At 37.8% G+C, this 57,671-nt stretch carries 47 protein-coding genes, 1 tRNA gene, 1 other RNA gene and 1 other annotated feature (2 of these 50 cut by a window edge); of the genes, 5 read left to right on the plus strand and 44 right to left on the minus strand.

Annotation, left to right across the window (positions count from 1 at the left end):
• From hslU to NFR27_RS03100, 19 genes are all read right to left on the minus strand, one after another.
• Positions 1 to 344, minus strand: the start of a protein-coding gene (gene hslU, locus NFR27_RS03010) for an ATP-dependent protease ATPase subunit HslU (RefSeq protein WP_251454002.1). It extends 1,060 nt beyond the left edge of the window; only the first 344 of its 1,404 coding nucleotides appear in the window; it begins with the start codon at positions 342 to 344; its stop codon lies beyond the left edge, outside the window.
• Positions 345 to 362: 18 nt separating this feature from the next.
• Positions 363 to 905 (minus strand): ATP-dependent protease subunit HslV, encoded by a 543-nt coding sequence (gene hslV, locus NFR27_RS03015; protein WP_251440160.1) that lies wholly within the window; start codon positions 903 to 905, stop codon positions 363 to 365.
• Position 906: 1 nt separating this feature from the next.
• Complete coding sequence (gene trmFO / locus NFR27_RS03020; protein ID WP_251454004.1) at positions 907 to 2,217, minus strand: methylenetetrahydrofolate--tRNA-(uracil(54)-C(5))-methyltransferase (FADH(2)-oxidizing) TrmFO; 1,311 nt, start codon at positions 2,215 to 2,217, stop codon at positions 907 to 909.
• A gap of 16 nt (positions 2,218 to 2,233) precedes the next feature.
• Positions 2,234 to 4,672 carry a type I DNA topoisomerase gene (gene topA, locus NFR27_RS03025; RefSeq protein WP_251454006.1) on the minus strand — a complete coding sequence of 813 codons (2,439 nt, stop codon included), beginning with the start codon at positions 4,670 to 4,672 and terminating at the stop codon, positions 2,234 to 2,236.
• Complete coding sequence (dprA, locus tag NFR27_RS03030) at positions 4,662 to 5,810, minus strand: DNA-processing protein DprA (RefSeq protein ID WP_251454009.1); 1,149 nt, start codon at positions 5,808 to 5,810, stop codon at positions 4,662 to 4,664. The genes topA and dprA overlap by 11 nt, the downstream gene beginning before the upstream one ends.
• A gap of 159 nt (positions 5,811 to 5,969) precedes the next feature.
• Positions 5,970 to 7,505, minus strand: a complete 1,536-nt coding sequence (locus tag NFR27_RS03035; RefSeq protein WP_251454011.1) for a YifB family Mg chelatase-like AAA ATPase — start codon at positions 7,503 to 7,505, stop codon at positions 5,970 to 5,972.
• 66 nt (positions 7,506 to 7,571) lie between these two features.
• Complete coding sequence (locus tag NFR27_RS03040) at positions 7,572 to 7,925, minus strand: YraN family protein (protein WP_251440146.1); 354 nt, start codon at positions 7,923 to 7,925, stop codon at positions 7,572 to 7,574.
• Between the two features lie 388 nt (positions 7,926 to 8,313).
• Positions 8,314 to 9,123 (minus strand): ribonuclease HII, encoded by an 810-nt coding sequence (locus NFR27_RS03045; RefSeq protein WP_251440145.1) that lies wholly within the window; start codon positions 9,121 to 9,123, stop codon positions 8,314 to 8,316.
• Entirely contained in the window at positions 9,110 to 10,030 is a 921-nt protein-coding gene (gene ylqF / locus NFR27_RS03050; RefSeq protein ID WP_251454013.1) for a ribosome biogenesis GTPase YlqF, read from the minus strand. The genes NFR27_RS03045 and ylqF overlap by 14 nt, the downstream gene beginning before the upstream one ends.
• 408 nt (positions 10,031 to 10,438) lie before the next feature.
• Positions 10,439 to 10,780 carry a 50S ribosomal protein L19 gene (rplS, locus tag NFR27_RS03055; RefSeq protein WP_115309782.1) on the minus strand — a complete coding sequence of 114 codons (342 nt, stop codon included), beginning with the start codon at positions 10,778 to 10,780 and terminating at the stop codon, positions 10,439 to 10,441.
• A 119-nt stretch (positions 10,781 to 10,899) separates the two neighbouring features.
• Positions 10,900 to 12,951 carry a glycine--tRNA ligase subunit beta gene (gene glyS, locus NFR27_RS03060; protein ID WP_251454017.1) on the minus strand — a complete coding sequence of 684 codons (2,052 nt, stop codon included), beginning with the start codon at positions 12,949 to 12,951 and terminating at the stop codon, positions 10,900 to 10,902.
• 1 nt (position 12,952) lies between these two features.
• Positions 12,953 to 13,828, minus strand: a complete 876-nt coding sequence (gene glyQ, locus NFR27_RS03065) for a glycine--tRNA ligase subunit alpha (protein ID WP_251454020.1) — start codon at positions 13,826 to 13,828, stop codon at positions 12,953 to 12,955.
• Positions 13,829 to 13,946: 118 nt separating this feature from the next.
• The gene (gene recO, locus NFR27_RS03070) at positions 13,947 to 14,663 is read right to left on the minus strand and encodes a DNA repair protein RecO (RefSeq protein WP_251454024.1); all 717 of its coding nucleotides are present in this window, start codon (positions 14,661 to 14,663) and stop codon (positions 13,947 to 13,949) included.
• On the minus strand, positions 14,660 to 15,970 hold the full coding sequence (locus NFR27_RS03075; protein ID WP_277612523.1) for a hemolysin family protein: 1,311 nt from the start codon (positions 15,968 to 15,970) through the stop codon (positions 14,660 to 14,662). Before NFR27_RS03075 ends, recO begins: the two co-directional genes overlap by 4 nt.
• Before the next feature lie 48 nt (positions 15,971 to 16,018).
• Entirely contained in the window at positions 16,019 to 16,915 is an 897-nt protein-coding gene (era, locus tag NFR27_RS03080; RefSeq protein ID WP_251440133.1) for a GTPase Era, read from the minus strand.
• Positions 16,908 to 17,384: an rRNA maturation RNase YbeY gene (gene ybeY / locus NFR27_RS03085; RefSeq protein WP_251440130.1), complete on the minus strand. Its 477-nt coding sequence runs from the start codon at positions 17,382 to 17,384 to the stop codon at positions 16,908 to 16,910. The genes era and ybeY overlap by 8 nt, the downstream gene beginning before the upstream one ends.
• A 76-nt stretch (positions 17,385 to 17,460) precedes the next feature.
• Positions 17,461 to 18,474, minus strand: coding sequence for a PhoH family protein (locus NFR27_RS03090; RefSeq protein ID WP_251454027.1), 1,014 nt, complete (start codon positions 18,472 to 18,474; stop codon positions 17,461 to 17,463).
• A 14-nt stretch (positions 18,475 to 18,488) separates the two neighbouring features.
• Positions 18,489 to 19,451 (minus strand): tRNA modification radical SAM protein MnmL/YtqA, encoded by a 963-nt coding sequence (mnmL, locus tag NFR27_RS03095; protein ID WP_251454030.1) that lies wholly within the window; start codon positions 19,449 to 19,451, stop codon positions 18,489 to 18,491.
• Positions 19,451 to 21,292, minus strand: coding sequence for a B12-binding domain-containing radical SAM protein (locus NFR27_RS03100; RefSeq protein ID WP_251454033.1), 1,842 nt, complete (start codon positions 21,290 to 21,292; stop codon positions 19,451 to 19,453). Before NFR27_RS03100 ends, mnmL begins: the two co-directional genes overlap by 1 nt.
• Before the next feature lie 693 nt (positions 21,293 to 21,985).
• On the opposite strand from NFR27_RS03100, the gene NFR27_RS03105 reads away from it, so the two are divergent.
• Together NFR27_RS03105 and nadE are read left to right on the plus strand one after the other, a co-directional pair.
• Positions 21,986 to 23,197, plus strand: a complete 1,212-nt coding sequence (locus tag NFR27_RS03105; protein ID WP_251454036.1) for an MFS transporter — start codon at positions 21,986 to 21,988, stop codon at positions 23,195 to 23,197.
• Positions 23,198 to 23,240: 43 nt separating this feature from the next.
• A complete protein-coding gene (gene nadE / locus NFR27_RS03110) occupies positions 23,241 to 25,196 on the plus strand; it encodes an NAD(+) synthase (RefSeq protein ID WP_251454039.1) in 1,956 nt (651 codons plus the stop codon).
• 127 nt (positions 25,197 to 25,323) lie between these two features.
• Here the strand turns inward: nadE and NFR27_RS03115 are convergent, their stop codons facing one another.
• The 12 genes from NFR27_RS03115 to NFR27_RS03170 form a co-directional block, all read right to left on the minus strand.
• Positions 25,324 to 26,163, minus strand: a complete 840-nt coding sequence (locus NFR27_RS03115) for an HAD family hydrolase (protein ID WP_251454042.1) — start codon at positions 26,161 to 26,163, stop codon at positions 25,324 to 25,326.
• Positions 26,164 to 26,500: 337 nt separating this feature from the next.
• A complete protein-coding gene (locus NFR27_RS03120) occupies positions 26,501 to 26,878 on the minus strand; it encodes a hypothetical protein (RefSeq protein ID WP_251440113.1) in 378 nt (125 codons plus the stop codon).
• Between the two features lie 75 nt (positions 26,879 to 26,953).
• Positions 26,954 to 28,396: an Asp-tRNA(Asn)/Glu-tRNA(Gln) amidotransferase subunit GatB gene (gene gatB / locus NFR27_RS03125; RefSeq protein WP_251454045.1), complete on the minus strand. Its 1,443-nt coding sequence runs from the start codon at positions 28,394 to 28,396 to the stop codon at positions 26,954 to 26,956.
• Positions 28,393 to 29,850, minus strand: coding sequence for an Asp-tRNA(Asn)/Glu-tRNA(Gln) amidotransferase subunit GatA (gene gatA / locus NFR27_RS03130; RefSeq protein ID WP_251454061.1), 1,458 nt, complete (start codon positions 29,848 to 29,850; stop codon positions 28,393 to 28,395). The genes gatB and gatA overlap by 4 nt, the downstream gene beginning before the upstream one ends.
• Positions 29,851 to 29,861: 11 nt before the next feature.
• On the minus strand, positions 29,862 to 30,152 hold the full coding sequence (gene gatC, locus NFR27_RS03135; protein ID WP_251440105.1) for an Asp-tRNA(Asn)/Glu-tRNA(Gln) amidotransferase subunit GatC: 291 nt from the start codon (positions 30,150 to 30,152) through the stop codon (positions 29,862 to 29,864).
• Between the two features lie 60 nt (positions 30,153 to 30,212).
• Positions 30,213 to 32,237: an NAD-dependent DNA ligase LigA gene (gene ligA, locus NFR27_RS03140; RefSeq protein WP_251454315.1), complete on the minus strand. Its 2,025-nt coding sequence runs from the start codon at positions 32,235 to 32,237 to the stop codon at positions 30,213 to 30,215.
• 28 nt (positions 32,238 to 32,265) lie between these two features.
• Entirely contained in the window at positions 32,266 to 34,461 is a 2,196-nt protein-coding gene (pcrA, locus tag NFR27_RS03145; protein WP_251454064.1) for a DNA helicase PcrA, read from the minus strand.
• A 108-nt stretch (positions 34,462 to 34,569) separates the two neighbouring features.
• Positions 34,570 to 35,847 (minus strand): manganese-dependent inorganic pyrophosphatase, encoded by a 1,278-nt coding sequence (locus NFR27_RS03150; protein ID WP_251454066.1) that lies wholly within the window; start codon positions 35,845 to 35,847, stop codon positions 34,570 to 34,572.
• A 230-nt stretch (positions 35,848 to 36,077) separates the two neighbouring features.
• Positions 36,078 to 37,457 carry a C4-dicarboxylate transporter DcuC gene (gene dcuC, locus NFR27_RS03155; RefSeq protein ID WP_251454068.1) on the minus strand — a complete coding sequence of 460 codons (1,380 nt, stop codon included), beginning with the start codon at positions 37,455 to 37,457 and terminating at the stop codon, positions 36,078 to 36,080.
• 366 nt (positions 37,458 to 37,823) lie between these two features.
• A complete protein-coding gene (locus NFR27_RS03160; protein ID WP_251454070.1) occupies positions 37,824 to 40,967 on the minus strand; it encodes an efflux RND transporter permease subunit in 3,144 nt (1,047 codons plus the stop codon).
• Positions 40,968 to 40,978: 11 nt separating this feature from the next.
• The gene (locus tag NFR27_RS03165; RefSeq protein WP_251454072.1) at positions 40,979 to 42,109 is read right to left on the minus strand and encodes an efflux RND transporter periplasmic adaptor subunit; all 1,131 of its coding nucleotides are present in this window, start codon (positions 42,107 to 42,109) and stop codon (positions 40,979 to 40,981) included.
• Positions 42,102 to 42,665: a TetR/AcrR family transcriptional regulator gene (locus NFR27_RS03170; RefSeq protein WP_251440092.1), complete on the minus strand. Its 564-nt coding sequence runs from the start codon at positions 42,663 to 42,665 to the stop codon at positions 42,102 to 42,104. Before NFR27_RS03170 ends, NFR27_RS03165 begins: the two co-directional genes overlap by 8 nt.
• A gap of 424 nt (positions 42,666 to 43,089) precedes the next feature.
• Between NFR27_RS03170 and NFR27_RS03175 the strand changes: the two genes are divergently transcribed.
• Complete coding sequence (locus tag NFR27_RS03175) at positions 43,090 to 43,494, plus strand: ferritin family protein (protein ID WP_251440090.1); 405 nt, start codon at positions 43,090 to 43,092, stop codon at positions 43,492 to 43,494.
• A gap of 358 nt (positions 43,495 to 43,852) precedes the next feature.
• Positions 43,853 to 44,920, plus strand: coding sequence for a YeiH family protein (locus NFR27_RS03180; protein ID WP_251454074.1), 1,068 nt, complete (start codon positions 43,853 to 43,855; stop codon positions 44,918 to 44,920).
• Positions 44,921 to 44,980: 60 nt separating this feature from the next.
• Here NFR27_RS03180 and NFR27_RS03185 read toward each other — a convergent pair.
• Positions 44,981 to 45,064 (minus strand) — tRNA-Leu (locus NFR27_RS03185).
• A gap of 237 nt (positions 45,065 to 45,301) precedes the next feature.
• On the opposite strand from NFR27_RS03185, the gene ssrA reads away from it, so the two are divergent.
• Positions 45,302 to 45,645: a transfer-messenger RNA gene (gene ssrA / locus NFR27_RS03190) on the plus strand.
• Between the two features lie 119 nt (positions 45,646 to 45,764).
• Here ssrA and smpB read toward each other — a convergent pair.
• The 12 genes from smpB to NFR27_RS03250 all read right to left on the minus strand — a co-directional run.
• Positions 45,765 to 46,244, minus strand: a complete 480-nt coding sequence (gene smpB / locus NFR27_RS03195; RefSeq protein ID WP_251440084.1) for an SsrA-binding protein SmpB — start codon at positions 46,242 to 46,244, stop codon at positions 45,765 to 45,767.
• Positions 46,245 to 46,265: 21 nt separating this feature from the next.
• Entirely contained in the window at positions 46,266 to 48,653 is a 2,388-nt protein-coding gene (rnr, locus tag NFR27_RS03200) for a ribonuclease R (RefSeq protein ID WP_338146964.1), read from the minus strand.
• Positions 48,654 to 48,707: 54 nt separating this feature from the next.
• Positions 48,708 to 48,944 carry a preprotein translocase subunit SecG gene (gene secG / locus NFR27_RS03205; RefSeq protein WP_251440782.1) on the minus strand — a complete coding sequence of 79 codons (237 nt, stop codon included), beginning with the start codon at positions 48,942 to 48,944 and terminating at the stop codon, positions 48,708 to 48,710.
• Positions 48,945 to 48,958: 14 nt separating this feature from the next.
• A complete protein-coding gene (gene sigH, locus NFR27_RS03210) occupies positions 48,959 to 49,630 on the minus strand; it encodes an RNA polymerase sporulation sigma factor SigH (protein WP_251440079.1) in 672 nt (223 codons plus the stop codon).
• Between the two features lie 80 nt (positions 49,631 to 49,710).
• Entirely contained in the window at positions 49,711 to 50,247 is a 537-nt protein-coding gene (locus NFR27_RS03215) for an NYN domain-containing protein (protein WP_251440077.1), read from the minus strand.
• Between the two features lie 12 nt (positions 50,248 to 50,259).
• On the minus strand, positions 50,260 to 50,988 hold the full coding sequence (gene rlmB / locus NFR27_RS03220; protein WP_251440075.1) for a 23S rRNA (guanosine(2251)-2'-O)-methyltransferase RlmB: 729 nt from the start codon (positions 50,986 to 50,988) through the stop codon (positions 50,260 to 50,262).
• A 19-nt stretch (positions 50,989 to 51,007) separates the two neighbouring features.
• Positions 51,008 to 51,472 (minus strand): Mini-ribonuclease 3, encoded by a 465-nt coding sequence (locus tag NFR27_RS03225; protein ID WP_251454076.1) that lies wholly within the window; start codon positions 51,470 to 51,472, stop codon positions 51,008 to 51,010.
• The gene (gene cysS / locus NFR27_RS03230) at positions 51,462 to 52,916 is read right to left on the minus strand and encodes a cysteine--tRNA ligase (RefSeq protein ID WP_251454078.1); all 1,455 of its coding nucleotides are present in this window, start codon (positions 52,914 to 52,916) and stop codon (positions 51,462 to 51,464) included. The genes NFR27_RS03225 and cysS overlap by 11 nt, the downstream gene beginning before the upstream one ends.
• 49 nt (positions 52,917 to 52,965) lie before the next feature.
• Positions 52,966 to 53,170 (minus strand) — a binding site (T-box leader).
• A gap of 263 nt (positions 53,171 to 53,433) precedes the next feature.
• Positions 53,434 to 54,654, minus strand: coding sequence for a peptidase T (gene pepT / locus NFR27_RS03235; RefSeq protein WP_251454080.1), 1,221 nt, complete (start codon positions 54,652 to 54,654; stop codon positions 53,434 to 53,436).
• Positions 54,655 to 54,877: 223 nt separating this feature from the next.
• On the minus strand, positions 54,878 to 56,344 hold the full coding sequence (gltX, locus tag NFR27_RS03240) for a glutamate--tRNA ligase (RefSeq protein WP_251454082.1): 1,467 nt from the start codon (positions 56,342 to 56,344) through the stop codon (positions 54,878 to 54,880).
• Between the two features lie 99 nt (positions 56,345 to 56,443).
• Positions 56,444 to 57,604 (minus strand): 2-C-methyl-D-erythritol 4-phosphate cytidylyltransferase, encoded by a 1,161-nt coding sequence (gene ispD / locus NFR27_RS03245; RefSeq protein WP_251454084.1) that lies wholly within the window; start codon positions 57,602 to 57,604, stop codon positions 56,444 to 56,446.
• Positions 57,601 to 57,671: the end of a PIN/TRAM domain-containing protein gene (locus NFR27_RS03250; protein ID WP_251454100.1), read on the minus strand. Its footprint extends 1,087 nt past the window's final position; only the last 71 of its 1,158 coding nucleotides appear in the window; its start codon lies beyond the right edge, outside the window; its stop codon occupies positions 57,601 to 57,603. The genes ispD and NFR27_RS03250 overlap by 4 nt, the downstream gene beginning before the upstream one ends.

Below are 57,671 nucleotides of genomic sequence, written 5' to 3' on the forward strand. Positions count from 1 at the left end.
TCTTTGACCATACGAACAGCATTTTCTACTAAATCACGAATCATTTGATCCACATCACGACCTACATAGCCAACTTCTGTGAATTTAGTAGCTTCCACCTTAACAAAAGGTGCTTTTACCAACTTAGCCATACGACGAGCCAATTCTGTTTTACCAACCCCAGTAGGGCCAATTAAGAGAATATTTTTTGGCGTATATTCTTCACGTACATCTTCTGGTAACTGTTTAGCACGCCAACGATTACGCAAGGCAATGGCTACCATTTTTTTGGCTTCTTTTTGGCCAATAACATATTTATCTAACTCGGCCACAATCTGGCGAGGTGTAAAATTGTTACTATCCATTCAATCCTCTCCTATATCTTATTTAAGTTCTTCAACGATAACATTGTGGTTAGTGTATACACAAATATCAGCAGCAATATGCAATGCCTTTTCAGCAATTTCACGAGCATTTAAATCCGTATTACTAGCTAATGCCCGCGCTGCCGCTAATGCATAATTACCACCAGACCCAATAGCACAAATTCCATCATCAGGCTCAATAACTTCACCATTACCCGATACCAATAAAATTGTCTTGCCATCCGATACTAACAATAGGGCTTCTAAATTGCGCAACATTTTATCACTACGCCATTCTTTAGCTAATTCAACAGCACTGCGCACTAACTGACCATTATACTGATTTAATTTAGCTTCAAATTTATCAAATAAAGTAAACGCATCAGCTACAGAACCAGCAAAGCCAGAAATCACTTTACCATTATATAAGCGGCGAACTTTTTGGGCCGTATTTTTCATAACTACACTTTGCCCCATTGTAACTTGTCCATCACCAGCAATAGCAATTGCATCATTACGTTTTACAGCGCATATGGTAGTGGCATGAAATTCTACACTCATTCTAAATGTCCTCCTTAAGGGTTGCTAAGGTCTCTAACGCCCGTTGAGCAATAAGACCATTTTTTTCTTTTTTCTTGCGGACCTTAGTAGGCCATGGCTCCATTATACCAAAATTAATATTCATTGGTTGGAAGTCAGAACCTTCATATTCGCTAATATAGTGACTTAATCCACCTAGTGCTGTTGTTCTAGGGAAACTAATTCCTTCTTTGTCAGCTAATACACGGCTTACCTGAATACCTACCATTAAACCTGAAGCGGCAGACTCTAAATAGCCTTCTACCCCTGTCATCTGACCAGCAAAGAACAAACGTGGATCTGCTTTTAATTGGAAAAATTCATTCAATAATGTAGGTGAATTAATGTATGTATTACGATGCATAACACCATAACGAACAAATTCAGCATTTTCTAAGCCTGGAATCATAGAAAATACTCGTTTTTGTTCGCCCCATTTTAAATGGGTTTGAAAGCCTACTAAATTAAACATAGTAGCTTCTTTATTTTCTTTGCGAAGTTGTACTACTGCATAAGATTCTTCACCAGTCCGTTTATCTACTAAGCCAACGGGCTTCAACGGACCATAGCGCAATGTATCAATACCACGGGAAGCCATAATTTCTACAGGCATACAACCTTCAAAATATTGTTCTTTTTCAAATTCTTTTAACTCTGTCACTTCCGCCGTTGTTAAAGCCTCCCAAAAGGCTTTATATTCTTCTTCGGTCATAGGGCAATTTAAATAATCTGCATCCCCTTTATCATATCGCGAAGCAGCAAATACTTTATCATAATTTAATGACTCTGCAGTCACAATCGGAGCGGCCGCATCATAGAAATAGAAATCGCCAGTACCAGTCTTTGCTTTTACTTGCTCAGCCAATGCTTCGGACATTAAAGGCCCAGCCGCTACGATTACGATTCCATCAGTAGGTAATTCAGTCACTTCTTCACGTACAACCGTAATCATAGGATGATTTGTTAAACGCTCAGTTACCATTTGACTAAATAAATGTCTATCAACCGCCAGTGCGCCACCAGCTGGAACTGCTGTAGCATCAGCACAAGCCATAATAATAGAATCAAGTTGACGCATTTCTTCTTTTAAAAGCCCCACTGCATTTTCAATATTACCAGCCCGTAATGAATTACTGCATACCAATTCAGCAAACTGTTCCGTATGATGAGCTGGCGAAGTTCGTTGTGGCCGCATTTCATATAAGGTAACAGGAATATTGCGTTTTGCTAATTGCCACGCTGCTTCAGAACCTGCCAAACCTGCACCAATAATCGTAACTTTCGATGTAGTCACAATAGCCTCCTTTATATTATGCTTCTGTATCAGAAGTCTTTCTTGTTTTAGATGTTTTTGATTTAGATGTTTTAGTTTTAGTTGTTTTTAATGATTTACTTTCTTTACTTGTTGTAGCTTCTTGAGTTGTTGCAGCTTGAGTTGTAGCTTGAGTTGTTACTGACTCATCAACTACAGTAGCTTCTTCAGCTTTTTTCTTGCGAGTTCGCTTTTTAGGCTGTGTTGGACAGGTTTCATTAGAACAGAATTTCTTAGTTGTTCCATTTTTATATGTTTTTTCTGTCATAATGCTACCACAGGTTTCACAAGTTTCATTAATTGGCTTATTCCAGAGCGTAAAATCACAAGCCGGATAACGATCACAACCATAGAAAATACGACCACGCTTAGACTTACGTTCTACAATGGTCCCTTCTTTACATTTTGGACAGGTCACGCCAGTACTTACAGTAATCGGTTTAGTATTTTTACAATCTGGGAAATTAGAGCATGCTAAGAAGCGTCCAAAACGGCCAAATTTATACACCATTGGACTGCCACAAAGATCGCACACTTCATCACTTTGTTCATCAGCAATTTTTACCCGTTCTACTTCATTCGCTTCATCTAGCTCTTTAGCAAATACAGAATAAAACTCATTTAAAACATCTTGATAGGTTTCATCACCACTGGCAATTTCATCAAGATCTTTTTCTAAATGGACAGTAAAATCTACATTAATGAACTTTTCAAAATGTTCAATTAAGAAATCCACTACTACAAAACCAAGTTCAGTTGGAATAAACTGTTTATCTTGTTTCTCTACATAATTACGCGTCATAATCGTATCGATAATAGGCGCATATGTACTTGGACGTCCAATACCACGTTCTTCTAGCGTTTTAATTAAGCTTGCTTCTGAATAACGAGCTGGTGGTTGTGTAAAATGTTGCTGCGGATCAACAGCAGTATTTGTCACAACTTGCCCCGCTTCCATACTAGGGATTAATTTTGGCTCCTCCCCATCCTTTTTAGTATCTTCATAAACTTCAGTAAAGCCTTTGAAAGTAACTTTACTGCCAGAAGCTCGCAAAGTATAGTCTCCGCATGCTAATTGAGCCGTTACAATCTCCGATTGCTGTGGCGCCATTTGGCTCGCCATAAAACGATTCCAAATTAAAGTATATAATTTTAATTCATCTTTACTCAAAAATGGCTCTACCATTTTTGGCGGTAATTCTAAAGTCGTAGGTCGAATTGCTTCATGCGCATCTTGGCTACTTTCTTTCGTGCCAAAAACATTAGGTTTTGCTGGGTAATACTCTTTACCAAAATTACTAATAATATACTCTTTCGCAGCACTTTGCATTTCTTGCGCGATTCGAGTCGAATCAGTACGCATATAAGTAATTAAACCTACATGGCCATACCCACCAATTTCAAGACCTTCGTATAAATGTTGCGCAATCATCATTGTACGCTTAGCCCCAAAATTAAGCTTGCGTACCCCTTCTTGCTGTAATGTAGATGTTGTAAAAGGAGCTGGTGCTTTCCGTGACCGTTTGCGGCGATCAACACTGAGAACCTCCGCCGTTTGTTTGGCTAACTCAGCCTGAATAGCTAATGCAGTGGTTTCATCCGGAATAGTAATCTTTTCCTGTCCTTTATGAGTCAATTCAGCCATAAAACGTTCTTTATTGGCTGTCTCATATTGCCCCTCAATAGACCAATACTCCTCAGGAATAAAGGCTTGAATTTCTCGTTCCCGCTCACAAATTAACCGTACTGCCACTGATTGCACACGACCAGCACTAAGACCTTTACAGATTTTCTTCCACAATAAAGGACTTAATTTATAGCCAACAATACGGTCAAGCATACGTCGTGCTTGCTGTGCATCAACCATTTTCTTATCAATCGTACGCGGCGTTGAAATTGCTTCAGCAACAGCATGCTTTGTAATTTCATTAAAAGTAATACGACATTTTGACGCTTCATCTACGTTTAAAATATACGCTAAATGCCAAGAAATAGCTTCCCCCTCTCTATCAGGGTCAGTAGCTAATAAAATAGCTTTTGACTCGTCGGCTTCAGCTTGTAATTCTTCTATTAATTTCTTACGAGTAGCCAAATTAGAATATCGTGGCACGAAACCATTTTCAATATCGATACCTAATTGACTTTTAGGTAAATCTCGTAAATGCCCCATACTTGCTTTAACTATATAGTCAGGACCTAAAAACTTTTCAATTGTCTTTGATTTTGCTGGTGATTCTACGATAACTAATGTCTTACCATCAGGATTATACGTCCGTGGTGGCATAGTTTTAGCAAGATCGCCTACAGCCTGCATAACAGGCTTAGCTTTGCCCTTAGCTGAAACAGCTACTTTACCTTCCAAGCGACGTTCTTCTTTTTTAGTGGGAGCTTTAGCCCCTTCTTTTTCTCCTATTACAATGGAACGTTTAATGGACAAACTGATTCCTCCCGTATTCCAAGATTATATATCCCTTTGAAGCAGTACGCTCAATACACTGTTTAAGTTCTAAGTTTAACAAACTTAAATGAAGTACTCCTTCAGAAAGATTTGTCTTCATAGCTAATGTCTCTAATGATGTTTCATGAGCATTTGATAATGATTCTAAAATCTTTCGCTCCTCCAAAGTAAAGCTTAACACACACATGCCGTTATGGCTACCCATTTTTTGCGATATATCTAAATCTTTCGTATTCCAATTGTATAAATCAGGCAATTGTTCCGCCTTTGTTAGTAAAGTCGCCCCTTGTGATAATAACCAATGATTCCCCACAAAGTCATCTGTCAACACATTACCTGGCACAGTATATACATCACGACCTTCATTGTTGGCTATATCTGCCGTGATCAATGAACCGCTACTAGCTTTAGCTTCCACTACTACGACGGCCTTAGCAATACCACTAATAATGCGATTACGCATAGGAAAATGTCCTGACTGCGGTGCTACCCCAGGGCCAAACTCAGATAATAAAAGACCACCCTTTTCTTCAATTTGATGAAAGAGTTTAGCATTACAACGAGGATAACAATGATCAAGACCACAGCCCATGACGGCAATAGTACTTCCTTTTCCCTTTAAAGCCCCTTCATGGGCATACGAATCGATACCTCGAGCCCCGCCACTAACAATAGTAATGCCATAGCGAACCAATTGCGAAGCAAAGACGGTTGCCACATTACGACCATAAGGTGTACAGTTACGAGCTCCTACCATAGCCACTTGTCTAGGGTTTTGTAGTACCGTAATATCACCACGGTAAAACAGCACTTGCGGTGGGTTAAAAATTTCTTTTAATTGGTCTGGATATATTTCATCTGTAATTCCTAACACTGACATATGATAGCGCTCCATTTGGTGGGCTAACTTCTCTAAATCAATTGCCAATACACCTTTTATTAAGGCATTCTTATAACGCGTTGCCACTGCAATCCTAGGATCAATTGCCTTATCTCGGTGAATGACCTCCCATACAGTCTGAGCATCTTTATAATAGGCTAACACTTCTTTTAAAGTAACACTCCCTACATTCGGCAATGAACCGAGGGCAGCCAACATCAATCGTTCATCTTCCATTTTTTACTCCCTCAAACAGCTATATATACGAATTTATTCCCTATAATAATCTATTTCTTATGCTAACAACTTTATATCTACTGAAATAACAATCACCGCAGCAGAATTAGCTTATGCAATCATGTAAACAGAATTAGTTCATGTAAGCACCTAGTTAAATTAGCTCATACGGTAACTCAAAGCCTCTGCTATATAATCAGCTTCAACTTTAACCGATTCATGTAAGTCCGCAATAGTTCTCGCCACCCGCAAAATTTTATCATAACTACGGATACTCACTTGTAATCGTTGAAACACTTGAGCTAACATTGTTTCTGCTACACTAGTTAATTCACATACATTGAGTAATTGACTATGTGACAACTCACTATTTAATAAAGCCCCTGAAAGATTCTTTTCTTTCAAACACCACTCATGAAATTGTCTGGCCTGTATGACTCGGTCTCTAATAACAGCCGACGATTCATTGTCTACATGACCACAAAACTCTTCGTATCTCGGTCGTGATACTTCAATAACCATGTCGATTCGGTCTAATAAGGGACCAGACAAACGACGTATATAATTTTCACGTTGCCAAGGCGTACAAGTACAAACATGACCATCTCCGCTGTGATACCACCCACAAGGGCAGGGATTCATAGCCATTAACAAAATAAATCGACAGGGAAATGTATAATTCCCTCTCGCTCTAGCAATGTGAATAACTCCTTCCTCTAAAGGCTGACGTAATACTTCAAGAACTGTGCGTGAAAATTCTGGTGCTTCATCTAAAAACAGGACCCCACTATGACTAAGTGTTATCTCTCCTGGTTTTGGGATTGATCCACCGCCTGCCATGCCAGCTAGCGTAATCGTATGGTGAGGACTGCGAAAAGGCCGTGCTTGTATGAGCCCTTCAACAGGTAATAAACCTGCCACACTATAAATCTGACTTACCTCTAACTGCTCTTCTTCTGATAAGGGCGGCAAAATCGAAGGCATGGCACGCGCTAACATTGTTTTACCAGCACCTGGCGAACCTGATAATAGTACATGGTGTCCACCAGCTGCCGCAATTTCTAATGCCTTTTTAGCTATTACTTGCCCCTGCACATCTTTAAAATCTAATAAACATTCTTTTTCCTGCCCCCTGTCCATATGTTTATTGGCTAAACAAAGGGACGTTTTCCCTGTTACCATATTTACTAATTCAGTCAGAGTATTGGCAACAATAACATCGCCACCAAACCCGCTTTTCACTTCACTACCAATACTAGGCGCTGTATATAGAGTAGTTATACCCTTAGCACGAGCCCCCATAGCCATAGCTAAACCGCCTGTAACACCTTTAATCTTTCCTTCTAAAGAAACTTCACCAATAAAAAGCGATGTCTCGGTCAAAGTTTCTAATTCGGCCTTCTTTATTTTTACGGTACGAGAAGCAATTAATATGCCCATAGCCATAGCTAAATCTAAACCAGATCCATCTTTGCGAATATCCGCTGGCGCTAAATTAATAACGATACGTCGCATAGGAAAATCAAAGCCTGCATTCCGTATCGCTGCTCTTACACGCTCCTTCGCCTCTCTTACAGCTGCATTTGGTAATCCTACAATTTCAAAACAGGGCAAGCCCGCCGCAATATCTACTTCTACTGTTACAATTTCACTTTGCAATCCCCATAGAACTATCCCCTTTGTTTTCGCATACATCCTACTACACTCCTTTTACTGTACATTTTTATGGCAATTGAATACGCTTATATTAATTAAAGCAAACTAAAAGCACCCTTTTAAATGACGTAAATGCCGCACTGTATCAGCTACCACATATACTTCCACCACATCAAAACGAACTTTCCTATTCGCCATATTATGCATAGCCATATATAAAAGCATACTTTGCCGTATATGACGCTGTTTACCTATGTTAACGGCTTCACAAGGTAAACCATATTGTTGCGTGCGGCGCGTTTTTACTTCCACAGCAACTAAAGTGTCTTCATCGTTTACAATAATGTCGATTTCACCACAATGTGTACGAATATTACGACCTACCAAAGTATAATTGTGATGTAATAAATATTCTACAGCAACCTGTTCCCCAAACTGCCCCAACTCTAATGTTGTCAACGTATACACCCCTATCTAAGAGTTTATTTTGTTCTATTTAAGAGTTCCCTTTTACACTTGACTCTATTGTTTAAATATACTCTATTAAGTATTTACAATATCAGTTTGTTTTTATTCTGTAAAGATAGGAAAGCGCCAATATTCCTCCTATTTTCTAACTAACCTCCTTGTTAAAACTTGACAAAAAATTTTTATTCGTTCTTTATATCTAAGAATATTTATACATAATAAATACTATTTATTTCATCTTTGCCCTATTTATCCTCTAGCAAAATAGACAATATAAAAAAACCAGCCCTACTGGACTGGTTCTATAAGCATCATTCTATTTATTATTTACTACTTGTTATTTAGTATTTGTTATGTACTACTTACTATCTACTATTCACTATTTATTATCACTAGGATAGGTAAAACCTACCATACTTTTAATCGGTTCAAAACTCTTACGGTGCAATGGTGTAACACCCTGCTGTTCTAAAGCCTCTCGATGAAGCGGGGTATAATATCCTTTATGTATGGCAAAACCATAACCAGGATACTCTGCTTCTAACGACTCCATATACCGATCTCGTGTTACTTTAGCAATAATAGATGCAGCCGCTATGGACGCACTTTTCATATCACCTTTTACTAAAGATTCTACAGGAATCGTTAAATCAGGCAATGGCATAGCATCTACTAGCACTGCTTTAGCAGGTACTTTCAATGTCCTAATCGCTTCATACATAGCTTCTCGAGTAGCACGATAAATATTAAGTTCATCAATTTTTTCAGGACTATACGAAATACAACTAACAGCTACGGCTTGAGCCATAATTTCATCATAAATTAACTCTCGTTTATGAGGCGCAATCTTTTTCGAATCATTAAGTCCAGCAATATGTGTATGGGGTGGCAAAATAACCGCCGCCACAGTGACTGGCCCTGCAATAGGACCACGGCCTACTTCATCAACACCAGCTACTTCATAAATACCTTCTTCATAAAAACTGGCTTCATAGGTATATAAAGCTTCTAAGCGCTGTACCTCTAACAGTTTTTTCTTTTGACGCATCACATAAGCACTAGCTAATTTACGAACTGATGAACGACTATCTTCTTGCGCCCATAATAATACATCAAATTCGAATCGATTTGATTCTAATAAAGCCTTAATATCTTTTACTTTTAACTGTTCAAACTCATTTTTCGTCATTCTCTACAGTATCCTCAATTACAACGGGTTCTTCCAAGACCCCATCCAAGGTTAAATTACCTAATTTTTGATTACGGTAATCCGCCAAAACAATTCGACGGGCCTTATCTAAATCAACAATGCCACCACTAACCAAACAACCACGGCGACGTCCAATAGACTCTAATAACTGATCAGTATCTTCCAATTCTTCTGGTTTAAGTTTATATCGTTCAGCTAGTAGTGTCGGATTATTTTCTTTTACCTGACGCAATAACTGCTTCATGACTGATTCTAAATCATATACATCATCTGAAATGGCACCAGTCATAGCTAAACGAGCCGCAGCCCGCTGATCCTCTAATTTAGGCCACAAAACACCAGGTGTATCTAGTAACTCTAAGTTTTTACCAATTTTTACCCATTGCTGTCCTCGTGTATGACCTGGCTTATCCGCCGTTCGAGTTGCAGCTGCGCCAGCTAATTTATTTATCAAAGTAGATTTACCTACATTAGGAATCCCTAAAATAATCGTACGAACGGAACGACTGCGAATGCCTTTTTTTAGCCATTTATCAATAATAGGCTGAGAAAGGCGATCTACAGCCTTCACAAGCTGTTTATTGCCTTTACCAGACTTAGAGTCAATAGCCAATACTGTCATACCTTGTTCAGTAAAATATTCAGTCCAAGCCTTCGTTTCTTTAGGATCTGCTAAATCTGCTTTATTTAATACAATAATATGAGGCTTTTCACCAACAACCTCACTGATTACTGGATTCGCACTACTCCGTGGAATACGAGCGTCCAATAACTCAATGACTACGTCAACCTTTTTTACATATTCCTTTATCATGCGCGTGGCTTTTGCCATATGCCCTGGAAACCAATGCACTACGGGAAATATATCTTGTTTCGTATCTGCCATTACTACGCCTCCAATCATTTATCTTTACCTTAAATATATACATGCAGTCTGCAATTATACTACTAATGATTCACTTACGCTTTAATAATAATTTATATATTTTACCTGTCTTTCAGTAAAATATGGTTAAAATTATCTCTATTTTTCAACAAAATCTAAAATTATGCAATTCGTTAATTTTAAGTAAATTTATATAAAAAATATATGAATGTCTTTTAGACTAATAATTTTATTCACTCATACAGCACTTTTTTATTTACTCATACAAAATAAATTCACTCAATGAATTCAAGCAATAATTTCAGACAATAATTCAGACAATAATTTTATTAACCATTTCATTCAATACTATATCTTCATTATAGCAAAAAATAAAGGGCTGCCATAGGCAGCCCTCTATCTTTGTAATTAGCGTTTTTCGCGAATACGCGCAGCTTTACCAGTGAGATTACGTAAGTAGTACAATTTAGCACGACGAACAACACCACGACGCATAACTTCGATTTTAGCCAAACGTGGGCTGTGAAGTGGGAATGTACGTTCTACACCCACACCAGAAGCAATACGACGAACAGTGAAAGTTTCTCGAACGCTACCACCTTGACGGTTGATAACCAAGCCTTCAAAAACCTGGATACGTTCACGGCTACCTTCGACAACCTTTACGTGTACACGAACGGTGTCACCAGCGCGGAATGCAGGAATGTCTGCACGAAGTTGTTCTTGCTCAAGTACGTTAATAATGTTCACTTTTATTTCCTCCTTATTGTAGACATTCTTACCCATACCTCATAGGCAGCGGACTATCTCAAATTAACGTTACTATTTTATCACATACTATGCTAAAATAGCAAGCTTTATTTTCACTTTTATTTTAAAGCGCTAATATTACCAATCACAGCCATCACTTCGTAAGCTAAACGAACTAATTGTAAACGATTAGCTTTAATCGCCGGATTTTCAGCCATAACCATAACTGCTTCAAAGAAATTATTAATAGCTGGCACTAAAGTTTCAGGTAAGGACACCACTTTAGCATAATCCTTAGCTTCTAACGCAGTTTGAGACATTTCATAAGCATTAATAGCTGCTTGGAATAACTCATTTTCAGCTTTATCTTCAAATAAAGTCTCATCAACCGCTGTATAATCTACCTCTTTAACTAAGTTATACATACGAGTAAAGGCTTGTACTAATTCAACATTTTCATCAATGCGATGGTTCATAATGGCTTTAGCTAACCCATCAGCCTTGGCTACAGTAACATCCGCATTAGATAGCACTAATTCAATCACATCATGAGGAATTTGGCGATCTAAATAAATATTTTTCAAACGAAGAATAAAGAAATGAGCCAACTGAGCCACAATTTCATCATGTTTTGCTTCATCAACGCCAAGCAAAGTTAAATCTTTACGCCATACTGGTTCTAAAGAAACATCTAAAGCACTTTCACTTAGAATATTCAATACCCCAATAGTTTGGCGGCGAAGAGCAAATGGATCTTGAGAGCCCGTTGGAATTAAACCACGGCTAAATGTAGCCGCAATATTATCTACTTTATCAATAATGCTCAATACTTTACCAGCTGGAGTTTGTGGTAATATATCGCCAGCAAACCGAGGTAAATATTGTTCAAAAATGGCCTCTGCTACTTCTGGAGATTCTCCATCCAATAAAGCATATTCTTTACCAATTACCCCTTGTAACTCGGTAAATTCCGTTACCATGCCAGTCGTTAAATCAGTTTTAGCTAAAATGGTAGCTCGTTCTAGTTCTACCATAGCATCTTCACCAAGACCACAAGCTTCACCAAACTCTTCGCCAAGAGCTAATAAGCGTTCTGTTTTATCGGCTAAATTACCAAGACCTTCTTGGAATACAATCTTTGTTAAGCCTTCGGAACGATCTGCTAATGCTTTTTTACGATCTTCATTAAAGAAGAATTTAGCATCATCAAGACGCGCCCGTAATACCCGCTCATTACCAGCCGCCACTACATCAAGACTTTTACTATCCCCATTACGAACCGTCAAGAACATAGGTAATAATTTACCCTCTTTTGATACTAATGGGAAATATCGCTGATGATCTTTCATTGGTGTAATAACTGCTGCATCAGGTAAATTCAAATAACTTTCATCAAAAGTGCCACAAAGAGCTGTTGGATATTCTACTAAATATAGTACTTCTTCTAGCAAATCTTCATCCCACACAATAGCAGCTTCTTTGCTAGCCGCTAACTCTTTTAGCTGTTTAGTAATCATATCACGACGTAATTCTTGGTCGACAATGACAAAATTAGCCTCCAAGTTTTGAATGTAGTCCGCAGGATGTTGCACTAAAACACCACGTTCCCCTAAGAAACGATGACCACGGCTAAAATTAGAAGAACGAACACCAGCAAATTCCACTGGAATTACTTCCGTATCTAATAAGGCTAAAATCCAACGTACAGGACGAATAAATTTATCATCTAAATTGCCCCAGTGCATGGATTTAGGAAAACTCAAGTCATGAATTAGTTGAGGCAATACTTCTGTAAAAATATCCATCGCTGCTACGCCAGCAGTTTTAGTTTCCGCATAAATATAGCCATCTTCTACTACTAAATCAGCTACATCAAGGCCTTTACCACGAGCAAAGCCAATAGCGGCTTTAGTCGGATTGCCATCACCATCAAAGGCGATACTAGCAGAAGGCCCCTTATGACGTTCACTCAATTCTTCGGACATATCAGCCACACCATCTACTAACAATGTAATGCGACGTGGTGTTCCCATAGTACGAATGCTACCATAGTTTAAATTATGTTCAGCTAATTTATTCTCTGCTAAAGTTTTAAGCTGGGCTAAAATGCCTGGCATAGCGCCGGCAGGAATTTCTTCAGCGCCAATTTCAAATAATACATCTTTTGCCATATTACTTATCTCCTTTCAACAGAGGGAATCCTAATTCTTCGCGTTTAGCTAAATAAGCTTGTGCACAAATACGAGCTAAATTACGTACACGGCCAATAAAAGCAGTACGTTCACTAATACTAATAGCGCCACGAGAGTCTAATAAATTAAAGGTATGTGAGCATTTTAATACATAGTCATAGGCTGGCAAAATGTATCCTTCACCACAAGTGCGCTTTGCTTCTTTTTCATACATTTCAAATAAAGTAAATAACATCTCTGTGTCTGCTAACTCAAAGTTATACGCAGATTGCTCAACTTCATTCAAATGCCAAATATCACCATAAGTAATGGTATCATTCCATTTTAAATCGTATACATTTTCTACGCCTTGAATATACATAGCTAAGCGTTCTAACCCATACGTAATTTCAACCGATACAGGTTTTACATCAATACTCCCTACTTGTTGGAAATACGTAAACTGAGTAACTTCCATACCATCGAGCCATACTTCCCAGCCAAGGCCCCAAGCGCCTAACGTTGGCGATTCCCAGTTATCTTCTACAAAACGAATGTCATGATCTTCTGGATGAATACCTAAGGTTTCTAGACTTTTTAAATATAATTCCTGAATATTATCAGGCGATGGTTTAATGATTACCTGAAATTGATGATGTTGAAATAAACGGTTTGGGTTATCCCCATAACGGCCATCAGCAGGACGACGGGACGGTTCTACATAACAAACGGCCCAAGGTTCTGGCCCAATTGCATGTAAAAAGGTCGCTGGGTTCATCGTACCAGCCCCTTTTTCAATATCATATGGCTGCTGTAAAATACAGCCTTGCTCTGCCCAAAATTTTTGGAGATTCCAAATTATCTCTTGAAATGTCATGTCCATTCCTCCTAAACTATTATCCGTTGCGGACTATAACTTCTGTTACAATACCAAGTCCCGTTTATATTGTCAACTAAAAAACGTTATGTATTGAGAAGTAACGTATTCTAATATTTTAAAATGCTTTTGCCTTCATGTCATATAAAAATCGTAACGAACTTAACTCCTCACCTAATTGCATCGTAGCATAGGCAAATAAACCTCGCTCTAATTCTTGCCACAAGGAACGTGGTAACTGTACCACTAAATCGGGTTGCCAATTATAATTCAAAATCTCACCTAATGCTGCTTGAGCTTTTGTAGATAAATTAAACCCTGTACTACCTTTAAACTCAGCCATAAAGCGTGTCACTCCATCCGTTTGCGCATAAGCCTTAGCCGATGGAATAAAGCCAGCTATACTCAACAACTGCCAGCCTAATAAAATGACAGCTAAAGGCACAGGCTTCGATTGAATTAACTTTGAAAAACGAACCACCAAATCATATAAAGCTAAATCGACTTCCCCTTGTGCAAAGGCAGAACTAATTAGTTCACCACCAAAAGCAGCATAACAAATACTGTCTAAATCACTTTCAATCGAGCGAATTAAATAGATGCCATCTATTTGCTGCAACTCATAGTATTCACCGTTAGGACTCAAGGTTATATATACCTTACTAAAAGGCTGTAAGTACCCAACATTTTTTAAGGTTTGCCACCGTCGCTGAGGTATGGAACAACTAACAATACCTCGTTGTTTTGTCAAGAACGTCACTATGGAATACGTTTTACGCTTACGCCGATACAATACAATAGCATCACAATTAATCGTCAGCTTAGCCGTACTCATGAAGATTCTTCCTCAGATAGCACCGCATCATCCTTTGGTGGCGCTGGTGTGGCTTTTAAACGGGCAATACGATACCCTTGCATTTCAGTAACTTTAAAAATATAGCCTTCCACTTCTACGGTATCACCTACTACAGGCGTACGCTCTAAAATCCCGAAAATATAGCCACCAATAGTATCTTCTTCTGGATCATTAAAGTCAACATGCATTGCATATTCAACTTCATCCACTAATACTTTACCATCAAAATCAAATGTACCATCGTCATTAATCATAACTGCTGGTAAATCATTTTCATGTTCGTCTTTAATGTCACCGACTAATTCTTCGATAATATCTTCCAAACAAACAAGGCCTACCATGCCACCATACTCATCAACTACAACGGCCTGATAAATACGGCGTGTACGCATATACTGCAATAAAACAGAGAGCTTCATAACTTCTGGAATTGTCAAAATATCCCGACGCACCAAACGTAAATCCTTACGAGCCTTCTCCTTTTGTTCCATTAAGTCCTTGATATGGACCAACCCAATTACATGGTCTTTATCTTCCATACATAGAGGGTACCGAGTATGACTTGTGGCAGAAATAATCTTTAAGGTTTCTTCAAAATCATCTTCCACAAAAATACAATCCACATCTTGACGTGGAATCATAACTTCACGTGCCATACGCTCTACAAAATCAAATACATTGCCAATAAGTTCCCCTTCCACTTGGTCTAACTGTCCTTCCAAGTGACTGCGGTTAACCATCATACGTATTTCTTCTTCTGTATGAACTAAGTCCAACTCATTCTTATATAAAGTACCAAAACTTTTTAATAAAATAGCACTTACATATTGAGCCACTAATACAAAAGGCGTAGTAATAGCACCAAGTGCCACTACAAATTTTGAGGTCCAACGCACATAGCGGATGGGAAATGATAAACCTAAGGCTTTAGGAATAATCTCGCCAAAAGTTAAGATAATTAAAGCAAAAAGAGCCAATATAATAATATCAAAGAGGCTCGTAAGCCATTCATTATCTAGGCCTAATTGCTGTTCCCACAAATCAATGTAAGGCGCAATTAAGGAACTACCCACACTGGCTAATAAAACAATAAAAAATAAAATTAAAAATTGCGTCGTATTAATAAAACGCTCTGGTCGTTGATATAATTTGCGCAAAAAAGTTTTAGCTTCTTCGCTCAAATCTTCCATATCATCTAAATGCTCTTCACTAAGACGAGCAAATGAGAATTTAGCTAATACTAAAATATTAATCATTAACAGGCAGATTACGGCTAGCCCAACTATTAACAAGCTAGCCTCAAGGGGGGTATCGATACAAATCAGTCCTTTCTATTATTCATAACCAAATTCGGAGAGCATTCCCGATTTATTGCGCCAATCTTTTTTCACTTTAACCCATAAATCAAGATATACTTTTGTCGCTAATAAGCGTTCCACATCAGTACGAGCTTCAGCCCCTAATTCGCGGAGCATACTTCCTTTTTTACCGATTATTATACCCTTTTGAGAGTCTCGTTCGCAATAGATAGTTGCACGAATATACGTCGTTCCATCAGGACGTTGCTTCATTTCATCGACATCTACAGCAATGGCATGAGGAATTTCCTCTCTTGTTTTAAGAAGAATCTTTTCACGGACAATATCCGCAATAATCAAACGCTCTGGCTGATCCGTAATCATATCTTCTGGAAAGTACTGTGGACCTTCGGGTAATACAGTCTCTAATACTTGTAGTACCTCTTGAATATTATCTTTTTCTAAGGCTGAAATAGGAATAATACCTTCAAAAGGATATAAATTTTGATATTCCACAATGACTTCTAAAATTTGTTCCTTAGATAGGGTATCAATCTTATTAATGACTAAAAATACAGGTACATTTACATTTTTAAGTTGTTCAATAATAAAGTTATCCCCTGGGCCACGCTTTTCATTACCCGCTACTAGGAATAACACGGCTTCCACTTCTTTTAAAGAATCAACAGCCGCTTTTACCATAAATTCCCCTAATTTATGCTTTGGCTTGTGAATACCTGGCGTATCCATAAACACAATTTGTTTTTTCTCATCCATATATACGCAAACAATTCGATTGCGCGTGGTTTGTGCTTTATCAGAAACAATGACAATCTTATCGCCAATTAATGCATTAATCAAAGTCGACTTTCCCACATTAGGACGTCCCACTACGGCCACAAAACCCGATTTAAAATGTTTATCTTTATTCATTATATGGTGCATCCTCCCGCACATAACCTAAATTACCTAATACAAACTCTTCTTCCTGACGCATTTCTTTTTTATCCTCGTCAGTCATGTGATCATAACCTAAAATATGTAAACAACCATGGACCGTTAAATAAGCTAATTCCCGTTCAAATGGATGTCCATATTCCTTTGCCTGTTCAGCTGTTCGCTCTAAGGAAATAATTAAATCCCCTAGCAAATGGGATTCTTCTTCGCCATCCTCTTCTTCCCCTTCATTAAGGGCAAAGGAAAGCACATCAGTAGGTCTATCAATCCCTCGATAAGTTTTATTCAAGCCATGAATATATTCATTATCACATAATAAAACACTTAATTCTTCTTCATCACTGAGTCCATATACTTTGCTCACTTCAGCACATACTTTATAAATAATATCTTCATATGCTGTTTCCATCTGTATGCCTTCTGCATAACTGATTGTTACGTCCACAATACATACTCCTTTATACTGTCTTGCCTCACTATATTGAGTAATTAAATCATCAAGGTCCCCATATTCACAATCATTACTCGTTTGTCTCTTTATTCATGGCTTTAGCTGCCTCTTTAGCAATCTCACGACTTGTTTTTATGCCTTCATAGCGCTCGTAGGCACGAATAATTTTACTTACCAAATCATGACGCACTACATCTTCATCGGTGAAATGTACCATAGAAATACCAGCCAAACCTTTTAATACCTTTTCAGCTTCTACTAAACCAGAAATCATCCGACCTGGTAAGTCAATTTGAGTACGGTCACCATTAATAACCATTTTAGAATTATTCCCTAAACGAGTTAAAAACATTTTCATCTGTTCCGGTGTTGTATTCTGGGCCTCATCAAGGATAATAAAAGCATTTTCTAAGGTACGCCCACGCATATACGCAAGAGGAGCTACTTCAACGATACCTTTCATCATGAAACGATCCACTTGCTCTAAACCAAACATATCATTAAGCGCATCATATAAAGGACGTAAATAAGGATCTACTTTCTCTTTCAAATCCCCTGGTAAATAGCCAAGTTTTTCACCCGCTTCTACCGCAGGCCGTGTTAAAATAATGCGCTCTACATCACGATTCTTCAAGTAAAAAGCAGCTAATGCCACGGCTAAAAAGGTTTTGCCCGTACCAGCTGGCCCTATGCCAAAAGTAATCGTATTGCGACGAATACTATCGACATATACCTTTTGCCCTTCAGTTTTAGGAGTAATCATGCGCCCTTTAATAGTCACATTAATTGTATCTTCAAACATGGTATGCAATAAATCAGCTTTACCACTTTTTACCATTTTTACAGCCATACGAATTTGCTGCTCCGTGATGGCACTACTTTCATTATAAAGGAATACTAATTCCTCTAATACTCGCCAAAATTGATTGACAATCTCGTCCTCACCTTTCAGTTGTAACGTATCGCCACGACTCACTACTTGGCAAGGTAACTCTTCTACCATAATTTTTAAATGACGCTCTTGCAAACCTAAAATAGGGCCTGCCATTTCATATCGAGGAAACGTAAATGTTCGTTCCGTCATACACTTCTCCTTTGCTATAAAAATTTACGTACAGCTGAGCCATTTAAGTAATTACATAAATCACCTTGACGCACATCTCGTTCTTCCATGCGCCGTTCTATTTCTTCTTGAATACGCCACCAGCCCATGGACCAATTAGTAAACAAGGTATTTTCTTCTGGAGCTCGGCCAACTAAGCGCTGCAATACAATCTGTTCATCTAGATTGCGCAAAAAGGCAATTACCCGCTCAATATATTCATCAGCACTAATCAAAGTAAACTGCCCTTCTTCATACCACTTCGCCATAAGTGTGTTTTTAACAATATACAGTGCATGAAGTTTCACCTGATCAACGCCTAAAGCAGTCAACATACGGGCTCCTTCTACCGTATCAGTCATCGTATCCCACGGCAAATTAACAATCATATGGACGCACACGCTAAAACCATATCGTTTAGTGCGCAACACCGCATCAATAAATTCAGCCATGCCATGACCACGATTTATTTTTTCTAAAGTATGATAATTGACCGATTGTAAACCGTATTCTAAATATATATCGACACCATAGGTTTCTTTAATATCTTGTAGAATCTCTAAATAGGTATCATTAATACAATCTGGTCGTGTAGCTATAGCCAAGCCAACGGTGCTATCAATACAACCTGCTTCCATATAAGCCCTGAAACGCTCTGGTTCTAAATAAGTATTGCTAAAGTTTTGATAATAGGGAATATATTTATACGCCTTATATTTGGGCGCAATGTGGGCAATATTTTTAACGAGTTGCTCCTGAACTGTCATAGAAGCTGGCAAATTCTCATAACCAGCTCCAATTTCACCACAGAATACACAACCACCCACGCCCGCTGAACCATCACGATTCGGACAAGTTAAAGGCAAAGCTACTGGTAATTTATATACTTTTTCACCATATTTTTCTTTTAAAAATGTAGATATTGGTCGATACCGTTTTGGTTTCGTTGTATCACTCATTAACTAGCTGCTACCTCCGGTCTTACAAACGGCGTTTGCCGTTGTTTTACATCTATAATTAAGGTTACTTTGGAGAGCCCCGCTTTTTCATAAGCAGACATTGACTCCTCTGTAATAGCGCCTAAAATGTGAGCCGTTCCTAAGGTTACTGTATGCTCACAATAATCTTGGCGAATTCGGCGCCATTCTACAAAACGATATGTAGGAATAAATTGCTGCACCAATTCTTCGTCTCGCCAAAAAGCCTCGCCTGATTGCAATAATTCCTTCGTCTGCTTAGGTAAACCTAACTCATCACCACGTACCTTACCACCAAAGCTAACCAAACAATCATATTCTAATAATTCTTGACTAATCACATCATCTCGAGATTCAAAATAGGTATGTAAAAATGCCATTTGGTCGCGATCATTCAATTTGCGCTGATGCAAGCCCTGTTGTAACCAGGCCTCAGTCAATTCTTCAAAATAATGAAAAGCGCTTGCTTTTTCCTTAATAAGGCGCTGGCCTAAATAGCCAAATACAGTACGCAAACGCTCACTATTATAAAAACGTTCAAATACATCTTCAAAATGTTTTAAAAAGCGTATGTCCTCATAAGGCATTACATGACTCGCCAATACTTCGTACGGTGCTTTCGGATCATACACATACTCAAAATCATCACTACGTTCTAAACCAGAACCTTGCAATAACTTTAAAAAGCCTATTTGCAGCGCATGAGGCGTTAAACTAAACACATCATTAAAGGACTGCGCAAAGCGTTCATATGGCTCATGAGGTAATCCTACAATCAAATCCATATGTACGTGAGTGCGTCCCGCTTTAATGACTGGTGCAATAACTTCACAAATATGCGCCCAATTATTATACCGACGAATTGCCTTTAATGTATCAGCATTTGTACTTTGTACGCCCACTTCTATCTGCATGCGTCCTTTAGGGGCCGTACTTAACAGAGCCACTTCTTCGGATCCCATAAGAACAGGTTCCATTTCCAAATGGAAATTTGTATTTGTATCAACATCATGCATCCACTGCATCAGTGGTAAATGATGATGTTTCGCACAGTTAAAGGTACGGTCTACAAATTTAACTTGTTTTACCTTATGGTCTACAAACCACTGTAATTCTTGAAAGGTTCGTTCTTTAGGGAAAAACCGTACCGTATTAGCATTACCAGATAAACAATATTGACAAGAAAATGGACAGCCTCGTGACGATTCATAATAAATTATCTTATGCTCCAAATCCACCATATCAGATTCATCATAGGGAAAAGGAATGCTCCCTAAATCAGCTACTTCAGCTATCGTTTCAGAGCCCTTAATTTTTGTTATGTCCCTATCAGCAGCCATAGTCACTGCTGCATTATTAGAAGCTAAGCTATGAAGGTCGTCACTAGTCTCACGGCCTAGTAGACCCGTAACTTCAGGTTCAAACGGAGATTGGTTGGCTTCAAGTCGCGCTACTAATTCAGCGAATACTTCCTCCCCTTCACCTTGCACAATGTAATCAATATACGAGTGAGCCTCTAATATGCGTCGAGCCGTATAGGAAACTTCTGGACCGCCTAATACGATCTTTACCTCTGGTTTGACGGCTTTTAATAAGTTTGCCACATGAAGCGTCATATCAATATTCCAAATATAACAAGCAAAGCCAACTACATCCGCTTCATGCTCTGTCAAATCACTAATAATATCCAAAACAGGCATATTAATAGTGTATTCCACTATATCATATGCCTGTCCACGGGTACGCCCATAAGCACGCAAATAACGCAAAGCCAAGGACGAATGTATAAATTTTGAATTTAAAGTACTTAATACAACTTTCATCGATATCCTCATCATATGATCGCAGTAAACTACACTGCCACTAACATAGTTATTTCGCTTTATTATACCACAAACTAAGGCAACTATGATAGTTATAGAGGAAAGACAATACTGTTTTGCCCAAGGTTTTACATAAGCTTTACGGAAAATGAATTTTTTACCCTAGTTTGTAGGTTAAAATGTCACAGTTACGAATAACTGGACAATCAAAAAATTCTGCCATCAGCTTACTAGTCGGCGCTGTAGGCTGTTCTAATACCTGAAAAAAAGCCTTCATAAACAAAGCATGGGTAAAAAGAGCAACTACCGTATCAGTACCACTAAATCGTTGCCATATAAATCCTTTCCATATATCAATATTTTCTCTTAAAATATATCAAATATATAAACTTTTTCCTTTTTTAATCGAAAATAGACGGTCTATTAGCGTATATCTCCTTTTATTATATAAACTCCCTTCTACTAGGTCAAATTAACGATAATTAATGTAGGTAAATAAGGCTATTAGTGTTACAATAAAAATACAATTGACAAATTAAGCAACTTTTTTACTAGATTAAACAAAATTGAGTGCCAAATCTTAACTAATGTATCAAATTGAATGTTGCATATTGACAACACAAGCAATATGGGAACATAAAGAATATAAAAATACATTTATTTTACATACTATAATTATCCAGTGAGGTACCTATGCTAAACGAAGCCAGTCTTACCCCAGAACCAATAGAACCAAATATATTCCAAAAAGGCCGTGAATATCTACCGGCCGTGTGCCACATGGTCAATGATACAGCCCAAGGTTCGCTACCAGCGCTCCTACCTTTATTTATTACCAATTATGGCTTAACCTATGAAGAAGTCGCTATCATTATCTTTTTCAACACAGCCCTAGCTACTATAGCTCAGCCGTTTTTTGGCTATTTAGCAGACAAACGAACATTCTGGCCCAGCGTACCTATAGGTATTATGATCTGTTGCCTTAGCATATCAGCCATTGGTTTTGTCAGCTCCTATGAAAGCATTATCTTATGCTCCCTAATTGCCGGTTTTGGCTCAGCCCTCTTCCATCCAGAAGCTGCTCGATGGGTAAATGCCCTTTCAGGACAAAAGAAAGGAAAGATTATGGGCTATTTTTCTGTAGGTGGCCAAGCGGGCTTTGCAGTTGGTCCTATTTTAGCGAGTACTGCTTATATCTGGGGCCCACAAAGCTTGATTCTCTTTTCAATCATGGGGGCCCTTTTAGTTACCTTTTATTTATTAGCCAAACCTTATAAATTAGTAGCGGCTCGCCAACAACAAGCCAAACAAACCCAAACTGTAGTTGCCCAAAACGATTGGCATAGTTTCAATATACTATTTATTGTTATTGCCGCTCGCTCCATTATATTTTCTGTGTTAAATACTTTTATTCCTATTTATTGGATCACCCAATTAGGACAAAATACAGCGTCAGGCAACTTTGCCTTATCAGCCTTTTTTATCTGCGGTGTTATAGTTACCCTTATTGGCGGCACCTTAGCCGATCGCATCGGTTTTGTTAAAGTCATTCGTTATTGTTACATACTACTTGTACCAATCATGTTAGCTTTTACCCTCAGTAATGAATATTGGCTATCTATGTTACTTTTATTACCTTTAAGTTTTGGTGTCTTCTCACAATATAGCCCTATCGTTATTCTAGGCCAACAATATTTAGCCAAAAATATCGGTTTTGCCTCGGGAATTACCCTAGGTCTTGGTATCACCTTAGGCGGCATTGTAACGCCTTTAATTGGTAAATTAGCAGATATCTATGATTTGCAAACCGCTTGGCTAACCCTTAATCCAATATGCTGGCTAGCTCTATTAGCAACCTTTTTAATTACTGATATACCGCGTTTTAAACGTAAAAATAAGGAATAAAACTATTTTTATGGAACTACTAAAACTATATAAGGAGATCTCTATGATTCGAGTTGGAATAGGACAAATTGAAGTTGTCTCTGGCAACCCCCGTAAAAATAAAGAAACCATTCTCCAAGCCATAGCCTACGCTAAAGCACTACGCTTAGATTTACTTATTTTACCTGAACTAGCCATTAGTGGCTATTTAGTTGGCGATGCTTGGGATCAACCATCTTTTGTAAATGAATGTGTAAAAATGGGCGAAGATATTATAGCCGCTACGCAGAATATCGCTCTCATCTTCGGTAATGTTGGCATAGATGCAACTAAACGCAACGCCGATGGTCGTATTCGCAAGTATAATGCTATCTTCGCCGCTCAAAATGGTAAAAAAATTGCACCTCAAGAATCGCCCTATCCATTTGTAATAAAAACATTAGACCCAAACTATCGCTTTTTTAATGAAGCTCGATATTTTACAAATCTTACAACAGTAGCCTATGAATTACAGCGTCCAATTGAAGAACTTGTGGGCCTATTACCGTTTTCTTTTAAAGAGCAACCATTTACAGTAGCACCTTTACTATGTGAAGATAGTTGGGATGAAAATTACATATTCTCCCCTACGGCAGCCCTTTATGAAAAAGGAAAAAACAGTAATACTGCCATTGATGCTTATATCAATATTTCAGCATCCCCTTTTACCCTTGGTAAAAATGAACGCCGCCATCGCTTATTTCAAGAACGTGCTAATGAATTAGACACCCCTATTTTCTACATTAATTCAGTAGGTTTACAAAATAATGGCAAATCTCTCTGCACCTTTGATGGCCAATCTACCGTGTATACAGCAACAGGAACTATTAGTGTTCAGTTACCTGCCTACGAAGCAAGGGTATATCCCGTTTTGTTGGAACAGTTAGATGGTCGCCACTTTGAGCCTGTCAATCTATTAGAAGGTAAGGCCATAAAAAAAGAGACCCTTAATATAGAGCCGCCTAATGAAATTGAACAAATTTTTAGAACCTTACAATATGGAATTCGTAGCTTTTTAAATCAAACAGGTATAAAAAAAATAGTGATTGGTGCTTCTGGGGGCATCGATTCAGCTCTTAATGCGGCCCTATTTGCTACTATACTAGATCCAAGTCAAATATATTTAGTAAATATGCCGTCGCGCTTCAATTCTAGTGCTACAAAAGATTTAGCTGCTCAACTAGCACACAATTTAGGTTGCCACTATGCCGTGTGTCCTGTAGAAGATAGTCTCCATTTAACAACTAACCAATTAAGTGAATTGACCTTTAGTCGACCTTCTGGTGAAACGGAAACACTGACTATCAGCTCATTTGTTAAAGAAAACATCCAAGCTCGCGACCGCTCTAGCCGTATTTTAGCTGGTATAGCAGCTGCTATTGGTGGAGGAGCCTTTACTTGTAATGGCAATAAAACTGAATTTACGATTGGGTATGCAACCCTGTATGGTGATTTAGCTGGATTTATAGCCGCTACTGGGGACTTATGGAAATACCAGGTATACGGATTAGCACAATATTTAAATAAAGAAATCTACAAGCGAGAAGTCATCCCCCAAGGTACGATTGATATAATTCCTAGTGCTGAACTATCTGAAAATCAAGATATTACCAAAGGCCAAGGGGATCCTTTACAATATGAATATCACGACCGTCTATTTCGTGCCATGATTGAACCATGGAATCGATTAAGCCCAGAAGATTTCCTCTTGGCCTATAAAGAAGATTATTTAGAAGAACTACTAGCTATACCACAATCAATCCACCATTATTTTAAAACAACTCAAGAGTTTATTAATGACCTCGAGCGTTGGTGGAACTTATTTAGCGGTATGGCGGTAGCTAAACGCATCCAAAGTCCCCCAATTATTGTAGTCAGTCGTCGTGCCTATGGTGGTGATTTATTAGAGTCACAGATGAAACCATATTATACAGATTTGTATTATACCTTAAAGAATGAACTATTAGAAAGCGAACTATAATAAATCCCCTAATACTAGCTTTTTACAGCTTTATTAGGGGATTTTTATAATTCTTTAATTGTTATGGGAGTTCTATCCTATAAACCTACACAATTATAACTAAAACACGTGTATAACTAGCTATAATTTACATACACTGCAACTCTTCTACTGCTTTTACCTTGTTAATAATAGTTTTAACAATGCTTTCTAAACGGCTATTTTCTTCATAATCAGCAGGGGTAATAAAATTCACTCGATTATCCTTTATCAACTTAGTGGCCGAGCCCAAACCAGTTTCATTATCACGATTATATACCGCAATAGACTGCCCGCCATTGACTTTAACCAATTTCATACACGGCACGTCAGTTAACCCGTCACCAATATATATCATATTACTAAAAGGTACCCGTCGCTTAGCTTCAGGCGTATATTGATTTAATTCTCTATCACTATGCGTGGTAATATCTAACACACCCTTATTGATGCGGAATAAAAACTGAGTTTTAGCTGTATAATTAACAGCTACCTTAGGCCATTCAATGAGTTCATTATAATCATATTTAAATTCACAAGCATAAATTTTCTTAAAATACTTAGCAATACTAGTGCCATCAATAATTTCTTTTACCCCTGATGATACGATATAATGCTCTACTTCTACTCCCTGTGAAGCACCATAGGCATTAATACGGTCAAACCAAGTTGCTACACCAGGAAAAAACTCAATACCTTTACCAAGACTATTAAGCGTTTCTCGGGTAATACGTACTTCATGGCGTTGACTCATTTTAACCATCATGAACATGTATGCTAAAATACCGTCCATCCCTTCACTATCAGTTAAACCATTAGCTTCTTGCCAAAATTCGGCAGGCGTCATTCCAAGCTCAGGAATAAAACCATATTCTTGCATATCTTTAGTGCAAAGTGTTTTATCAAAATCATACATTAACGCCACAATAGGCTTCTTTATTTGCTCCATAGTTTTCCTCATCTATTCACTATTGATTTACATAGCCTGCGATTAACTTAGTTCGTAAGCTACTGTTGAATTACATTTAAATTACTTTTAAATTGCTTTTCTAATACTTTATATACATATACAATAGCGAAAATATTGAGCAAACGCAAGCTATTAACCAATCAAAAAACTCTCGATATAAAAATAAGTTGACATCCGCACTACAGTCTCATAGCAATTATGTCTGCCTTATTGGCACTTCATCACAAAATCATTTCAAAAAACGCTCAGTATGAAAATAAGCTGACATCCGTGTTTACACAGCGAGCCAACGATTTTCATACTGAGCGTTTATCTCTTAAAACAGTTTTCGCAAAAGCGCCAATAAAGCAACACCAATTGCGACTACACTAAACCCAATCAAAAATAAACTACCAAAAAAGAACAACACACCTAAAGCAACGGCCGCCAAGGTAGCCAACACAAGCTTTCCCTTCCAACCTAAAGAACTAAACGTATATACCTTCATCTTAGGAAAGCCTTCATGGGTACCATAAGGCCCTTCATTCGATCCATAGGCATAGGCCTCTTTAGTTTCCTTTTGCTTAGCACGACGAATATCTTCTTCTGATTGTTCACGGCCTTCTTCATCAATGGTCATACCATCGAAAGCACGACGCTCTTCATCAGATAAGACATTCGTGTTTTTTGTTTCATAAGATTGTTTATTTTCCATAGGCAATCTCCTGTGTCCTTACTATAAGACGAGCAGATTTTTACTGATACAGCTAATAAATATATCAGTAATTACTTATGCTTTCAAGTGTTTCTGCAATAATTCATTAACTACGCCAGGGTTAGCACGGCCCTTGCTAAGTTTCATAACTTGACCCACTAAGAAACCGATCGCTTTACCTTTACCGCTTTGGAAATCTTCAACTGATTTTGGATTATCCGCAATAACTTGTTTTACGATTTCTTCAATAGCGCCTGTATCAGTAATCTGAACAAGGCCCTCTTCTTCTACGATTTTCTGAGGATCCTTACCCGTTTCCCACATAGAAACGATAACTTTCTTAGCAATTTTACCAGAAATAGTACCTTTTTCAATTAAAGCAATCATAGCTGCTAATTGTTCTGGTTTTACTTTAGCTTCAGCGAAGGTAATGCCTGCTTCATTGACCATTTTAGATAAATCACCAAGCATCCAGTTAGCTGCTGTTTTAGCATCAGCTCCTGCTTTTACAGTGGCATCTAAATAATCAGCAGTTTCACGCATAGTGGTCAAAATATTGCTATCTTCTTCAGATAAACCATATTCTGCTTTGAAACGAGCAATCTTAGCATCTGGCAATTCTGGTAAGGATTGACGGGCTTCTTCAATTTGTTCATCGCTGATTACGATTGGTACCAAATCTGGCTCTGGGAAGTAACGGTAATCATTTTCTGCTTCTTTTTTACGCATAGATAAAGTCATACCCTTACCATCATCCCAAGTGCGTGTTTCTTGTACAATTTCGCCACCATCTTCTAATGTTTCAGCCTGACGAACGGCTTCATATTCAATCCCTTTTTGCAAAGCAGTTAAGGAGTTCATATTTTTAATTTCTGTTTTTGTGCCTAATTTTTCTTCGCCCATTAAACGAACTGAAATATTAGCATCGCAACGCAAACTACCTTCTTCCATACGCACATCCGATACATCTAAGTATTTAATGATGGAGCGAAGTTTTTCCACATAAGCTCTAGCCTCTTCACCAGAACGAAGATCTGGTTCAGATACGATTTCTAGAAGTGGCACACCAGTACGGTTATAGTCTACATTAGAAGAGTCAGACGTGCTAATGGTATTGCCGCTATGAACTAATTTACCAGCATCTTCTTCCATGTGAATGCGAGTAATGCGAATACGACGAGTTTCACCATTCACTTCAATATCTAAATGACCATTGAGACAAATTGGTAAGTCATATTGCGAGGTTTGCCAGTTTTTAGGCAAATCTGGGTAATAATAGTTTTTACGGTCAAATTTATTAAATTGTAAAATTTCACAATTTAAAGCTAAGCCTACACGAATCGCATAGTCTACGACCTTTTTATTAAGTACTGGCAATACCCCTGGAAGCCCTAAACAAACAGGGCACACATGGGTATTTTGGTCTCCACCAAATTCAGTGGTACAACCACAGAAAATTTTAGACTTTGTTTTTAATTCTGTATGTACTTCCAGCCCTACGACTGTTTCATATTTCATAGTGTTACCTCCCCAATGGATGCTACTTTATTACATTCAGGACGAGCTTGCTCAAAGGTATAAGCAGTGCGTAGTAACACCTCTTCACCCATAGCAGGCGCCAATAATTGCATGCCAATTGGCATACCATTGCTTGCAAAACCAGCAGGGATTGAAATACCAGGAATACCAGCTAAGTTAACTGGGGTGGTGCAAATATCTTCCATATACATGGATAATGGATCATTAATTTTTTCACCAAATTTAAATGCTGTATTTGGTGCTGTTGGCGTTAATAATACATCTACATTTTCAAAAGCCGCATCAAATTCATTTTTAATCAAACGACGCGCTTTCAATGCTTTCAAATAATAAGCATCATAGTAACCAGAACTCAATACATAAGTACCAAGTAAAATACGGCGTTGTACTTCAGGGCCAAAACCTTCCGTACGCGTCTTAGTCGACATTTCAACTAAATTGTCAGCTGGTACACGTAAGCCATAGCTTACCCCATCATAACGGGCTAAGTTAGAACTAGCTTCTGCTAAGGCAATAATATAATACGCAGACAAGGCATATTTAGACGTAGGCAAACTAACTTCTACAATTTTAGCGCCTAAATCTTCATAAGTCTTTGCGGCTTTTTCAATTGCTTCACGAACTTCACTATTAATACCATCGCCAAAATATTCTTTTGGCATACCTATTTTTAAGCCTTTTACATCACTTACCAAGGCTTTTGTATAATCAGGACGGTCCCCTGGAATAGACGTAGAATCTCGATGATCATGACCAGTAATCGCATTCAATACAATGGCTGCATCAGTGACATCGCGTGTGACAGGGCCAATCTGATCTAAGGAAGATGCAAAGGCAATCAAACCATAACGAGATACATTACCATAGGTTGGTTTTAAACCTACTACGCCACAATACGCCCCTGGTTGACGAATCGAACCGCCTGTATCAGACCCTAACGCCCAAATGGCACTACCAGCTGATACAGCGGCTGCACTACCACCGGAAGAACCACCTGGTACATATTCTGCATTCCATGGATTCGTTGTTTTAGCTAACGCTGAGTTTTCTGTAGACCCACCCATAGCAAATTCATCCATATTAACTTTACCAAGACTTACATAGTCTTGACTGGCTAACTTTTCAATAACTGTAGCATTATAAGGGGGCACAAAATTTTCTAACATTTTAGAAGCACATGTAGCCTTTTGATCTTTAATACAAATATTATCTTTAATAGCGCCTGGAATACCTGCCAATGGTGAAATTGTTTCACCAGCTGCAATTTTTTCATCTACTTTAGTCGCTACTGCCAAAGCGGCTTCATGAGAGTCAGATAAGTACGCATGTACGGTTGGCTCAGTCTTTTCTTTATGAGCAATAACAGCTTTGGTTAATTCTACAGCAGATAATTCCTTAGCTGCTAATTTTTGATGTAATTCATGAATTGTCACAGTGCTTCCTCCTATTCCTGTATAACTCGCGGTACTTTGAAGTAACCATTTTCTTCTTCTGGTGCATTTTGTAATGCTAAGTCATGGTCGAGTGATGGTTTAACTTCATCTTCGCGGAATACATTTTGTAAAGGCACTGCGTGAGCCATAGGTTGTACCCCATCAAGGTCCAATTCTTCTAATTCTGTTACATATGATAAAACGTCATTTAAGGCTTTTTCTACAGAGCCCATATTCTCTTCACTAATATCTAAGCGTGATAATAAAGCAATCTTCTTGATTTCGTCCCGATTGATTTTCATGCGTACACATCCTTTCATTGTATTATTATATCAAATCAGCTGTAACAATACAAAACAAGCCTACTGCCAGTCTTTAATTAAATCTAAAAACTCAGCTTCATTCATAATACGAATACCTAATGTTTTAGCTTTAGTTAATTTACTACCGGCTTCAGCACCAGCAATAAGAATGGTAGTCTTCTTACTAACCGAACCGGTAATCTTCGCCCCATGAGACGCTAGTAACTCACCCGCTTCTTTACGGCCCATACTTTCCAAAGTACCAGTTAATACAATGGTTTCACCAGCTAATTCAGTCCCACTTGGTTCAGCTACATCTTCTTCCATAACAACGCCTACCTTGCGTAAGGACTCAATTAAGGCTAAATTATATGGTTCTTTGAAATAAGCTACTAAGCTTTCTGCCATAGTAGGGCCTATTTCACTGACGGCTGTTAAGGTCTCCACGGTAGCATTTTGTAAGGCTTCCATCGTAGGAAAATGTTCTGCAATTGTACGCCCTGCTTTAGCGCCAATTAAGCGAATACCTAAAGCAAATAACAAGCGGCCTAAGCCTCTCGTTTTAGAAGCCTCAATAGCGTTCAATAAATTCTGGGCTGACTTTTTCCCCATGCGCTCCATTGTTACCAATTGATCTTCTGTTAATGCATACAAATCAGCTACTGTAGTAATTAATTTATAGGCAATCAGGCTTTCTACAATACTTGGGCCTAAACCATCAATATTCATGGCATCACGAGAGGCAAAGTGAATGATTTTCTCTTTTTCTACCGCCGGACAATGCTCATTACTACAACGAACAGCCACTTCGCCAACACGACGTACCGTAAGCGAATCACAAATTGGGCAATGACTAGGCATAGTAAATTCTACTTCACTACCAGTCCGCTTTGCAGGTAATGATTTAATGACTTCTGGAATAATTTCTGCCGCTTTATGAATCATTACATGGTCACCAATGCGAATATCTTTATCTTTGATAAAATCTTCATTATGAAGCGTAGCACGCGCCACATTCGTGCCTGACACAAATACAGGTTCCAATTCAGCCGTAGGTGTCAACACGCCCGTGCGGCCAATATTAATCGTAATATCTTTAACAATCGTCTCTACTTCTTCTGGTGGATATTTAAAGGCTGTAGCCCAACGAGGGTCCTTAACGGTAGCCCCAAGTTGCTCTTGATCTTCAAAAGCATTGACCTTAATTACCATACCATCTGTATCATACGGTAGATTATGCCGTTCTTCATCCCAATAAGCGATTCGTTCAATTATCTCGTCCGCTGTATGGCATACCGTATAATTTTGGTTTACATGAAAATGAAAATTGTCTAAGGTGTGTAATAATTCACTTTGAGATTGGATATGAGCACCTTCTGAAGATCCCAAAGCATAGGCAAAAAAATCTAAATTACGACTAGCTGTAATGGCTGGGTCTAATTGGCGTAATGAACCGGCAGCCGCATTGCGTGGATTCACAAATATAGGTAGGCCTTCTGCTTCCCGTTCTTCATTAATTCGCTGAAATTCTTTATGCGGCATATATACTTCGCCACGAATTTCTATATAAGGTGGGGCATTTTCAATCCATAACGGAACCGACTGAATGGTACGCACATTATTAGTAACATCTTCACCTACACGGCCGTCACCACGAGTGACAGCCCGCACTAATACGCCATTTTCATAATGTAAATTACATGCCAAACCATCAATCTTAAGTTCCACTACATATTCTGAACGGTGACCTAAATCTCGTTCAGTCCGTTCTATGAAACTGCTCACTTCTTCATACGTGAATACATTACCTAAACTAAGCATAGGTGAGCCATGTACTACTTTTGGAAAATCCCCTTCCACTTTAGCACCCACTCGTTGAGTCGGTGAATACGAGGTAATATATTCTGGATGAGCCGTCTCAAGCTCTACCAATTCACGATATAGCTTGTCATATTCATAGTCCTCCATTTGTGGCGCATCTTTAACGTAATACAAGTAACCACAATAGGACAATAATTGTTGTAGCGCATGTGTTTTAGCTTCTTCTGTAGTCGCTACATCTAATGCCTCTCGTAAGGTTGTCATTGTTGGCATAACATATTCTCCTGCAATCTTACTTTTCTAATCGTTTTACTGGGGCAAATTGCGCCATAATTAAGCGCACACCCTGTGTAGGAAATTCAATTTTAAGTTTCAAACCTGGTCCTGACCCCTGTAATTCTAATACTGTACCATTTCCCCATTTAGCATGAACTGCGGTATCGCCGACTTGCCAATCTTCAACTACAGGATTGCGTAAAGTCGGCTTAGTCACAGGGCGTGACATAACAGAAAGATGAGCTGGTACATGACGCTGTACGTCGTCCCGAACTTTTCGTTTAGGCCGTAATTCTTCTATTAAGCCTTCAGGAATTTCTTTTAAAAATCGAGATGGCAAATAACCATTAGTTCGACCAAACACAGTTCGTGTCGTTGCATTTAATACGTACAATTCTTTTTCAGCTCGCGTAATCCCTACATAACAAAGACGCCGTTCTTCTTCAATCTCTTCTGGATTCATAAGAGTCCGACTATGAGGGAATAAACCTTCTTCAAGGCCTGCTAAAAATACAATAGGAAACTCCAAGCCCTTTGCAGAATGCAAGGTCATGAGCGTTACCTTAGAATCGGCTTGTTCGTAAGTATCTACATCATTTACTAAAGCCACTTGCTCTAAAAAGTCCTGCACTGTTCCCGTTGGATTTTCATCTAAAAATACTTTAGCCACAGAAAGCAATTCACCAATATTCTCTACCCGTGCTTCATCTTGTGGATCTGTACTAAGTTCTAACTCTTTTAAATACCCTGTTTTTTCTAAAATAGACTCTAAAATTTGAAGTACATTATGGTCATCCATCATAGCTACTAAGGTAAAAATTAAAATCCCAAACTCTTCTAATTTATCCTTAGTTTTTCCTTTAATCGTAGGAATTTGATTTAACATCGTTAATGTCATAAATAAAGAATTGCCCGTTTCCCGTGCATAATCTTGTAATTTCCCTACTGTTGTAGCCCCAATACTCCGCTTTGGCACATTAATAATCCGCAATAAACTCAAATCATCAAACGGATTAAACAATACCTTCAAATAGGCCAGTACATCTTTAATTTCTTTACGATCATAGAACTTAGTGCCCCCTACCATAACATATGGCACACCTCGTTTAATTAACCCTTCTTCTAACGCCCGTGATTGAGCATTAGTACGGTATAAAATCGCCATATTACCATAAGGTACTTCATGTAAATCGTGCTGTTTAGTAATAGTTTCACTAATAAAAGCGGCTTCTTCCTGTTCAGATTGTGCTTCAAAGTGACGAATCTTAGGGCCCATGTCTTGATCAGTCCACAACACTTTATCAGGGCGCCCTTCATTATTATCAATAACCGCATTGGCGGCTTCTAAAATAGTTTTTGTGGAGCGATAATTTTGTTCTAACTTAATTGTCTTACACGCAGGATAGTCTTTTTCAAAATCTAAAATATTTTGAATATCAGCACCGCGCCAAGCATAAATACTCTGATCCGCGTCACCTACTACACATATATTCTGCCATTTAGAAGCTAGTAAATGGGCTAATGTATATTGAGCATGATTTGTATCTTGATATTCATCAATCATAATATAACGAAAACGATGACTATATTTAGCTAATACATCTGCTTTGCTTTGTAATAGTTTAACAGCTACGAGCAATAAATCATCAAAATCAAGAGCATTATTTTTGCGTAGTTCTCGCTCGTAATAGTCATAAACATCAGCTACTTTTTGACTATAAAAATCACGAGCTTCCATACGAAAGTCATGCGCTAATAACAAACGATTCTTAGCATCTGAAATAGCACTGAGCATAGCGCCTACAGGAAAATATTTATCATCTAAATTTAATGCTTTTAATGCGCCTTTAATGACGGCTTGAGAGTCACCCGTATCATAAATAGTAAAATTTTTACTATACCCTAAAAAATTATCTAATTCAAAGCGTAAGAATTTAGCGCAGAAGGAATGAAATGTGCTAAGCCAAATACGATCTGCCAAAGAACCTACCAAATCTTCTACACGACTTTTCATTTCTTTAGCGGCTTTATTTGTAAAAGTAATTGCTAAAATTTCATAGGGATTTACCCCTTGCGCTAATAAATGAGCAATTCGATAAGTAAGAACTCGTGTTTTACCGGAACCGGCGCCCGCTACAATTAATAAGGGACCTTCCGTAGTGCGTACCGCTTCTTGTTGCTCTGTATTCAAACCATCAAATAAACTACTCATAACAGTCCTTTCCTTACTTTTAATCGGTAATGAACAAAAACGTTGCAAGAGGCAACGTTTTTGTAAATTCACGCTTCAATTAAATAGCTAATCTACTACTTAATTGGCTTATTTCATAGCTCCCAAAATTTGAGGAACAATTTGTTTTTTACGAGATAAAGTATTAGCGAGGAATACTTCTTGGTCTTTTGGTTCTTCGCCGAAAGCAGCTTTTACAATATGTGCTACATCACCAGCAAATAATAGATTTGTGCTTTCTTTTAGAATATCCGTTACCATAATATAAGATGCTACATAATTATTAGCAGCCCGTAATTCTTCTAACGCTTTTAATAACGCTGGTTTACGAGTCAACACATCATCAGCATTCATAGTAGATAATTGGCCGATTGTAAATACTTGGCCATTAGCACTAAATTCTTTCATATCAGTACGAACAATTTTTTCATCGCTAAAATCAGATACATCAGCACCAGCTTTTAACATTTCAAGACCATATGCTTCTAAATCAACACCAGCAATAGTAGCTAATTTTTTAGCTGTTTCTACATCTTTTGGTGTGCAAGTTGGCGAACGGAATAATACAGTATCAGAAATAATAGCTGATAATAAAAGCCCTGCAATATGTTTTGGAATGTCTTGGCCATATTGCCAGTAGAAATTAGCTACAATAGTACAAGAACAGCCTACTGGCTCGTAATGAATGAAAATAGGATTTTCAGTCACTAAGCCACCAATACGATGGTGATCTACGTTTTCTACGATTTCAGCGTCTTCAATATCATCAATAATTTGAACCTTTTCATTATGATCGATTAAAATTACTTTTTGTTTTTCTTTAGGTGCTTCTACATGAGAACGAACCATACCAAAATAGGTATCCCCATCAACTACTGGGAATGCACCATTATGGCCACGATCAAATTCTTTCAATTTTAAATCTGGAGAAATAAGTTGACAACCAGCTTTGGATACTAACTCACCAGCTGTCACAGTTTTCTGCTCAAGCCAAGCACCTGCTAACGCTTCAATCAAACGACTTGGTAAAATTACACCTACAAATTTACCATCTTTTACAACAGGAACACGATTCATATCATGTTCTTTGCGCCATGCAAGAACAGCTTCTAAATTAGCATTTACTTCTACCGCTGGCACAGCTTCTAATACATCTTTAATGTGTACAGCAAAGCTAGTTACGATTTCAGGATGTTCTACTTTAAAATAATCGAGTACAAAGGACGTTTCCTTATTCGCAGGACCAGCACAAATTGCTTTAGCTGGAATACCCATTTGATTTTTTAAATTAGCATAGCCTAAAGCAGAACAAAAAGAATCAGTATCAGGGCTCTTATGGCCAGTTACGAAAATCACATTTTCACTCATGTATATCACCTCATAAAATATTTAGAATTAACGAAGTTAATTTATCTTATTTATTATATCATAGATTACCCCTTTTCAGTATGGGTAAATAGAGGATGACAAAAAAATCTCCACCCAATTAATCAGGTGGAGATTTTCATTAAATTGTATCAAGCAACTACGCTGTAATCACTCTGCAATTACACTATCATAACCATGTTTTAAAAACTATTACTTTACTTATGTTTTAATTATAAGAACATAACAAAGTTAGCAATAACTAAGGTAATACCGGCCCCAATCATTGGAATGGCTGTTCGTTTTACCAAATCAAATGGAGATATACCAGCCATACCAGACGCTACTACAATTACAGCTGTAATTGGTGAAATTGCGCGGAACGCACTGGCAATAAAGTGCATTGGCAAAATCATAAGAGCTGCAGAAACCCCTGTAGATGCTGCAATGGATGGTACTAAGTTAGCAAAAGCGAAGAATGGCGCATTACCAGACCCCATTACAACAGAAGATACACCAATAATTGCTACCATTACTAAGGTAATACCGATACCACCAAAACCAGATGACTTAGCCCAGTTAATTAGCGCATCAATAGTACCAATCGCCATAAGACCTTTAGCAAATAATTCACCTGCTACGATAAGGCTGACTACATTCGCCATTTGACGGCCCATACCATCAAAGTATACTTGTAAATCGGCAAGTACGGATTTACCGTCTAACGTACGTACATATTGGAAAATCATGCCAATAGTTGTACCAATTAACATCGCCATAATAATGTTCATTTTAATCCAAGAAATCCATAGGCTAGAGAAAGATAAAATTAAAGCTAATGGAATAACTGGTAAAATAGCATAATACAACGGTGCTTCAACTTTTAAGTCTTCATTTGTCATTTTGTCTTCATTAACAGTTGCTTCTTGAGCTACCACTACATGGCCATCACGTTTATCCATGTACTTTTGAGTAAAGTAATGAAGAACTGCTACTACTGGGAATACCCATAGCGCTACTGGCACTTGGAAAGAATGCCAATATGTTACTGGGTCAAGACCTGCTAATTCAGCCGCAAAGATTGTACCTGTATCACTTGGGCTCCAGTCCAAACAAAGAGTAGTAGCAATAGCTGCTGTAGCAGACAATTTACTTACACCTAATGCAATCAATACTGGATACATAGTTACCATCAATAGCATCGCTAAACCAGACGCACTATTAATAGCTAACCCAATTACCATACCTAATACCCAGCAAGCACTTAGTACGATATAAGGTGATTTTAACTTCCGTAAAGGCTGAATTGTTAATGTAACTAACGCACGGGATGCTCCAATATGATCCATATAACGTGCAAAGCCTGCTACCGCCATAATATTAAGACCTAATTTAGCTGCACGTTCACTAAATAAAATACGAATAAGTTCGAAAATATCAAAAATAAAATTCCCCGTTGCTTGTTTAGCCCCTAGAATCGTGCCATACCCTAGTAAATATGCTAATGCCAATAATACCATACCACCAATAAAGAGCACGGCTTGCGCTTTGTACCGTTTAAATACAAGGGTACCAATCCATAAAATAACAATCACTGAAATTAAAATATTCACATGCATACCTCCTTACTTTAATCACAACTTAGTAATTCTTTCAGTGTTATTGCCGATGCATGCTGTCCATCTCATACACATACATCTAATTTTGTATACATTATATCACGAACCTATTCATCTTAATTATACTTAATATGCATAAGTGACATTGACTTTTTCTGAAAATTATGAAGCATAAAACAGCTAAGTATTTCTGTATTCTCTCGTCCTTCCAACTAAAAAACGATGAGCATACCTAAAGGTATACTCATCGTTTCTAATCAAGCAACGAAATACTCACTTCATAAACTTCCTAAAATAAGGAATTGCTGTCCATATATAATTGTCTATTTGGCAAGCCTAATCAATAAACTAACGTATCAATTAATGCTTTTTATCTTTTTTACCAAACCCAATATTTTCAATCAAGATAAATAACATTGGGATTACAAAGATACCAAATAAAGTAGCAGAGGTCATACCAGCTACTACGGTAATCCCCATGGATACACGAGCACCGGCACCAGCCCCACTAGAAATAGCTAATGGAATACAGCCTAGAATAAATGCTAAAGATGTCATCAAAATTGGACGAAGACGAATTTTAGCGGCTTCAATCGCTGCATCAACAAAGCGCATGCCTCGTTCATCAACACGAATCTTAGCATATTCAATAATCAAAATCGCATTCTTTGCTGCCAAACCAACCAAAGTTAACAAACCAATTTGTAAATAAATATCGTTTGTTAAATTATATGTACCAGTCAAGTTAAGCAACCAAGGAATCAACGCTGCCCCTACGATACCAGATGGAACGGAGAACAATACTGCAAATGGAACCTTCCAAGATTCATATAAAGCTGCTAACACTAGGAATACGAAGATAATCCCCATCCCTAAGATAAGAATAGTCTGTGTCCCTGCTTTAACTTCCTCACGACTTTGATCGGCCCAGTCATATGTATAACCTTGAGGCAAGTTTTTAGCTGCTTCTTCTAATGCTGCAATAGCATCACCAGAACTATACCCAGCCCCCTGAGAACCACCAATTTTAACAGCTGGATAGTTGTTAAAACGAGTAATCGTGGATACAGAAGTAGTTGCTGTTGATTTAATATAGTTAGCTACAGGATATAAAGTACCGCTACTATTAGCTACATACACATTATTATTGTTTTCAGGTGATACACGATAATCTTGCTGCGCTTGGATAACTACTTTATAGTTTTTACCAAACTCATTAAAGTCATTGACCTGAATACTACCATAGAAACCTTGTAGCGTTGTGAAAATGTCAGAAACACTTACACCATCTCTAGCTGCTTTATCACGATTAATTTCAAAATCATAAGTCGGCGTGCCATCACTGTAAGTAGTATAAATAGAAGCAAACACTGGTTGTTTACGAGCTTCACCTAAGAAATCATTAACTACTGTCGCCATTTGCTCAGGTGTGTCTCCTGCTTTGTTAATAATATACATGGAGAAACCACCTGTACTACCTAAACCAGGAATTGGCGGTGGATTCATAGGTAAAATAGTTGCTTCTGGCACCGTTGCGGTAAAGCCCATCAATTTGCCAATTTTAGAATCAACATCTTGCCCAGCTCCCTTACGCTCACTCCAGTCAGCTAAGGTAGCAAACATTAAGCCACCACTTGTTTTTTGAGCACTAGATAAAATATCAAAACCAGAAATCCCTGCTTTATCAACAATATCAGAGTCCTCATTCATGAAGGCTGTAACTTTTTCAATAACTTCCATAGTTCTTGAGGAAGTTGCCCCTTCTGGCAAGCTAATAGCTACCATATAGTAACCATTATCCTCTGAAGGTACGAAGGCTGAAGGTAAAACTCGGAATACACCTACTGAAACAAGTACAAATCCAATTAATACAACAACTGTAAGCCATAAATGTTTAGCTAAACGAGCTAATTGATAGCCATACCAATCACTAAAACGCTCTAAAGCATCATTAAATTTATTAAGACCACGATGAATGAAGTCTTCTTTTTCTTTAGGCACATGTGGTTTTAACATCATAGCACAAAGTGCTGGCGTTAATGTCAATGCCACAAAAGCTGAAATCGCTACAGAAACAGCTACCGTCAAGGCGAACTGTTTATACAGAATACCCGTCATGCCACCCATAAAGGATACTGGTACGAATACAGAAGCCAATACAAAGGCAATACCAATTACTGGGCCCTGTACATTTTTCATAGCTTCAATCGTAGCTTCATGTGGTTTTAAACCATTTACTTTAATTTCATATTCAACGGCCTCGATAACAACAATCGCGTCATCGACAACCAGACCAATGGCAAGTACCATGGCGAATAAGGTTAAGGTATTAATGGTAAATCCAAGGACTTCAAAGGCTGCAAAGGTACCTAATAACGATACAGGAACCGCAATCATTGGAATTAATGTGGAACGCCAAGACTGTAAGAAGATGTATACAATTAAGGCTACCAATATAAGGGCTTCCACAAAGGTATGAATAACTTCTTCAATAGAAGCTGTAACGAAGTTTGTATTATCTACAATAATCGTATATTCAACACCTGGTGGCAAATTCTCTTTTTGTTGTTCAAGAACTTGTTTTACTTTAGTAATGGTTTCAATCGCATTCGCATCACTTGTCAAAGATACTGCAAAGGCCGCCATCGGTTTACCATCACTCTTAGCACTAAAGCCATAATCTTTAGACCCTAATTCAATATTAGATACATCTTTAAGGCGCAATAAATTACCCGTTGTATCTGTCTTAATAATAATATTACCGAACTCTTCAGTAGTCATTAAACGACCTTGAATGGTAATATTATGTGATACTTGTTGATTGCTTGGTATCGGCTCAGTTCCTAACGAACCAGCAGCGGCCTGTTTATTTTGCGAAGAAATAGCATTAACTACTTGAGCAATAGTAACATTATGCTGTGCCATCTTAGCAGGATTTAACCAAATACGCATAGCAAAGTCAGAGCCGAACTCTTGAACACTACCTACCCCATTAATAGACTTAATTTCATCCATCATGTAGTTAGATGCATAGTTTTTCAAGAATGTCTGGTCGTATGAACTTTCATCAAGTGATTTTAACGCAAATACTAAGGACATATCGCCTGTAGATTTAGTTGTGATTACACCAACGTTTTGAACTTCTGACGGCAAAGATGCTAAGGCACGTTGTACACGGTTCTGTGTATTAACTGTGTCCATATCAGCATCAGTACCTTGATTAAATTGAACGGTCAAAGAATAACTACCGCTACTACTACTGGTGGACATCATGTAGTCCATATCCTGAACACCAATAATCTGTGACTCAATAACAGAGGCTACTGTATCACTAACAACCGAAGCCGAAGCACCAACATAACTTGTACTAACACGAACTTGCGGTGGTGTAATTTCTGGATAACGTGCAACTGGCAAAGTAAACATAGAAACTAAGCCAACAATCGTAATAATCAAGGACAAAACGATGGCGAATATAGGTCGGTTTATAAAAAATTTCGACACGATATCCCCCCTTATTTACTCTTTTCTACTTGGTCTTTAGTTAGTGCTGTTGCATTAACCTTCACACCATTACGAATTTTAGTTAAACCGTCTACAACAACAGTTTCACCTGCTTTTAGACCACTTTTAACAATAGTATAAATACCTTGTGTGCCACTAGTTACAACAGGCACTTGTTTTACTGTACTAGACTCATCAACAGTATATACAAATGATTTATCTAATACTTGTGTCAACGCTTTAGTTGGTACTAAGATAGCACCTTTAATAATGTCCCCAGGAGATACAACAGAGGCATACATATTAGGTAATAAAATATGTTCTGGATTTGGGAAAGATGCTTTAAAAATCAATTGACCAGAAGAACTATCAAGGTTTTTAGCAGCTTGTACTAAAGTACCTGTATATTGGTAAATAGACCCATCAGACAAGCGAAGTTGTAATGGTAGATTATCCATAGTTTGACCTTGTTTATTCTTCATGAATTCAAGATATTCAGATTCACTCATAGCAAATTGAACATATACAGGATCTACTGTATTAATCGTCACTAATGTAGTTGTCCCAGCAGTTACAAAGGAACCTAAATCAATATCATCCATTTCTAATGTGCCATCAAATGGTGCATAAATTACAGTATCTTGTAAATTATCTTGTGCAATACGAACAGCGGCTTCATTAGCAGCTAAAGCTGCTTTTTGCTGTTCAGTAGTGCTTGCTTGCGTATCTAAAGTCTGACGTGCAATGGCATCTTCATTCGCTAATTGTTGATACCGTTGTAAATCACGTTCTGAGTTTAAATACGATGCATTCGTAGACGCTGCTGTTGCTTGTGCACTTGCTAAATTAGCTTCATATTGTCGAGAGTCCAAACGGAATAAAGGTTGTCCTTTTACGACTTGTTGACCACCTTTTACATACTTTTCAACTACATGACCCGACACACGTGCATGGATAGCCGTCTTATTCTGAGCCGTAATTGTACCATTAAAAGACGTAGCAATTTGTGTGTCTGTTGCTGCTATTTTATATGTGTTAACAGCCACTTCATTAGGCTTTGCTTCCTCCTTGCCACATCCAGCCACTACTAGCATCATTGCTACAATAGCTACTAGAGCACCTGAAAAACGAAACTTACTCATTCTTTGCCTCCTCATTTAAAATACCATGTAATATCATATTCATCGCTTCTGATAAAATTGTAATACAATCTTCTGGATTACGATGTTCATCATAAAAAACTGTACGCACTACGCCTTTTAACATTAACAACAACACTTCAATATTTCCTGGTTTAATAATTCCCATGCGTTGTTGCTCTTCTAAAAAGCTTCCGAGTAATTCCCAGTCTCGCTCAAATACCCGTAACACATGATCTACTAAAGATGGTACTGATGCAAACATTAACCGATAATGATCACCACTTATAGCCGCATACAAATCAGACCGCACAGAAAAATATTTCTTCAACTTAGTCACACAATCTAATGTAGGGTCTTCAAGGATTTCTTTATGAAGATTATAAAAATCCTGACTTTTCTCAAATAAAATTCGTTCAATAATTTCATTCTTTGAGTGAAAATTCTCATACAACGTGCGTTTGCTAATATTTAACCGCTTAGCTAAATCATCCATCCGAAAGGATGAGCCATACAATTCTATTTCAGCTACGGCAGCTTCAAGAATTCGTTGCTTCATTGTCGCCTCCCTCACTTTACATACAAACTTACTTTCACATCAACAACATATGCTAGACATACACTACACATATATTACACAAAAATTTATAAAGTTTTTCATAAATTATAGTCAATATACGTCAAAAAAAGTTCTCAATCCATTACGCCACTAGCCCACGAAAACCGAATTGAAAACTCTAGTACCATATCTCAGTTTAACTAAAAATAATTCAAATGTCAATATCAAAAATAGCTTTCTAGCAGTATATATCAACTTTTTTCAGCATAAAAATTTTGCACAATTTAATTGACAAAAATATTTTCATCAAGTATAATAAATGAAGTAAATCGAAAAATATAGCAGTCATTACATTTTATCGATATAATCTTTGCACCTTAGTGTGTATTATCTTTTTTGATACCGTATTTTCTAGGAGGAATCTATGAGTTTTTACAATGTAACTAAAGACACAAAATTTGAAGACATTTTCAAAGGTGGCGTTGAAGCCGAATTACACGGAACTCGTGTATATATGACTTTATATCTTTTAGCTAAGGAACAAGGTTTAGACGACGTAGCCGCAGCCTTCCATGAAATTGCTGTACAAGAAGCTGAACACGCAGGTTTTTATGCCCTCTGTAATGGTGAACAAAAACCAGATTTTTGGGCTGTAGCTAAACAAATTCAACAACTGGAAGAACAAGCTGGCGATCGCTTAGACGCCCGTGCTGACGATTTACGTGCGGCTGGCCTTACAGAAGCAGCTGACCATATGAACTTTATTGCCAAACAAGAAGTAAATCACGGCAACATGCTAAAAGCCTTATTTGAAAAATATGGCAAATAATCGAGTAAATACTAATAATTCTACTAAATAATCCCTAAATTAATACATAAAAAGGTCCTCATAGATAAACACTTACTAATGTGTTTATAATCTATGAGGACCTTTTGTATTTTATTTTGCTAAAATAAGCATTAATATATACAAATTTAACAGGATTTTATATTATAAAAAGATTATATTCATTTCTAAGAGATAACTTAGTTAAACTATTTAAATTTAACAATCAATGCACTATTTTTAATTCATATTTCCTATATATAAAAAGATATCCTAATTATGATACAATAAATACAATCATACTACTTAGCATTCAATTAACCAATAAATGCTTACATGTAATGTTTTGGAGGATTTATGTATGAACTGGTTACAGCAAGAACGGCTTGGCCTCGCACTCTGTGCAGCCATTGCCATCCCCTGTTATATATTAGGACAATTTTTTCCTTTGATTGGCGGACCTGTCATCGCTATATTAACAGGCATGGGTATAAACCAATTATCATTTAATCGTCAAGTCGTTAATCCCGGTATTACTTATACTAGTAAAAAAATACTGCAATATGCAGTTATTCTTCTTGGCTTTGGCTTGAATCTACAAGTTGTATTAAAAACTGGCCTAGAATCACTACCTATCATTCTTTGTACCATTACAGTAGCCTTACTTATTGCCTATATATGTTATCGCACTATGTCTATTTCTAGTTCAATGGCTACATTAATTGGTGTAGGTTCTTCTATATGTGGCGGTTCTGCCATTGCAGCTACTGCCCCTATTATAAAAGCTGACGATAAAGATATTGCCCAAGCTATTTCAGTCATTTTCTTCTTTAATGTGCTAGCCGCCTTACTATTTCCTGCACTCGGTACTTTATTAGGTATCTCACAACTATCAGGTGAAGCCTTTGGTCTATTTGCTGGAACGGCTGTTAATGACACTTCATCAGTTACAGCTACCGCCTCAACCTGGGATAGTATGTATGGTCTAGGCAATGAAACCTTAGATAAAGCTGTGACTGTAAAATTAACTCGTACATTAGCAATTATTCCAATTACCCTATTTCTCGCATTTTTAACTAATAAGCAAAACAATGCCAACAATTCAGCTCATTTAAATTCCAATACTACTATTACAGCACCAACTCCCCCTTCAATCAAAAAAGTGTTTCCTCATTTTATTCTTTACTTCATTGGCGCTAGTCTTATTACGACCATGGCCTCGATGATTGGCATCTCAATTGAAATATTTACACCTATGAAAAGCTTATCTAAATTCTTTATTGTAATGGCAATGGTAGCCATTGGCCTAAACACAGATATAGTAAAATTGATTCGTAGTGGCTCACGACCGCTATTAATAGGCTTACTATGTTGGACAGGTATTACCATTTCAACTCTTTTATTACAATACAGTTTAGGGCTTTGGTAAATATCAATACAAACATAAAAGGTCCGTAACTAAATGTATTAGTTACAGACCTTTAAGATATGGTGCCGGAGGTGGGACTTGAACCCACACGGTGTTACCCGCTTGATTTTGAGTCAAGTGCGTCTGCCATTCCGCCACTCCGGCACGTTCGGAACATTAATTATTATACGCAAACTTTACAATCATGTCAATATACTTTTACAAATTATTTTTGCTTTCTAATTTACAAAACTACTCACTATTTAATAGATTTATTTTTCGTGTCTATTTGACTCTTCTATTGCAGTTGTCATTTGACACGCCTACTACAGTTGTTTATAATATATACACATATATACACAACTATAATTCTACATATAAAATCATAGTTAATACACACTTGGGGACGTAATGGTTTCGACAGGGGTGCGTGTATCATAGATAGCGAGTCGGCGTTCCATGAGGCCGTAAAACAGTGGAACTTTTAAATTAAACGCAAAAGAAAACTTTGCATTAGCTGCATAAGCTACGTCTTACCTTGCTCTGCCCGTGAGCAGGGATAAGGCGTCAAACTACGGGCTCGCCTAATTTATCTGCTCAAGTAAATTAGGTTAAACCTCTGAGCTGGGTTAGTGTAGTTTGTCGTTGTACAATAGCTGACTGAGATTCTAAAACAGCGACTGCACTCGGAGAAGTCTATGGGGCAACGCTTTTGGACAGGGGTTCGATTCCCCTCGTCTCCACCACAACTAATATAGGCAGTAGGAATAGTCATTGACTAATTCCTACTGCCTTTTTTATATTTCAAATAATTTTAAATTCCCTATAACCCCTAGTTTTATCTTCACCTATGCTCCCTTTTACGTTAATAATCTCGGCTCTGCTCTTTCATACGCCGACGAATATCTCGTTGAGCATCGCGATCAGCTATATCTTGACGCTTATCATAATTCTTCTTACCAGTTACAAGGCCTACTGTCACTTTTATTAATCCATGAGCAAAATGAAAATTCAAAGGGACTAAGGAAAATCCTTTTTCTTTTACTTGACCTAATAGACGATTGATTTCACTGCGATGCATCAGTAACTTCCTAGTTCTCATCGGTTCATGATTAAACTGATTCCCTTGCTCATAGGGACTTATATGCGCTTGAAATAAAAATAATTCACCATTTTGAATCCCACAATAACTATCCTTTAAATTCAAGCGACCTTGGCGAATTGATTTAACTTCAGTACCTGTTAATACAATACCCGCTTCAAATGTTTCATGTATATGATAATCATGGCGCGCTTTGCGATTATCAGCAATTAAACTACTACTATCTTTTTTTGCCTTACTCACTACGTTCCTCCTCAACTTCCATTACTTCTTTTTACTACCTTTTTTCTTACCTTTACTGCCCTTCTTACTCTGTTTCTTACTTTTCGATTTCTTAGCTACTTTATTAAAAGAGTCCCGACCTGATTTTTTACGACCTTTTCTATCGCTACTAGCTGAAAACCGCTCTTTTTTACCAGTCTTACTGTCTTTGGCACTACTATTACGGAAGCTTTTACCTGACGAAGCTAACCGTGTACGACTTTGCAATGACTTTTGAATTAAAGTGGCTGCATCTACATCACCAAGCAAGAAATCTATTTGTTTCTTATCCTTATCGGCTTTTATAAGTGTCACTTGAACCGTTTCACCTAGATGGTATGTCCTGCCAGTGCGACGACCGACTAATAAAAAATGTTCCTCATCAAAGAAATAATAATCATCATCCATAGTGGCAATATGCACTAATCCATCAATACCATTTTCAAGTTCTACAAACATGCCAAAAGATGTAATAGAACTAATCTTGCCTTCAAACACTTCCCCTACATAAGGTTCCATATATTGAACTTTTTTCAAATCATTAGTATCTCGTTCAGTAGCAACCGCAACTTGCTCTTGAATAGAACAATGTTCAGCTGCCTTTGCTAGGTATTCTTCAGAATCATCATATTTACTATATCCATCAGGCCAATGCAATTGCTTTTTCAAAAGTCGATGGACTATCAAATCAGGATACCGTCGAATAGGTGATGTGAAATGGGTATAACAAGCAGAGGCTAAACCAAAATGACCCACATTAGCCGAGGAATAGCGCGCTTGTTGCATAGAACGCAAGGTCATAATCTGAGCTATTTGCTCTACATCAGTCCCAACTAAACTATCTAAAAATCGCTGAATATCCTTTGGTTCTACAGCCCCATCAGCTAAATGAAACGGTTTGCCTAAATACGTCACTACAGTCTGTAAAGCTTGCAATTTTTCTTCACTTGGTTGCTCATGAATTCGATAAATAGCTGGTTTATTCGAATCCCGTAAATAGGTAGCTACTGTTTCATTAGCAATTAACATACACGCTTCAATAATCTTTTCCGCAATGGTTCTATCTTTGCGTACAATATTAAGCGGTGTGCCATCATTGGCTAACAATATTTTATACTCAGGAAATTCAAAAGAAATAGCTCCTGATTTTTCACGCATAGCAATTAATATCTTTGCTACTTCATGTAATTCATGCACCATTGGCATAAGTGGTAGTAAATCATCAGGAATAATCTCTTCTTCTAAAGCTTTATATATTTCAGGATAGCTACAACGACGATCTACCCGAATTACCGATGGACTAATGGTAAAATCAACCACTTTGCCTGCATGGTTAATCTCCATAATACAACTCATAGCATAGCGGTCTTCCTTAGCATTTAAACTACAAATGCCATTTGACAATACCGTTGGTAACATAGAGACTACGCGGTCTACCAAATATACACTAGTCCCGCGTTTATAGGCTTCCTTATCGAGCTCCGTATTGCCTCTTACATAATGGCTTACATCCGCAATATGAACCCCTAATTGGTAATGACCATTAACTAACTGCTTACAACTGACTGCATCGTCTAAGTCTTTAGCATCTTCCCCATCAATAGTAATCATAGGCACTTCACGCAAATCAAGGCGCTTGCCAGTAGGTAATACATCAAAACTTACTTCTTCAGCTTCTTTTAAAACAGGCTCTGGAAAGGCAAACGGAATTTTATGGGCTGCCATAATACAGTTAATATCTACCCCTATATCCCCTGTATAACCCAAAATTTCTTTGATTTTCCCTTCAGGGCGACGTCCTTTAGCATCTGGCCAAGAAGTAATCTCCACTAAGACTTTAGCACCACTACGTGCCTCCAAAGAATCTGGCAAAGGCACATAAATGTCATCACCTAAACGCTCATCATCAGGCACAACAAAGCCAAAATTCTTTTGTCGATCATAAGTACCTACAATCTCTGTATTCACATGCTCTATTATGCTTTCTACACGACCTTCTGGTCGTTGATCACCAACACGACTAAAACGCAATATATAAGCTACGACTTTATCATTATGCATAGCTCCATTACGTTCGTCTGGTCCAATAGCTACTTCATAGGTGCCAGTTGGATCTACTACTAAGCCTCGCCCATTGCGCAAACTTTTATAGGTCCCTTCTACAACATTAATTTGTTTCTTGCCAGCCTTAGCCTGCGCGGTCGGTGCTGCTAATTTATAGTAATCACCACTGCGTTTTACTAATAAACCAGCCTCAGATAGTGCTTGTACTTGCTCCATAAAAGTTTCTAATTCATCAGCCCCTTTAATCCCTAAAATATAAGCAGCATCTTCTATATGATACGCTTCTGGACTAATGGCTTTGAAAAAGGCTAAAATCTTGTTTTTCATATCTTCCATAGTTTCTTACCTCTACCAAAAAAGCCTGCACAAGGCAGGCTCCCATTAATATTGATTTAAGTAAATTCCCAAGAATAAGCTTAAGGCGGCAAAAAGAATCCCTAATACGATAGTGCATTTTGATAATAAACCATCAAGACCACGAGCTTTACCACCAAATACGGAATCAGCAGCACCACTTACGGCGCCCCCCATACCAGCACTCTTACTCGATTGTAACACAACCACCAAAATCAATAAAACAGATACTACCACTTCTGCAAACATCAAGAAATTTCTCACAATTGTCATCCTTCCTATGGCTCATTCTTTTTTGCTGAATTACTACGATGCTCTAAATACTTCTCTAACTTTCGTTTCACTCGTTGTAATGCATTATCAATGGATTTAACACTTCGGTTGTATTCAGCCGCAATCTCATTATAAGACTTGCCATCTAAATACCCCATTAATACTTTACCTTCTAAATCACTTAAAATAGATCCCATTTTTTCTTCAATATCGGAAAATTCTTCACGATTAATAAATAACTCTTCAGGATCTGTACCTTGACCTTCAATCAAAACATCCATCAAGGTTCGTTCCGCTTCATCCGCATAAATAGGTTTATTCAAAGAAATATACGAATTAAGAGGAATATGTTTTTGCCGTGTAGCCGTTTTAATGGCTGTAATAATCTGGCGAGTTACACACAGTTCGGCAAATGCTTTAAAAGAAGCTAGACGATCACCTTTAAAATCCCTGGTGGCTTTATAAAGGCCTATCATCCCTTCTTGAATAATGTCTTCTTTATCGGCACCAATCAAAAAATAAGATCGTGCTTTGGCGCGCACAAAATTTTTATATTTATTGACTAGATAATCCACAGCTAAGTGGTCATCTTGCTCTTGCGCTAATTTACAAATTTCTTCATCAGATAACTCCACATAACGACGATATTCATCGTTTAAGCGTTCATTAACGCACATGCCAGCCTCCACTTTCCTGTTCTAGCAGAACACAACTAATGTATCTCTCATTATACTTGATAGACCCCAGTTCTGCAAGGCTATTTATTTCCACGTCGCAAGCTTTCCCATTCCTTAGCTACTTCACCATCTAACTGGTGACCGACTTCATTCCGTTGTAAACGCAAACTATCCCGTTTATGAAGCCCTTTATAATATCTTTGTTCATCCAATTTAGCACGTTCTACTTGTGCTTTTAACTCTCGCGCTGAAATACGCAAAGCTCCAAATCCTAAGACTTGACTTTGTTCTGCATAATCTGATGTACATACATACACATTAGCATACGTATTTTTAAAAGTAAACACAGTCCGCTCAATATATGAATCAGCCGTTTCACCATCCGCTGTATATACTTCTAAGAAATCATCAGTCATGTATTCTTCGGCCGCACCAGAATTGGCAAATTTTCCATCAAATACCAAAATAACGCGATAACCTTTATGCTTGCCATAATTCTGTAAAATGCTCTTGATGCGTGACCGTGCATGTTCTAAGGAGCTTTTACTAATTTTCTTTAGCTCTGGCCAAGCAAAAATCACATTATAACCATCTACAATTAAAATGTCTTCTTTCATCTTAAGACCTCATTATTGTCGCTGTCGCACCGCTTCATATAGTAAAACTGCCGCTGCTACTGATGCATTTAACGAATTAAGGCGCCCATACATAGGAATTGTCACTAAGAAATCACAGCGTTCTTTCGTTAAACGACTCAAGCCTTTCCCTTCATTGCCAATTACTAACACTAAAGGACTCGTTAAATCAGCTTGGTATAAGGTCTGTTGCCCTTCCATATGAGCACCTAGTACCCAAAAACCTTGCTTCTTTAATTCCTCAATTGTTTGTGCTACATTGCCAACTTGTACTAGGGGTATGCATTCCAAAGCACCGGCCGATGTTTTAGCTACCGTAGCATTAATCGGTGCTGTATGACGTTTAGGAATGAGCACCGCCGTAGCACCACAGCATTCTGCAGTACGGATGATAGCACCCATATTATGGGGATCTTCAATGCCATCTAATAATACTAAAATAGGTGCTTTTTCCTTTGGCCAATTTGCCAACACTTCATCTAAATCAGCAAACTTTACTTGCGCAGCCAAAGCAACAACGCCTTGATGTACCACGCCATTTGCATATTTTGCTAATTGATTATCACCAACACGACGAATTTCAATTCCTTTTGATTTAGCTAGGCCTACTATCTCTTGTAAAGAACCTTGCACTTTATCATTTGCAATAAAAAGGCGCTGAATCGTACGATCAGCTTTTAACGCCTCACGCACCGCATTGCGACCTACAATATAATCACTCATAGTTATTCAGTCTCCTCTATTACATCGTATCTAATGTATATTGAAATGCTTTCGCCATTAGCTCATGTAAACGCTCTTGCTGATTGGTTCGATATAAATACCCCAATACGGCTTCAAAGGCAGTACTTGCTCGATATTCTTGTACAGTAGCACTTTTAGGTACATGCACATTACTATTGCGAGCACGCTTCGCTACTTGTAGCTCTATATCAGTCAGTATAGACGTTTCTTCCCAAGCTTGTAATACTTTTGCCTGCATTTTAGCACAAATAAAATCTGTTACTAAATTATGTAACACTTGTACTTTCATAATGCCCGCTTCAGTCATACGCTCACGAACAAACAAAGAATATACGGCATCGCCTATATAGGCAAGCATGAGGGAATCCTCAGCGCTAGCTGTTATAATTCCCTCATGCTCCTTTATAGCTTTTAATTTTTCAATGGCCGTAGTCCGTAAAAATTGATAGCGCTTAAAGTTCACGTTTCTTCCACCGTGCCCCTTGTGGCGAATCTTCAATAACTACACCAATATTAGCCAATTCATCACGAATTGCATCTGCTAAGTCCCAAAGTTTACGTTCACGGCAATTCTGACGAACATTCAAAATAACCTGCATTAATTGTTCGTATTCTTCGGCACCAGCCCCTGCATTAGGACCTTCCCAAGCTTGTTCTAAAATACCAAGAATATCTGTCATCATTTTGAAAATAGTTTTTACTTCATCTAATGTTTTATGACATACTTTACCATTGCAATTTTGTACAGCTTGGTAATAAATGTTAATTTCTTTTGCGAGCCCAAACATTGGAGCCCCTGCCAAAGAGGTATTAAAGTCATCAGCCATAGCATCTTCAAACTCAGATGCATATTTACGTGCATTATCTAATAAGGCTTTTGCTTCTTCATCACATTCGCCTTCTTCTTGATTTTCTAAATAGAGAAGATTTTCAATGGCTGTTGTCATACGTTCTAAAGACTTATTAGCTTCTTCCAAGCGTTCATCACTAAAATCCAATGGACTGCGATAATGAGTACTTAATAAGAAATAACGAAGTGCATCAGGACTATATTCTTCTAAAATATCTTTTACTAAGAAGAAATTATTCAATGATTTACTCATTTTTTCCTGATTAATTGTAATAAAGCCATTGTGCAACCAGTAACGAACAGCTGGATGATGTCCTGTACAACCTTCGGACTGAGCAATTTCATTTTCATGATGCGGGAAAATTAAGTCGCTACCGCCACCATGGAAATCAAATTCTTCCCCTAAGTATTTATTACTCATAGTGGAACATTCAATATGCCAGCCAGGGCGACCATTACCCCATGGACTTTCCCAGAATGGTTCACCTGGTTTTGCGCTTTTCCAAAGAGCAAAGTCCATTGGATTATGTTTACGATCATCTACATCTACACGAGCGCCTGCTTCCATGTCTTCAAGGGTACGACCTGATAATTTACCATAGTCTTCAAACTTTTCAACACTGTAGTACACATCGCCATCTAATTCGTAAGCAAAACCTTTTTCGATTAAAGTAGCAATCATGGCTACGATTTCATCAATATGTTCTGATACACGCGGATATACATCAGCATGACGCACATTAAGAGCATCCATTACATCAAAATAGGATTCAATATAACGGTTAGCAATAATGTCCCAAGATACGCCTTCACCATTAGATGTATTAATAATTTTGTCATCCACATCTGTAAAGTTCTGTACATACGTTACTTTATAGCCAATATGGGTCAAGTAACGACGAATAACATCCCAAGTAACAAACGGACGAGCATTGCCAATATGAGGATGGTTATATGGTGTTACACCACATACATAAATCTTAGCTTCTCCCTCCTTTACTGGCTTAAATATTTCTTTTTCTCTTGTCATCGTATTGAATACTTTAATTTCTCTCATCGCTACCGATGCCTCACTTCCATAAAAATATAAAAAGCCACCATCTCATTACAGAGACGGTGGCCCGCGGTTCCACTCTGTTAAGTCCTATGTAGCACTCACTCAAACGCATAACGGGCGCAACCGAATAGATCTACTGAATTCAATCTATCAACTCCCGAATGCATTTCCCTTGGCCACACTTGAACCCTTCCACCATTTAGTTCTCGCTGTAAAGCTAGTCACAAAGTACTTATTTCGTTCATCGTCTTTAATAACAATTTTTATCGATATATAGAGTATAATAGCATGAAAGACTGTTAAAGTCAATGTCTCGCAAGCATATCTACACAATTTATTGACGATAAATTAAATAGAGCGCAACTAATATATATCTTAGTAAAAGTGAAGCCTACTAATAATTGTAATTATAGATATATAGTAACAGCAATAACACTAACAACAGTAATAATAATAGTAATATCAATAGCAATACTAATACTAATACTAATACCAATGCCAATGCCAATATGTATACTTATTTCTCTATGGACACAATATTTACAATAGTATCAACTGCCAATTGCATATGTTCTACACAAGCAAATTCATGAGGGCCGTGTAAATTTTCTACTCCAGTAAATAGATTTGGTGTTGGAATACCCATGAAAGAAATCTTAGAGCCATCAGTACCACCACGAATTGGCTGAATTAATGGTGTAACGCCAGCTTTTTCCATAGCAGCTTTAGCTATTTCAACACATTCCATATGATCTTTAATAACATCATACATATTGTAATAGCTATCTTTAAGTGTAAGTGTAATTACGTCACGACCATATCGTTCATTTATTACTTTAGTGGCTAATTCAAAAAGTTTCTTTTTACTTTCAAACAAACCACGATCATGATCACGAATAATGTATTTCATAGTACCAGATTCAATACCTGTCTCATTACTCGTCAACATAATAAATCCTTCGTAATCTTCAGTTAATTCTGGCACAGCAGCTTGTGGTAACATACGATCAAATTCCATAGCCAATTTATTACAATTAATCATTGTATTTTTAGCTGCGCCAGGATGAACAGATACACCATGCAATTCTACTGTTGCTGCACAAGCATTAAACGTTTCATACTCTAATTCACCTAAGCGAGTGCCATCAATAGTATAAGCAAAATCTACTGGAAAATCCTTTACATCAAAAAGATCAGCGCCACGACCAATTTCCTCATCTGGTCCAAAAGCACACATAACAAGACCATGTTTTATTTCTGGATGTTCTTTTAAGTAGCGAAGACTCTCCATAATTTCTACTATGCCCGCTTTATCGTCGCCACCTAACAAAGTCGTCCCATCAGTAACAATCAAAGTCTTGCCTTTGTAATTAGCTAAATTAGGAAAATCAGCTACACGACTATATAAGTCTTTATCTTTATTAAGGAGAATATCTGTACCGTCATAGTTTTCAATAATCCGTGGGGTAATATTTTCAGCATTATAATCAGCCGTATCCATATGAGCAATAAAGCCTATGGCTGGCACATCTTCCTCTGTATTAGCAGGCAACGCACCTATAACAAAGCCATTATTTTCATTAATCTTAACACCTTCTAAGCCAAGTTCTTTTAAATCGGCTGCTAAGACCTTAGCGAAGGCAACTTGTGACTCTGTACTTGGTACCGTTGTAGATGCTTCATCAGAGCGTGTGTTTGTTTTTGTGTAACGCAAAAAGCGTTCAATCATGGTTTCCATAATAATCCTCCTTAATAAAAACTATGACTACGCCTTAACTATGCCCCCACGCAGTTAAGTAAATATGGAACAAATGAAAAACAAAATTATATACATAAAATATATACATAAAAAAGCGGGAGGTTTCCCTCCCGCAGTCAAAATTGGCTTGTCGGAAAACCAATACAGCTTGCACATTATATTTCAGTGCCCTAATTGATACGTTTAAACCAATAACAATTAATTATAGTTTGCTAATTGTTTCATCTAAACGAGCTAATGTTTTATCCTTACCAAATAAAGTAATAATATAATTTAAATCTGGGCCATGCATTTGGCCTGTTGTAGCAATACGAATCGGCATAAATACGAATTTACCTTTTAATTTAGTTTCTTTCATAATGCCTTTAATCGTTGCTTTTACTATATCTGGTGTAATTTCTTCTAACCCAGCTACTGCGTCACGGAATGCCTTAAGCACTGTTGGACAAGACTCTTCTGCTAATACAGCTTTAATATCCTCAGCATGTGCTTCATCTAACACAAACGTATCGTCAAAAATAAGCTTGGCTTCATCCTTAATCTGAGCACCAAAACTAATATGATCCTTTAAGCATACACAAAGCATAGTAAGTTTTGCTTTTTCCGCTTCATCTGGTGTAGCTGATGCATAACCAGCTTCTTGCAAATGAGGCAAGCATAATTCATACAAAGCTTCATCACTTAAATTTTTCATATAGTTAAAGTTAATCCAATTTAATTTATCAATATCAAATACAGCTGGATTTTTTGCTACACGATCCATAGAGAAGTTCTGAATTAATTCTTCAGACGTAAATAATTCTTGTTCCCCTTCTGGTGCCCAACCAAGTAAGGCTAAGAAATTATCAATAGCATCTGGTAAATACCCCAGTTGACGATATTGATCCACAGAAGTCGCACCATGGCGCTTACTCATCTTCTTATAATCTTTACCAAGAATTAAGGAAATATGTCCAAAAGTTGGTACATCCCAACCAAGAGCATTATAAATTGCAATTTGACGTGGCGTATTAGAAAGATGTTCTTCAGCACGAATAACATGAGTAATCCCCATCGTATGATCGTCAATTACAACAGCATAGTTATATACAGGAATTCCATCAGATTTGACAATAACAAAATCGCCAACGCCATTAGATTCAAAAGACACATGACCACGAACCATGTCATTAAAAGCAAAGGTCTGATTTAATGGTACACGTAAACGAACTGTATATTTGCGGCCTTCTTTTTCATAGGCAGCAATCTGTTCGTCCGTTAAATGACTACAATGACCATTATATTTAGGCGTTTCACCCCGTTCTAACTGGACTTGACGCTCTGCTTCTAATTCTTCTTCCGAGCAATAACAACGATACGCTTTACCTTCATCCAACAAGCGCTGTGTCACTTCTCTATAAATATCAAGGCGTTCTGTTTGACGATATGGGCCGTTTTCACCACCTACATCAATACCTTCATCCCAATCCATGCCTAACCATTTAAGGGCTGCTTTGATATTTTCTTCGCTCTCCCGCGTAGAACGAGCTAAATCTGTATCTTCAATGCGAAGAAGGAAAGTACCTCCTTCTTTACGTGCCAATAACCAGTTAAACAATGCTGAACGAGCACCGCCAATATGAAACGGGCCAGTTGGACTTGGTGCAAAACGCACTTTCATCTTTGCCATGTATATATCCACTCCTTTACTATCATCTTGGCTTTCCTTTAGGGCTATCTCTATATTGAATACTATATAAAACCGTATAAAAATTCCTATACTTTGTCTTTATACAGTATACAAAGTCGCTACAGCTTGCGCTGCCAAACCTTCTAAACGTCCAAAAGCACCTAACTTCTCGTGAGTCGTTGCTTTTACACTAATAAAGTCTTCACCAATGCCTAACACATTCGCTAAATTTGCTTTCATAGCCTGAATATGAGGTTTTAATTTTGGCGCTTCTGCAATAACCATAACATCTACATTATACGCCTTAAATCCTTTTTCGTGTAGTAGCTTCACAACTTGCTTTAATAGCTCCATACTAGAAGCATCCTTGAAAGCTTCATCTTCGGGCGGGAACCAATAGCCAATATCAGGTAAACCGGCAGCCCCTAATAAGGCATCCATCAGTGCATGAATCAATACATCTGCATCACTATGGCCATCCGGACCAAATTCACTTTCAATTTGAACACCGCCTAAAATACAAGGACGTCCCGTTTTAAAACGATGTACATCATAGCCAAAGCCTACACGCATCATAGGTTCTGTCACTCCTAAATACTGTTTTGCTTTTACAATATCCGCGGGGGTTGTAAGCTTACAGTTTGTATAATCACTAATTACAATATGTACTGGTTTCCCTTGATGTTCGACTAAAGATACATCATCAGTCCCCAAATAATTTGTTTTTCGTGCATACGCTTGTGCTTCTAACAGCCACTGACGTCTAAACCCTTGTGGCGTCTGCACAGCATATAACTCACTACGCTTTAGTGTCTGTGCCACAGTCTGGTCTGATTTTACCTGCTTAATAGTATCTACTACAGGTACAGCAGCTACAGCCGCACCATATTGCTGAGCCGTAGTGGCTACAGCTATAAATAAATCAGATTTAGCCATCGGCCGTGCACCGTCATGAACTAAAATAATTTCTGACGTTTCACTAACAGCCTCAGTACCAGCTATCACTGAATCTTGTCGTTCTGCGCCCCCAAGCACATAAATAGGTTTCCAAGGCAAATCAAGCTTTGCCACTTCGTTTTGAACAGCCTCTAATTCACCATCAGCTACCACAATAATAACTTCAGTTAAATTTGGGACTTGCGCCATATGACGAAGGTTCCACTGCAATACAGAATAGGATCCTAAGCGCAAAAAGATTTTATTCGTTTCACATTGCATTCGTTTGCCCGCACCGGCAGCCAATAAAATACAACTAATCATTCTTTAGTTCCTTTCGCTTTAGCGAAAATCATTCGCCCTGCACTAGTCTGCAATACAGACGTAACCA

It is taken from the genome of Veillonella intestinalis, assembly GCF_943192895.1.
In the GTDB taxonomy this organism is placed as follows: domain Bacteria; phylum Bacillota; class Negativicutes; order Veillonellales; family Veillonellaceae; genus Veillonella_A; species Veillonella_A intestinalis.

Bases quoted from the DNA above. Each gene is read 5' to 3' on its own strand.
- NFR27_RS03045 (WP_251440145.1), bottom strand. From the start codon at position 9,123: ATGACGAAAAATGAGTTTGAACAGTTAAAAGTAAAAGATATTAAGGCT.
- sigH (WP_251440079.1), bottom strand. From the start codon at position 49,630: ATGTGCGTTAATGAACGCTTAAACGATGAATATCGTCGTTATGTGGAG.
- NFR27_RS03165 (WP_251454072.1), bottom strand. From the start codon at position 42,109: ATGAGTAAGTTTCGTTTTTCAGGTGCTCTAGTAGCTATTGTAGCAATG.
- recO (WP_251454024.1), bottom strand. From the start codon at position 14,663: ATGAGTACGGCTAAGCTGACGATTAATTGTGATGCTATTGTATTGTAT.
- rnr (WP_338146964.1), bottom strand. From the start codon at position 48,653: ATGAAAAACAAGATTTTAGCCTTTTTCAAAGCCATTAGTCCAGAAGCG.
- NFR27_RS03035 (WP_251454011.1), bottom strand. From the start codon at position 7,505: ATGTATGCGAAAACAAAGGGGATAGTTCTATGGGGATTGCAAAGTGAA.
- era (WP_251440133.1), bottom strand. From the start codon at position 16,915: ATGAATAAAGATAAACATTTTAAATCGGGTTTTGTGGCCGTAGTGGGA.
- pepT (WP_251454080.1), bottom strand. From the start codon at position 54,654: ATGGAAACCATGATTGAACGCTTTTTGCGTTACACAAAAACAAACACA.
- ylqF (WP_251454013.1), bottom strand. From the start codon at position 10,030: ATGGCAGATACGAAACAAGATATATTTCCCGTAGTGCATTGGTTTCCA.
- mnmL (WP_251454030.1), bottom strand. From the start codon at position 19,451: ATGAGTGATACAACGAAACCAAAACGGTATCGACCAATATCTACATTT.
- NFR27_RS03170 (WP_251440092.1), bottom strand. From the start codon at position 42,665: ATGAAGCAACGAATTCTTGAAGCTGCCGTAGCTGAAATAGAATTGTAT.
- ligA (WP_251454315.1), bottom strand. From the start codon at position 32,237: ATGACAACCTTACGAGAGGCATTAGATGTAGCGACTACAGAAGAAGCT.
- gatB (WP_251454045.1), bottom strand. From the start codon at position 28,396: ATGAAATATGAAACAGTCGTAGGGCTGGAAGTACATACAGAATTAAAA.
- glyS (WP_251454017.1), bottom strand. From the start codon at position 12,951: ATGGCAAAAGATGTATTATTTGAAATTGGCGCTGAAGAAATTCCTGCC.
- NFR27_RS03115 (WP_251454042.1), bottom strand. From the start codon at position 26,163: ATGGAGCAAATAAAGAAGCCTATTGTGGCGTTAATGTATGATTTTGAT.
- rlmB (WP_251440075.1), bottom strand. From the start codon at position 50,988: ATGAGTGATTATATTGTAGGTCGCAATGCGGTGCGTGAGGCGTTAAAA.
- NFR27_RS03175 (WP_251440090.1), top strand. From the start codon at position 43,090: ATGAGTTTTTACAATGTAACTAAAGACACAAAATTTGAAGACATTTTC.
- NFR27_RS03120 (WP_251440113.1), bottom strand. From the start codon at position 26,878: ATGGAAAATAAACAATCTTATGAAACAAAAAACACGAATGTCTTATCT.
- NFR27_RS03090 (WP_251454027.1), bottom strand. From the start codon at position 18,474: ATGACGGAACGAACATTTACGTTTCCTCGATATGAAATGGCAGGCCCT.
- dprA (WP_251454009.1), bottom strand. From the start codon at position 5,810: ATGGAAGATGAACGATTGATGTTGGCTGCCCTCGGTTCATTGCCGAAT.
- NFR27_RS03215 (WP_251440077.1), bottom strand. From the start codon at position 50,247: ATGAAAGAAGACATTTTAATTGTAGATGGTTATAATGTGATTTTTGCT.
- ispD (WP_251454084.1), bottom strand. From the start codon at position 57,604: ATGATTAGTTGTATTTTATTGGCTGCCGGTGCGGGCAAACGAATGCAA.
- gatC (WP_251440105.1), bottom strand. From the start codon at position 30,152: ATGAAAATCAATCGGGACGAAATCAAGAAGATTGCTTTATTATCACGC.
- NFR27_RS03180 (WP_251454074.1), top strand. From the start codon at position 43,853: ATGAACTGGTTACAGCAAGAACGGCTTGGCCTCGCACTCTGTGCAGCC.
- glyQ (WP_251454020.1), bottom strand. From the start codon at position 13,828: ATGACATTTCAAGAGATAATTTGGAATCTCCAAAAATTTTGGGCAGAG.
- pcrA (WP_251454064.1), bottom strand. From the start codon at position 34,461: ATGAGTAGTTTATTTGATGGTTTGAATACAGAGCAACAAGAAGCGGTA.
- cysS (WP_251454078.1), bottom strand. From the start codon at position 52,916: ATGAGAGAAATTAAAGTATTCAATACGATGACAAGAGAAAAAGAAATA.
- NFR27_RS03105 (WP_251454036.1), top strand. From the start codon at position 21,986: ATGCTAAACGAAGCCAGTCTTACCCCAGAACCAATAGAACCAAATATA.
- nadE (WP_251454039.1), top strand. From the start codon at position 23,241: ATGATTCGAGTTGGAATAGGACAAATTGAAGTTGTCTCTGGCAACCCC.
- NFR27_RS03100 (WP_251454033.1), bottom strand. From the start codon at position 21,292: ATGAAAGTTGTATTAAGTACTTTAAATTCAAAATTTATACATTCGTCC.
- hslV (WP_251440160.1), bottom strand. From the start codon at position 905: ATGAGTGTAGAATTTCATGCCACTACCATATGCGCTGTAAAACGTAAT.
- NFR27_RS03150 (WP_251454066.1), bottom strand. From the start codon at position 35,847: ATGAGTGAAAATGTGATTTTCGTAACTGGCCATAAGAGCCCTGATACT.
- gltX (WP_251454082.1), bottom strand. From the start codon at position 56,344: ATGGCAAAGATGAAAGTGCGTTTTGCACCAAGTCCAACTGGCCCGTTT.